Source organism: Myxococcus sp. CA023 (assembly GCF_010998615.1).
Classification (GTDB): domain Bacteria; phylum Myxococcota; class Myxococcia; order Myxococcales; family Myxococcaceae; genus Myxococcus.
Genome location: NZ_JAAEAH010000021.1, coordinates 56,867 through 104,858, shown reverse-complemented (window position 1 = coordinate 104,858; position 47,992 = coordinate 56,867). Strand labels below are relative to the sequence as shown.

At 69.1% G+C, this 47,992-nt stretch carries 39 protein-coding genes and 1 pseudogene (1 of these 40 only partly in view); 10 read left to right on the top strand and 30 right to left on the bottom strand.

Going from position 1 to position 47,992, the window contains the following annotated elements:
• The 8 genes and pseudogenes from F8M74_RS11880 to sppA all read right to left on the bottom strand — a co-directional run.
• Positions 1-416: pseudogene (locus F8M74_RS11880) on the bottom strand (hypothetical protein); the annotation flags it as partial.
• A 4-nt stretch (positions 417-420) separates the two neighbouring features.
• On the bottom strand, positions 421-1,197 hold the full coding sequence (locus F8M74_RS11875) for an enoyl-CoA hydratase-related protein (protein ID WP_141256523.1): 777 nt from the start codon (positions 1,195-1,197) through the stop codon (positions 421-423).
• 39 nt (positions 1,198-1,236) lie between these two features.
• Complete coding sequence (locus tag F8M74_RS11870) at positions 1,237-2,085, bottom strand: 3-hydroxyacyl-CoA dehydrogenase family protein (RefSeq protein ID WP_141256522.1); 849 nt, start codon at positions 2,083-2,085, stop codon at positions 1,237-1,239.
• Positions 2,086-2,161: 76 nt separating this feature from the next.
• A complete protein-coding gene (locus F8M74_RS11865; RefSeq protein ID WP_140791975.1) occupies positions 2,162-2,605 on the bottom strand; it encodes a hypothetical protein in 444 nt (147 codons plus the stop codon).
• A 2-nt stretch (positions 2,606-2,607) separates the two neighbouring features.
• Positions 2,608-3,117, bottom strand: a complete 510-nt coding sequence (locus tag F8M74_RS11860) for a hypothetical protein (RefSeq protein WP_141256521.1) — start codon at positions 3,115-3,117, stop codon at positions 2,608-2,610.
• 16 nt (positions 3,118-3,133) lie between these two features.
• On the bottom strand, positions 3,134-4,219 hold the full coding sequence (apbC, locus tag F8M74_RS11855; RefSeq protein ID WP_141256520.1) for an iron-sulfur cluster carrier protein ApbC: 1,086 nt from the start codon (positions 4,217-4,219) through the stop codon (positions 3,134-3,136).
• Positions 4,220-4,581: 362 nt separating this feature from the next.
• Entirely contained in the window at positions 4,582-5,655 is a 1,074-nt protein-coding gene (locus tag F8M74_RS11850) for a lipid A deacylase LpxR family protein (protein WP_141256519.1), read from the bottom strand.
• A 25-nt stretch (positions 5,656-5,680) separates the two neighbouring features.
• Positions 5,681-7,498 (bottom strand): signal peptide peptidase SppA, encoded by a 1,818-nt coding sequence (gene sppA, locus F8M74_RS11845; RefSeq protein ID WP_141256518.1) that lies wholly within the window; start codon positions 7,496-7,498, stop codon positions 5,681-5,683.
• Between the two features lie 78 nt (positions 7,499-7,576).
• Between sppA and F8M74_RS11840 the strand changes: the two genes are divergently transcribed.
• Positions 7,577-7,900, top strand: coding sequence for a hypothetical protein (locus F8M74_RS11840; protein ID WP_141256525.1), 324 nt, complete (start codon positions 7,577-7,579; stop codon positions 7,898-7,900).
• A gap of 19 nt (positions 7,901-7,919) precedes the next feature.
• Here the strand turns inward: F8M74_RS11840 and rtcA are convergent, their stop codons facing one another.
• The 6 genes from rtcA to F8M74_RS11805 all read right to left on the bottom strand — a co-directional run bounded on the left by rtcA (position 7,920) and on the right by F8M74_RS11805 (position 16,514).
• Positions 7,920-9,002 carry an RNA 3'-terminal phosphate cyclase gene (gene rtcA, locus F8M74_RS11835; protein WP_141256517.1) on the bottom strand — a complete coding sequence of 361 codons (1,083 nt, stop codon included), beginning with the start codon at positions 9,000-9,002 and terminating at the stop codon, positions 7,920-7,922.
• 153 nt (positions 9,003-9,155) lie between these two features.
• Positions 9,156-11,093, bottom strand: a complete 1,938-nt coding sequence (locus F8M74_RS11830) for a CocE/NonD family hydrolase (RefSeq protein WP_141256516.1) — start codon at positions 11,091-11,093, stop codon at positions 9,156-9,158.
• A gap of 70 nt (positions 11,094-11,163) precedes the next feature.
• Positions 11,164-12,597: a sigma-54 dependent transcriptional regulator gene (locus tag F8M74_RS11825; protein ID WP_141256515.1), complete on the bottom strand. Its 1,434-nt coding sequence runs from the start codon at positions 12,595-12,597 to the stop codon at positions 11,164-11,166.
• On the bottom strand, positions 12,587-13,924 hold the full coding sequence (locus tag F8M74_RS11820; RefSeq protein WP_141256514.1) for a PAS domain-containing sensor histidine kinase: 1,338 nt from the start codon (positions 13,922-13,924) through the stop codon (positions 12,587-12,589). The genes F8M74_RS11825 and F8M74_RS11820 overlap by 11 nt, the downstream gene beginning before the upstream one ends.
• Before the next feature lie 570 nt (positions 13,925-14,494).
• A complete protein-coding gene (locus F8M74_RS11810) occupies positions 14,495-15,106 on the bottom strand; it encodes a YdeI family protein (RefSeq protein WP_141256512.1) in 612 nt (203 codons plus the stop codon).
• Positions 15,107-15,152: 46 nt separating this feature from the next.
• Positions 15,153-16,514 carry a hypothetical protein gene (locus F8M74_RS11805; RefSeq protein ID WP_141256511.1) on the bottom strand — a complete coding sequence of 454 codons (1,362 nt, stop codon included), beginning with the start codon at positions 16,512-16,514 and terminating at the stop codon, positions 15,153-15,155.
• Between the two features lie 74 nt (positions 16,515-16,588).
• On the opposite strand from F8M74_RS11805, the gene F8M74_RS11800 reads away from it, so the two are divergent.
• Positions 16,589-17,896, top strand: a complete 1,308-nt coding sequence (locus F8M74_RS11800; protein WP_141256524.1) for an MFS transporter — start codon at positions 16,589-16,591, stop codon at positions 17,894-17,896.
• A 13-nt stretch (positions 17,897-17,909) separates the two neighbouring features.
• Here F8M74_RS11800 and F8M74_RS11795 read toward each other — a convergent pair whose 3' ends face one another.
• Positions 17,910-18,104: a hypothetical protein gene (locus F8M74_RS11795; RefSeq protein ID WP_140796509.1), complete on the bottom strand. Its 195-nt coding sequence runs from the start codon at positions 18,102-18,104 to the stop codon at positions 17,910-17,912.
• Between the two features lie 174 nt (positions 18,105-18,278).
• On the opposite strand from F8M74_RS11795, the gene F8M74_RS11790 reads away from it, so the two are divergent.
• The 3 genes from F8M74_RS11790 to F8M74_RS11780 all read left to right on the top strand — a co-directional run bounded on the left by F8M74_RS11790 (position 18,279) and on the right by F8M74_RS11780 (position 21,114).
• Complete coding sequence (locus F8M74_RS11790) at positions 18,279-19,277, top strand: bile acid:sodium symporter family protein (protein ID WP_141256510.1); 999 nt, start codon at positions 18,279-18,281, stop codon at positions 19,275-19,277.
• Between the two features lie 126 nt (positions 19,278-19,403).
• Positions 19,404-19,958, top strand: coding sequence for a DUF2378 family protein (locus tag F8M74_RS11785; protein WP_216620137.1), 555 nt, complete (start codon positions 19,404-19,406; stop codon positions 19,956-19,958).
• A gap of 79 nt (positions 19,959-20,037) precedes the next feature.
• Positions 20,038-21,114, top strand: a complete 1,077-nt coding sequence (locus F8M74_RS11780) for a hypothetical protein (protein ID WP_171410294.1) — start codon at positions 20,038-20,040, stop codon at positions 21,112-21,114.
• A 30-nt stretch (positions 21,115-21,144) separates the two neighbouring features.
• Here F8M74_RS11780 and F8M74_RS11775 read toward each other — a convergent pair whose 3' ends face one another.
• The 4 genes from F8M74_RS11775 to F8M74_RS11760 form a co-directional block, all read right to left on the bottom strand.
• Positions 21,145-22,188, bottom strand: a complete 1,044-nt coding sequence (locus tag F8M74_RS11775) for an alpha/beta fold hydrolase (protein WP_141256507.1) — start codon at positions 22,186-22,188, stop codon at positions 21,145-21,147.
• Entirely contained in the window at positions 22,185-23,756 is a 1,572-nt protein-coding gene (locus F8M74_RS11770) for a GMC family oxidoreductase N-terminal domain-containing protein (RefSeq protein WP_141256506.1), read from the bottom strand. Before F8M74_RS11770 ends, F8M74_RS11775 begins: the two co-directional genes overlap by 4 nt.
• 12 nt (positions 23,757-23,768) lie before the next feature.
• The gene (locus F8M74_RS11765) at positions 23,769-26,132 is read right to left on the bottom strand and encodes a GMC oxidoreductase (protein ID WP_141256505.1); all 2,364 of its coding nucleotides are present in this window, start codon (positions 26,130-26,132) and stop codon (positions 23,769-23,771) included.
• 151 nt (positions 26,133-26,283) lie between these two features.
• On the bottom strand, positions 26,284-27,759 hold the full coding sequence (locus F8M74_RS11760; RefSeq protein WP_141256504.1) for an ELWxxDGT repeat protein: 1,476 nt from the start codon (positions 27,757-27,759) through the stop codon (positions 26,284-26,286).
• A 313-nt stretch (positions 27,760-28,072) separates the two neighbouring features.
• Here F8M74_RS11760 and gspG point away from each other — a divergent pair, with 313 nt between their 5' ends.
• Positions 28,073-28,525: a type II secretion system major pseudopilin GspG gene (gene gspG, locus F8M74_RS11755; protein WP_141256503.1), complete on the top strand. Its 453-nt coding sequence runs from the start codon at positions 28,073-28,075 to the stop codon at positions 28,523-28,525.
• A gap of 18 nt (positions 28,526-28,543) precedes the next feature.
• On the opposite strand, the gene F8M74_RS11750 is transcribed toward gspG, so the two are convergent.
• The 5 genes from F8M74_RS11750 to tesB form a co-directional block, all read right to left on the bottom strand.
• Positions 28,544-29,245: a glutamine amidotransferase gene (locus F8M74_RS11750; protein ID WP_141256502.1), complete on the bottom strand. Its 702-nt coding sequence runs from the start codon at positions 29,243-29,245 to the stop codon at positions 28,544-28,546.
• Positions 29,246-29,285: 40 nt separating this feature from the next.
• Positions 29,286-29,564, bottom strand: coding sequence for a hypothetical protein (locus tag F8M74_RS11745; protein ID WP_228559753.1), 279 nt, complete (start codon positions 29,562-29,564; stop codon positions 29,286-29,288).
• Positions 29,565-29,649: 85 nt separating this feature from the next.
• A complete protein-coding gene (locus tag F8M74_RS11740; RefSeq protein WP_141256501.1) occupies positions 29,650-31,689 on the bottom strand; it encodes a DUF1592 domain-containing protein in 2,040 nt (679 codons plus the stop codon).
• A 13-nt stretch (positions 31,690-31,702) separates the two neighbouring features.
• Complete coding sequence (locus F8M74_RS11735; protein WP_141256500.1) at positions 31,703-33,007, bottom strand: DUF1552 domain-containing protein; 1,305 nt, start codon at positions 33,005-33,007, stop codon at positions 31,703-31,705.
• A gap of 248 nt (positions 33,008-33,255) precedes the next feature.
• Positions 33,256-34,125 carry an acyl-CoA thioesterase II gene (gene tesB / locus F8M74_RS11730; protein ID WP_141256499.1) on the bottom strand — a complete coding sequence of 290 codons (870 nt, stop codon included), beginning with the start codon at positions 34,123-34,125 and terminating at the stop codon, positions 33,256-33,258.
• Between the two features lie 266 nt (positions 34,126-34,391).
• Between tesB and F8M74_RS11725 the strand changes: the two genes are divergently transcribed.
• Together F8M74_RS11725 and F8M74_RS11720 are read left to right on the top strand one after the other, a co-directional pair.
• Entirely contained in the window at positions 34,392-35,315 is a 924-nt protein-coding gene (locus tag F8M74_RS11725) for a bile acid:sodium symporter family protein (protein ID WP_141256498.1), read from the top strand.
• Complete coding sequence (locus F8M74_RS11720) at positions 35,312-36,289, top strand: hypothetical protein (protein WP_141256497.1); 978 nt, start codon at positions 35,312-35,314, stop codon at positions 36,287-36,289. The genes F8M74_RS11725 and F8M74_RS11720 overlap by 4 nt, the downstream gene beginning before the upstream one ends.
• Positions 36,290-36,371: 82 nt before the next feature.
• On the opposite strand, the gene F8M74_RS11715 is transcribed toward F8M74_RS11720, so the two are convergent.
• The 3 genes from F8M74_RS11715 to F8M74_RS11705 all read right to left on the bottom strand — a co-directional run bounded on the left by F8M74_RS11715 (position 36,372) and on the right by F8M74_RS11705 (position 40,977).
• Positions 36,372-36,854 carry a peptidylprolyl isomerase gene (locus F8M74_RS11715; RefSeq protein WP_163884395.1) on the bottom strand — a complete coding sequence of 161 codons (483 nt, stop codon included), beginning with the start codon at positions 36,852-36,854 and terminating at the stop codon, positions 36,372-36,374.
• A 118-nt stretch (positions 36,855-36,972) separates the two neighbouring features.
• Positions 36,973-38,544 (bottom strand): ribonuclease H-like domain-containing protein, encoded by a 1,572-nt coding sequence (locus F8M74_RS11710; RefSeq protein ID WP_141279607.1) that lies wholly within the window; start codon positions 38,542-38,544, stop codon positions 36,973-36,975.
• Positions 38,545-38,559: 15 nt separating this feature from the next.
• Positions 38,560-40,977 (bottom strand): DEAD/DEAH box helicase, encoded by a 2,418-nt coding sequence (locus tag F8M74_RS11705; RefSeq protein WP_228559751.1) that lies wholly within the window; start codon positions 40,975-40,977, stop codon positions 38,560-38,562.
• 121 nt (positions 40,978-41,098) lie between these two features.
• Here F8M74_RS11705 and F8M74_RS11700 point away from each other — a divergent pair, with 121 nt between their 5' ends.
• Entirely contained in the window at positions 41,099-42,346 is a 1,248-nt protein-coding gene (locus tag F8M74_RS11700; RefSeq protein ID WP_141258176.1) for an SLC13 family permease, read from the top strand.
• Between the two features lie 15 nt (positions 42,347-42,361).
• Here F8M74_RS11700 and F8M74_RS11695 read toward each other — a convergent pair whose 3' ends face one another.
• Positions 42,362-43,198, bottom strand: a complete 837-nt coding sequence (locus F8M74_RS11695) for a hypothetical protein (RefSeq protein ID WP_171410295.1) — start codon at positions 43,196-43,198, stop codon at positions 42,362-42,364.
• A 173-nt stretch (positions 43,199-43,371) separates the two neighbouring features.
• Between F8M74_RS11695 and F8M74_RS11690 the strand changes: the two genes are divergently transcribed.
• Positions 43,372-44,070: a general secretion pathway protein GspE gene (locus F8M74_RS11690; protein ID WP_171410296.1), complete on the top strand. Its 699-nt coding sequence runs from the start codon at positions 43,372-43,374 to the stop codon at positions 44,068-44,070.
• 2 nt (positions 44,071-44,072) lie between these two features.
• Here the strand turns inward: F8M74_RS11690 and F8M74_RS11685 are convergent, their stop codons facing one another.
• On the bottom strand, positions 44,073-46,196 hold the full coding sequence (locus F8M74_RS11685; protein ID WP_141258174.1) for a cyclic nucleotide-binding domain-containing protein: 2,124 nt from the start codon (positions 46,194-46,196) through the stop codon (positions 44,073-44,075).
• A protein-coding gene (locus F8M74_RS11680) for a HEAT repeat domain-containing protein (protein ID WP_141258173.1) crosses the window boundary here: on the bottom strand, positions 46,196-47,992 show its 3' portion. 324 nt of this gene lie beyond the right edge of the window; the window shows 1,797 of its 2,121 coding nt (coding positions 325-2,121); the start codon falls outside the window, past its right edge; it ends in the stop codon at positions 46,196-46,198. Before F8M74_RS11680 ends, F8M74_RS11685 begins: the two co-directional genes overlap by 1 nt.

Genomic DNA, 47,992 nt, shown 5'->3' with positions numbered 1-47,992 from the left:
GATCCGTCCCGCCCCCACAGCCCCGCGCCTTCGGCCAACACTCCGAAGCGCGCTGCGTCAGGAAACGCATACACCCGTGCCCCAGCGAGCATCCGGAAGGCCGTCCGTCCCAGCCGGAGCTGAGGCTCCAGGAAGGGCGACACCACCAGCGTGGGCCCTGGCACGTCCAGCGGCGGCAGAGCCCACGGGTGGATGGGCCAGGACAGCACCCAACCCTCCTGGGCACCCGGCCCCCACTCGTAGCGGACGTCGGGCACGAGCGGCTCCAGGAAGCAGCCCGTGTAGAGGCACAGCGAGCGCTTCCAGGACACCAGCACGGGGGCCCGCCCGTCGTCGTCCTTACCTTCGTCCGAAGCCTGGGCCGGCACGGCGGCCAGGAGACACACCAGCAGTCCCCCGGCCGCGAGCCCCTTCACCGCGCTACTTCCCGGTGAAGGTCGCGGGGCGCTTCTCCAGGAAGGCCTTCATGCCTTCGCGCTGGTCCTCGGAGCCGAACAGGTCGCCGAAGGCCTGGCGCTCGATTTCGTTCGCCGCGCGCAGGTCCTGGTCGGCGCCGGCCTCGATGACCTGCTTGGCCTTGGAGATGGCCAGCGGGCTGTTCTTGAGAATCTTCTCCGCCACGGCGCGGCAGTGCGCGAGCAGGCCGTCCGCGGGGAGGACCTCCAGCACCATGCCAATCTCCTTCGCCTTCGCCGCGTCGATGCGGTCGCCGGTGAAGATGAGCTCCTTGGCGCGGGCGCGGCCCACCACGCGGGTGAGGCGCTGGGTGCCGCCGAAGCCGGGGATGACGCCCAGGCCGACTTCCGGCAGGCCAAGCTTGGCCTTCTCGGAGGCGTAGATGAAGTCACAGGCCAGGGCCAGCTCGGAGCCGCCGCCGAGCGCGAAGCCGTTCACGGCCGCGATGGTCGGAATGGGCAGCGCCTCCAGCGCGGCCATGACCCGGTGCCCCAGGGCGCCGAACTCCTGGGCCTGCGCGTCGGTGAGCGCGGCCATCTCCGCGATGTCCGCGCCCGCGACGAAGGCCTTCTCGCCGCCGCCGGTGACGATGAGGACGCGCACGTCCGCGGGAAGGGACTTCAGCGCGGACTCGAGCTCCTGCAGCGTCTTGGTGTTGAGGGCGTTGAGCGCCTTGGGGCGGTCGATGAAGAGGGTCGCGATGGCGCCCTCCTGCTCCAGCCGGATGTTCTCGTAGGCCATGTTCGAGGCTCCTGGGGTGGAAGTGGGTAACCGAGGGGCTCAGTACTTGTAGAAGCCGCGGCCGTTCTTCTTGCCGTACCAGCCGGCCTCCACGTACTGCCGCAGCAGGGGGCTGGGGCGGTACTTGGGGTCGCCCAGTCCCTTGTGGAGCACCTCGGCGATGTAGAGCACGGTGTCCAGGCCGATGAAGTCCGCCAACTGCAACGGGCCCATGGGCTGGTTGGTGCCCAGCTTCATCGCGGTGTCGATGTCCTCGACGGAGCCCAGGCCCTCCATGACGGCGAAGCAGGCCTCGTTGAGCATGGGGATGAGGATGCGGTTGACGATGAAGCCCGGGTAGTCCTTGGAGACCACCGTCGTCTTGCCCATCTTCTCCGCGAGGGCCCGCGTGGTGGCGTACGTCTCATCGGACGTGGCGGCACCGCGGATGATCTCCACGAGCTGCATCACCGGCACCGGGTTCATGAAGTGCATGCCGATGACGGACTCGGGGCGCTTGGTATACGCGGCGATCCGGGTGATGGGGATGGACGACGTGTTGGTGGCGAGCACGCCGCCCGGGCGCACGATTTCGTCCAGGTCCAGGAAGATGCCGCGCTTGAGGCCCTCGCTCTCCGTCACGGCCTCGACGGCGAAGTCCACGTCCTTGGCGTCGGTGACCTTCGTCACGGTGACGAGGCTGGCCTCGGCGGCCTGCTGCTTGGCGGCGTCGAGCTTGCCCTTCTCCACCAGCTTCTTCAGGCCGGCGCGGATGCGGTCGGCGCCCTTGGCGAGCCCCGCCTCGGAGACGTCCGCCAGCGTGACGCGAAGGCCCGCGACGAGTGCCACCTGCGCGATGCCCGCGCCCATCTGCCCTGCCCCGACGACGACAATGTGTTCCGTTGCCATGGCGTGTACGCACCTCTAGGGTCGGAAAGCGTGAAGTACGGCGTGCGGGCGGCCTTAGCCCACGCCCCCAGGGCGGTCAACGAACTGCGGCGGGCAACTGAAGCTGCCGGACGATGTACTGCTCCTCGCCGACGACGAGCTCCGTCTCCAGGCGCACACGGGCGTCGCTGCCCTCACGTTTCACGAAGAGCGCCGCGTCCCAGGTGCCCTCGGGCAGGTCCACCTTGTACGTGAGTTCAGGTGGTGGTCCCGAGGGGAAGAACCGCTCCTCGCGCTTGAGGAGCTGGCCTTCCGGGTCGGAGATCTGCAGGTCCACGGCGCGCACGGAGGCCCAGCCCGGGCCCGCGAGTTGGAAGGCGACGTCGCGCTCGGGGGTGCCCGTCACCTGCCACAGGTAGAGCCCGAGGGCGACGAGCAGGAGCAGCGGCAGCCGCTTGGCCAGCGCACTCTTCCGTTCGTTCGGGCGCGGAGGCGGCGCGGCACTCGAGGGGGACTCAGCGGGAGGGGGCGTGTCCGCCACCGTTACTCCTTCTTGGTGCGCTTCGCGCTGGGGCGCTTCGCGTTGAGCTCGGAGATGACCACGCTGGGCGTGGCGGACCGGCGGGACTTGGTGGGCTCGGCGGGGGCTTCCGACTCGGAGGGCTTCTCCTCCTTCTCGGGAGGCACCAGGCGGATCTGCGCCTTGATCTCCACCGTCATGCCGGACATGAGCTTGAGGAACTCGTCTCGCAGCTTCTCGGACTGGAGGAAGCGACGGAGCTCTTCGGTGACGGCGCGCGTCACCTCGTCCTTGGTCTTCTCGGCCTGACCGAGGATGAAGCCCAGGGCTTCCTTGGGGAGTTTGAGCTGGCCTGCGAGGTTGCGGATGCCCTCTTCCGTCATGAAGAGGGCACCCAGGCCGGCCACGGCCATGCGGCGAACGAACTCCGGAACGAAGCCCGCGGGCCCGTTGGAGCCACTGGTTCGGTCCTGCCGTTCGTCTTCGTCGAGCAGCGGTTCGGGCGGGAAGTCGTCGTTGCCGGCCGGGGCCATGATGTCTCCTCGATAGTTAGCGGGCCTGCATCACCGGCAGCGGAACGCTCTTGATGCTCTGGGCTGACACGCGCCCTGCGATGTTCCGCGCGACTTCCTGGAAGGCCTTCGCCTCCGGGCTGTCCTTGGCACCCACGACCACCGGAACGCCGGAGTCTCCAGACTCCCGCACCTTCAGGTCCAGCGGGATTTCACCGAGGAATGGAATCCCGAACATCTGCGCGGCCTTGCGGCCACCGCCGTGGTTGAAGATGGCCGTGGTGTGCGAGCAGTTCGGGCAGACGAACTGGCTCATGTTCTCCACGATGCCCAGCACGGGGATGTGGACCTTGTCGAACATCTGCTTGGCGCGAACCACGTCGGCGAGCGCCACGTCCTGCGGCGTGGTGACGAGCACGGCGCCCGCGGCCCGGACGGACTGGGACAGCGTGAGCGCCACGTCACCGGTGCCGGGCGGCAGGTCGAGGACGAGGTAGTCGAGCTCGCCCCAGTTCACGTCCCGGACGAGCTGCATCAGCGCGCCGTGGAGCATGGGGCCGCGCCAGATGAGCGCCTGGTCGGCTTCCACGAGGAAGCCGATGGACATGACCTTGAGGCCGTGGGCCTCAAGCGGGTTGAGCGACTTGCCGTCCGGGCTGACAGGGCGCTTGTCGCCCAGGCCGGTCATCAGGGGGACGGAAGGGCCGTAGAAGTCCGCGTCGAGCAGGCCCACCTTGGCGCCGTGCTGGGCCAGGGCCGTGGCGAGGTTGATGGAGACGGTGGACTTGCCCACTCCGCCCTTCCCTGCGCCGACGAGGATGATGTTCTTCACCTGGGGGAGCAGCGCGCCAGCGGGCATGCCCCCGCCGGCCGGGCGGACCCGGGCGCCCCACTCGATGTCGAAGGACTTGAGGCCGGGGACGGCCTTGAGGGCCGCCTCGGAGTCGGCCTGGATCTTCCCCTTCATCGGGCAGGCAGGCGTGGTGAGCTCGATCTTGAGTTTCGCGGTGTCCCCGCTGACGTGGATGTCCTTCACCATTCCCGCCTTCACGAGATCGATGTGAAGCTCGGGATCCATCACCTTCGACATCGCAGCGAGGATGTCGGCCTGGGTAACGCTCATCTGGACACCTGAAACCTTTTGGAAAACGGGCGGTTGTAAGCCGCCAGCGGGCGCGGAATCTGCCAGCCCAGGGGGGGCTGTCAACGTCGTTTAACGGGGCTGTACGCCCAGCGCACCCTGTAGGTGTCAGGCACGGCTACTGAGTGTCGGCCCGCTGAACGGGCCTATCAGGAGCGCTGGTGCGGGACTCGGGCGGCGGGGCGAGGGCCCGGTGAGTTACTCGATGGCCGCGATGCCGTACGAGCTTTTCCCGATAAAAACATCGATGTCACAATCACCACGCAGCATCGTGAGGATGCGCAACTGATTGTCTATCGGCAACCGATCCGGACTAACTGTGCGAGTCATTGTCCACCCAGACTTCAGTGCAAGTACGACAGCTGAATCTGGGTGAACCGGTGCCCTGACAGGAGCGGGTTGGGCGGGTCGGCCAGCTCCTGGGAACGGAAGACCATGCCCAGGCCGAACTGGAACCCGCCCGTGCGGAAGGCCGCGCCGAACTCGCTGTCCCCGACGATGGGCGCCTTCCGGACGCTGATGCTCGGCCGGAAGAGCGTGCCATCCAGGAACAGGTTCCTCGCGACCACCCTCGCCTGCCCTCGGGCATACAGGTAGGCCTCCCAGGCACGTTCATCTCGAATGGTCATCAGCTCCGAGGATGCCTCTCCCGGCGCCCGCTGCGCCTCCAGTTCCTTGACCACGGACGGCATGATCGGCGCCAGGCCATACGGTCGGGCGAGATAGCCCACACGGACCGTTCCGCCCAGGCTCGCGTTCACGAACACCGTGCCCAGCATCGCCCCGGCGGACCACGTCACGTCCACCACGGGGCTCCAGAGCAGCGGCTGCTCGCGGAGCGCGGAGAAGTGGAACGCGGGCTCGGTGGGCAACTGCTTCTCCCAACCCACCGGAATCCTTGCCACCGTGTGCCCGAAGATGTCGTTCAGCGTCCGGTGCAGCCAGCGCTGCGTCTGCGCCGCCCCGGACGCCGGCCCCGTGACGCCCACCGTGGCCTGGAGCGTCAGTCTCGACGAGTCCGCGGGCGCCCTCCCCGCATAGATGTGCTGGAAGAAGATGCCGCCGTGCAGCCAGCCCCCGTAGGGCCGGTCATTCGGATCCGGGAACACCTCCTGCTCCGGCAGCGGAACGATGCGGCTGGGCGTGTACATGTTCTGCGCCAACGAGCCGCCACAGAGGTACCGGTGCTGCACGCCGTCCGGAAGCCGCAGCGTCCGCGCGATGGAACGGCACCCGTCGTACTCCCCGAAGTGCTCGATGCGGACGCCGTTCGTGTAGAGCCGGTCGCTCTTGGCCAACACGTCATTCTCGAAGTGGAGGCTCGTGACGAACGGCAGCTTCTGCTCCACCTTCGCGGCGGAAGAAGCCTCCGCCTGGGCCAGACAGGATGCGGTCAGCAACGCGAGCGCCTTCAGCATCCATTCAGTCTACCGCTCGCGCCCGTCAGCCCCCGAATGGCCACTGGTCATCAGGAAACACTCTACCCACCACGTCGGCCACCCCGAAGCGCGCGGCATCTTCAAACGCCTCCGTGCCGCCCAGCCCATTCAGGCTCAAGGCCGTGGGGCACAGCGCATACGTCTGCGCATGGGACGCCCCCATCAACAGCCGCAACAGGTTTACCCGCTGCTTGGGCTCGCCATAGGTCATGATTTCGAACCGCTCCGCCGCCGGCACCTTCGCCAGCGACAGCGCGTGGCGACAGGCCTCCTCGAAGCCCGCGACCTGATCCACCAGCCCCACTGCCTTGCCGCGCACGCCCGAGTACACGCGGCCCTCCGCCAACTGGTGGATCTCCTCCTTCGTCCGCCCCCGCCCCTTCGCGACGATGTCGAGGAAGGCCTGGTACATCTCCTCCACCTCGGCCTCCAGCGTGGCCTGCTCCTGAGGCGTGAAGCCACGCGAGAACGAGAGCATGGCCGCGTTCTGCCCCCGGACCAGCACCGTCTTGTGCACCCCAAGCTTCTCCATCAGCCCGGACATGTCGAACTTGCCCGCGAAGACACCAATCGAGCCCACCATGGCGTGCGGCGCAGACCAGATCTCCTTCGCGCCCACCGCCACCATGTACCCCGCACTGGCGCACACCCGGTCCATGTACGCGATGACGGGTTTCTTCCGCGCCACGCGTTGCACTGCCTCCAGCATCTGCTCCGACGCCAGCGGCGTCCCGCCCGGACTGCTGATGTAGACGACCACCGCCTTCGACCGTTTGTCCCGCCCCGCCGCGCGCAGCGCCTTCACCACCGTCTCCGCGGTCGCCATCTTCCCGCTGGCCCCCTTGCCCGGGATGATGATTCCAGACACGGGTACCACCGCGACGCGCGGGTTCCGCCGCAGCCGCTTCCAACGGACCGGCGGGAACGGAATCGTGGAGAGATAGGTCTCCATCGGCTCCAGCTCCGTCTCCTCCTCCCCGTCCCCCGGCTTCGCCAGCCCGAGGTGCGCGGGCAGGTTCGCCTCGCTCACCAGCGCGTCCACCAGCCCCGCGTCCAATGCCCGGCGGGCACTGAAGGGCCCCTGGTCGATCAGCGCCCGGACCTCCTCCGGCGTCTTGCGCCGCCCCCGAGCCACCACGTCCACCAGGTCCGCGTAGCGCTCATCCAGGAACGACTCCACCGTCCGCGTCTGGATGTCCGACACGACGGGCCTGGTGAAGAGCTCCGGCGCCGTCTTGTAATCCCCGCGCCGGATGAATTGCGGCCGGATGCCCACCCGCGACAGGCCCACGCCCAGGGCGGTGGACTCGGCGGAGTAGCCCACCAGCTCCACGCGGCCCATGGGGGGCAGGAGCACCTCGTCCGCCGAGCACAAGAGGGCATACGCCTCGTTGTCCACGTGGACTGCCCAGCCCACCACCCGCTTTCCCTGGGCTCGGAAGGCCATCAACACCGCCACCAGCGCATCCCGCTTCGCCGCGGGCACTGCCAGGTCCTCCACCTCCAGGAGGATGCCCTTCACCCGGCCGTCCTTCGCCAGGAGCTCCAACGATTCGCGGAGGCGCTCCACGGAGGTGACATCCGACGGCTCGGGGCGGCTGCCCCCCAGCTGTAACCGGCGCCGGCGCCGCTCGCGGTACGGCGGATCCCCCGTCAGCCGGAAGCGGACGTAGGCGGGCCGGTGGCTGGCGGCCATCATCCGGAAGGGGGCGCCCAGCAGGGAGACCAGAAGGAGGTACAGGTTGGCGAGGACGATGAAGGGCAGGCGCAGCATGGCGTCCGGAATGGAAATGTGGGTCCCCGGCCCGTAATGGACGCTCACTCAGCGTGCAAGCCCTGTTCAGTCCATCCGTTGGGTCGTGATAGCCTCCCCCGCCATATGCGATACCTCGTTCCCCGGATGTTCCTCGTCCTCGCGCTCAGCTCGGGTGGTGCCGCGCTGGCCCAGCCTCGCAAGCAGGTCCAGGATTTCCAGGCCCCCCGCGAGATGACCGCCGAGGAGCGTGAGGCCGCCAAGCAGCGCGCCATGGGCAACAACCTCAACTCCTACGGCAAGGACGTCCAGCTCAAGCAGAAGCCGATTCCGTGGATGGCCATCGGCCTCGCGGGGCTCGTGTTCGTGGTCGCCGTGCCTTTCGGCATCCGCGCCTACCGGAACACGTCCAAGGACATCGGGGGGCAGAACACCTTCGGCGCCAACCGCGGCGACGACGAAGCCGCCTGAGCCGGTTCCGGCCCGGACTTCAGGCGGGCCGGACCTCCACGGAACCTCCCGCATCCACCGTGACGCGCACGGGAAGGAAGCGCTCCACGACACGGGCGTGGGTGGTGAGGTGGTCGGTGATTCGCGCCGCCGTGAATCGCGTGGTGCCCGGTGTCGCCGGCCCCAGGCGCCCGGCGGCCAGCAGCGCGGCGGGCAGGAGAATCTGATCGGCGAGGTGCTCGTCGAGCGCCCCACCCGTCTCCATGAACCGCGCCAGGGCCTCTCCTCCCTCGCGGCCCACGTCCTCGGCGGGGCGGCCCCGCTCTCCCAGCGCGGTGAAGCCCGCGATGGTGTGCTCGAACTGGGCCAGGACGAAAGTGACAGTCCCCACCGAGCGCGTCACCGCCAGCGGGCGGTTGTCCGCCTCCGCCAGGATGCCGCGCTCACGCAGCGCCCCCACGGCGGCCCTGGATTGACGCTCGGCGATGGTGAACGGCAGCCCGCCGGTGAAGGACGACACGCGGACCTCGCGCAACATGCCTCGCGCGGGCAGCTCCACCAGCCGGGGCGGCTCCTGCGGCGGCCCCACCTCCGCGACAATCTCCCCCGCGCCCTCCGGGTAGAAGCCGGCGTGCACCAGGGACAGCAACACCGGCAGGCCATACGCGTGCGCCACCGGCTGCCAGACGGTGGCCACGTAGTGGAAGCTGGGGCTGTGCGGCAGGTGCGTGCCGCCTCGCAAGGTCAGCCGTCCTCCGCCGGCCAGGGCCAGCGGATAGACGAGGCACTGGAAGAGCAACGGCGTGCTGCCCGCGGTGCCCACCTCCAGCAGGTAGTCGCCGGCGCGCACGGGGGCCGGGGTGAAGGAGAGCTCGGAGGCGCCGACGGTGGCGCCCTCGGAAGAAGCGGCACCGCCACACAGGGCCTCGGCGCCGCGTACGCAGGCCAGGTGCTGGGGACGCAGACCGGGCGGATCACGTCGCTCGCGCAGGCGCGTGATGTGGAACGGGCGGCCGGTGATGAGCGACAGCGACAGCGCGGAGCGGAGAATCTGGCCGCCCCCTTCGCCCTCACTCCCATCCAGCCGCACCAGCCCGGTGTCGGGCCCCTGGGTGCCGGTCATGTCCCTCCCGTTTCAGGTGCCACCGCGTGAATGAAGGCGCAGGGTAACAGGAACGCAAGGCTGGCACCCCCACGAGAACACCCTTCCCTTCGCCGCTGCACAGAAGCAGCCCTGATGGCGGCGAACGGAGGGTTCCGCGTGGGGGCCCTTGCGCTACTCGTCCAACGAGGGCAGCACGCCCACCTGGATGAAGCTGGGGTTCGCCGCGGAGTGGTAGACGCGGTGGAAGGCGCGCGTGAAGTGCTCCTCCTTCGCCTCGAAGATGTTGGGCACGTAGGTCTGCGGGTTGCGGTCGATGAACGGGAACCAGCTCGACTGGACCTGGATCATCACGCGGTGTCCACGCTGGAAGGTGTGGAACACGTCGTTGATGACGAAGCGCACCTTCGTCACCTCGTTGGGCTTGAAGGGCTTGGGCTCGCTGTAGCTGTCGCGGAACCGGCCGCGGAAGGGCTCGCCGCGCACCAGCGTCTGCTGATGGCCCCGGTTCTTCTGCCCCTTCTCTTCATCGCCCTTGCGCCACCCGCGCACCTTGCCCGGGTTGACGTCCACCAGCTTCACCACCCAGTCCGCGTCGGTGCCCGTCGTGGAAACCCACAACTCCGCCTCCAGCGGTCCCGCCAGCGTGAGGTCGCGCTCCAGCGGCTCCGTCTCGAACACCAGCACGTCCGGCCGGCGCGCGGCGAAGCGCTGGTCCTCCGTCATGTAGTCCTTGCTCCAGCCCGTCATCATCTCCTGCGTGTACGGCACGGGTTTGGCTGGGTCGCTCACGTACTCGGCGAAGGACGCGCCCGTCGTCTTCGGCGCCGTGGTGGCCAGGCCACCCTTGGGCTGGAAGTACAGCCGCGTCTCGCGCAGCCCCTTGGGCGGCCACGTGTCGAAGCGGCGCCAGCGGTTGGCGCCCGTCTCGAACACCATGGCCTCCGGCACGTCCGGCTTCGCGCCGCCCTTGAGGTGGTGCTTGAAGAAGTCCAGCGCCAGTGCCTGGTAGGTCTCGCTGGTGGCGAAGCCGAAGTCCGCGTCGCCCAGGGACTCGCCACCGCCGCGCTGCCAGCCGCCGTGCGGCCACGGGCCCATGATGAGGCTGTTGGAGATGCCGGGGTTCTGCTTCTCGATGGCGGCGTAGGTCCGCAGGGGGCCGTAGAGGTCCTCGGTGTCGTACCAGCCGCCCACCGTGAGCACCGCCGCCTTGATGTTCTTCAGGTGCGGGAGCAGGTTCCGCGCCTGCCAGAAGCTGTCGTAGTTGGGGTGCGCGGTGACGTCCTTCCAGAAGGCGACGTCCCCCTTCATGTGCTTCGCGTCCGCGTTGCCCAGGGGGCCCAGGTCCAGGAAGAACTGGTAGCCGTCTGGCGTGCCGTGCTCGAAGCGCTGCCACTCCTCGTTGTCCGTGGGATGGGGCCGGGGCTTTCCGAACGTGGAGAAGAAGTTGAACGCCAGCGCCAGGTTGAAGGCACCGTGGCGGTGCATGTCATCCCAGAACCAGTCGGCGATGGGGGCCTGCGGCGACACCGCCTTGAGCGCCGGGTGCGAATCAATGGCGCCCGCCGACGCGTAGAAGCCGGGGTACGAAATCCCCCACTGGCCCACGCGGCCGTTGTTGTTCGCCACGCGCTTCACCAGCCACTCGATGGTGTCGTACGTGTCGGTGCTCTCGTCGAAGTCCTTGGGCCCGGCCTTCTTCGGCTTGTGGGGGCGGACGTTGACGAACTCGCCTTCGGACATGTTGCGGCCGCGCACGTCCTGGAAGGCGAAGATGAAGCCGTCCTTCTCGAACGCCTCGGTGGGGGCCAGCGCGGGGGGATACCGGTCCACGCCATAGGGCGCGACGCTGTACGGCGTGCGCACCAGGATGATGGGATAGCGCTTCCCCGGTGACGCGTCCGCGGGGACGTAGACGGAGGTGAACAGGCGCGTCCCGTCCCGCATGGGAATGCGGTACTCGAACTTGGTGTACTGCGAGCGGACGCGTTCGGTGCGCTCGGGAGAGATGCTGTAGGGGCGCTTCGGGGCTGGCGGGGTGGACTGCGCCTGCGCCGGGCCTGCCACGGTGGCCAGCAGGACAGCCGCGAGGCATCGGGTCACGGGATGCATGCACGCTCCTGGAACGATGACGCTGGAAGGACGGCCCGCAACACCGCGAGCGGCCCGCTTGTTCCCGGAATCAGCCCCGCTCTTCCCCGCCCTCGTCCAGCCCGTACTTGCGCAGCTTGTCATGCAGGGTGGCCCGGCCAATGCCCAGCCGCCGCGCCGCTTCACTGCGGTTTCCGCCCGCCATGCGCAGCGCGTCCAGGACCAGGCCGCGCTCGTACGCCTCCACGCGCTCCTTGAGCCCCGCGCCGGGCTCCCCGTCCTGCGGCCCTGGACGGACCGGGTCCGATGACGCCCCCGGGAAACCACTATCCGCGCCTGCCGGCTCCGTGGAAGGCAACTGGCCCAGGTCCAGCCGCCCCTCGCTGGACAGCGCGACCAGGCTCTCCAGCGTGTTCTCCAGTTCGCGCACGTTACCCGGCCACGGCAAGGCACGGAGCTGCTCGAAGAAGCCGTCGGGGATTTTCAGCGGGCCGGTGTGGAACCGGTCGATGAAGCGGTCCAGGAACACCCGTGCCAGCACGGGGATGTCCTCGGGGCGCTCGCGCAGCGGCGGCACCCGGAGCTGGACGACGTTGAGCCGGTAGTAGAGGTCCTCGCGGAACGCCCCCTCCAGGGCCAGACGGCGCAAGTCCCTGTGGGTGGCGGCGATGATGCGCACGTCCACCGTCACCGGCCGGTCCTCCCCCACCGGGCGCACCTCGCCCTCCTGAAGCACGCGAAGGAGCCGGGCCTGGAGCGTGGGCGCCAGCTCGCCCACCTCGTCCAGCAGCAGCGTGCCGCCATCCGCCTCACGGAAGAGCCCAGGCCGCGCGCGGTGGGCTCCGGTGAAGGCGCCCCGGGCGTGGCCGAACAGCTCGGCCTCCGCCAGCTCCTCGGTGAGTGCCGCGCAGTTGAAGCGCAGGAAGGGCCGGTTCGCGCGCGGCGAGGCCCGGACGAGCGCGTCCGCCACCCGCTCCTTGCCCGTGCCGCTCTCGCCGGTGATGAGCACCGTCACATCCCGTGAGCCCGCCCGTTGCACGAGTTGCGCGAGCCGGGCCATGGGCTCCGAGACGAACACCAATGAGCGGGATAGGTTCAGCTCACCTGAAAGCCGTGTGTTCTCCTCGCGGAGCCGTACCGACTCCAGCGCGCGGGAGACGACCGCCAGCAGCTCATCCACGTCGAAGGGCTTGCGGAAGTAGTCGTAGGCCCCCGCCTTCATGGCCTCCACCGCGAAGCGCTCGGAGCCATGCGCGGTGATGACGATGACGCGAGGCGACCGAGGGAACGTACTCAGCCGGCGAACCAGCGCCATGCCGTCCATCCGAGGCATGCGCAAGTCGGAGATGACCAGCTCGTAGGGCCGCGCCGACAGCTTCTCCAGCGCGTCCTCGCCATCCACGGATTCATCCACCTCGACGCCGGAGAGGCTCTTGAGCATCTCCCTCAGCGTGAAGCGAACGCCCGCGTCGTCATCCACCACCAGGACGCGCGTGGTGCCGCCCTCCTTTGCCTCATCCCACATTCGCGACTCCGTGCAGTGGCCGCAGGAGCTCCGCTGGCAGCTCTCGAGGAAGCGTCAACGCCGCCTCGCATCCGCCTCCTACCGCATTCGCCAGCGTGACGTCTCCGCCGTGCTGTCTCGCCAGGGCACGCGCCACCGTCAGGCCCAACCCGGAGCCCTTGGCCTTGGTCGTCACGCCCGCGTCGAACACACGGGCCACGAGCTCGGAGGCCAGTCCAGGCCCTGAGTCGCGCACGGAGACGCGGGCCTCGCCCACGGGCAGCGCGCGGACCTCCACGGAGACACGCCCGCCCGCGGGACAGGCCTCGATGGCGTTGTGCAGCAGGTTCATCAACACCTGCTTCACCTTGCGCGAGTCACACACCGCCTCCACGCCCTCCGTGCCCTTGCGCTCCAGCCGCACGCCGTGACCCGCCGCCAGTCCTTCGTGTAGCACCAGGGCTTCGTCGCACAGCGCGCCCAGGTTCACGGGGCTCACCGTCAAAGGCACCAGCGGCCGAGTGAAGTTGAGGAACTCCTCCAGGATGCCCTGCATCCGCACCACCTCGCCCGACAGCACCTGCAGGCGTTCTGCGGGCTGGGCGCGACCTGCTTCGCGCGCCATGAGCTGGGTGAGGCCCTTCACCGTGGCCAGCGGGTTCTTCAGCTCGTGGGCAATCTCTCCGGACATGGCCTCCAGGGCGCCCGCATACGAGCGATGCGTGGCCAGCAGCTCGTCGCGGCTGGCGAGCGCTTCGCTCAGCATGTTGTCGAAGGTCGTCCGGATGGCGCCGCCCGCGGCGCTGCACACGCAGAGCATGATGGCGGTGACGAGGGCGCCCGCGACGAGCAGGACGGGCGACGGCGCGCCGAGGAACCACAGGGGCAACCCCTGAACCAGCCCGGAGATCTGGACGAAGGAGACGACCATCAGCGTGGACAGTTGTGCCATCAGCAGCCGCGAGCGCACCCGAGGCGCCGCCGTGAGGCTCGACAAGAAGCCCAGGGGCAATGCTGCGGGGAGGACGGGGCTGGCGATGCCGCCTGTCCCCACGATGATGCACGTCAGGATGATCTGCCCCATCCACAGGTTGAGGGGCACGCTGCGCGCGTCGACGCCGTCGCGCTGGAAGCGGCGGAACTCCTGGAAGAAGCAGGTGAAGGCACCCACCCCCACCACGCTCATGAACACGCATCGCCAGGGCGCGCCGTCGATGACGGCGACACACACGGCGGACAGCAACAGCAACAGCGACAGGAACAGGCGGACACGAACCAGCCGGCCGAACAGGCGCCCGAAGTGCTTGAGCTGGATGTCCTCGAAGTAGCGCTGGGTCCGCGAGTCCATGGGGCTTCTCCCGCTCACGCCTCCCCGCTCATCGTATGTCAGCCGCGTCCCCCTCGATGACCGTCAACTGGGGCGCCGCCTTTCGTTCCGGGACGCGGGCCCCGGACACGGTCTGCCCTCCCGTCGCCGTGCGTTCGGTGGAGGACATGCGGGGTTGGCTGGCCTGGGACGCAGCGCGGCGCGGCGCAGGCCGCAGTGGCAGGCCGAAGTACAGGTACATGTCGAGCAACATGGATTGACTTCCCCTTGGCGGATGCGTGGACGGTGAAACGCATCCGGCCTGGAGCAATGGTGATGCCACCGGCTGTCCGGCCGTTCACCGGGGCGCGCCACTTCGCGAGGAAGCGGCGAAACGCACCGTGCCATGGGCTCCAGACGTCCTTTCGTGAAAAAGGATGAAGTTGCGTGAGGCAACCGCGGAGGTGACGTGCGCGTGAAACCACCCCGCGGGGTCGGGTCACCGCCGGGGTTCCGGCAGGGTGCCGGGTTTCCGGCAGGTCCGCCGCACGGCCCTCCGGCACACGGGCGGCGCCGGGTATCGGCATGGGACTTGCCGGGGCTGGTCCCCGTTCATGCGTGCAGCGATTCGTGCCGGGCCAGCATCTCGACGAACTGTTCGATTCGCCGAGCCCGCGTCTCCGCCTTCTTCGCGGTGTGGACGCGCCACAGGATGGCGTACCGGTTCGCCGCGTTGAGCGTGGCGAAGAACGCGGCCGCCTTCGCATTCGCGGCCAGGGCGCGGGCCAGGTCCTCGGGCACGGTGGCCTTGCTCTGGGACTCGTAGGCGGCGTCCCAGCGGCCATCCTGCTTGGCGAGCGCCACGGCCTCCAGGCCCGATGGCTTCATCCGGCCCGCGGCGATGAGCGTTTCCACCTTCTCGCAGTTGATCTTGGACCAGACGCTCTTCGCGCCCCGGGGAGTGAACTTCTGGAGCCACGCGGTGTCATCGAAGGCGTTCTTCTGACCGTCAATCCAGCCCCACTCGAGCGCGACATCGACCGCTTCGGCGTAGGTGACGGATTCGATGCCCGAGCCCTTCTTCGCCAACTTCAACCAGAGGCCGCGCGACGAGGCATGGTTCGCTTCGAGCCAGGACGCCCATTCCGCGGGCGACGCGAAGGCAATCGTGGGGAGCTCAGCGGCGGGGGCCTTCTTCGCGGCGGCCTTCTTCGTCGGACTCATGGCGGCGTCAGCGGATAGCACGGGCCGCCAGCGCCCTGCCAACAACCTACGGAGGACTCTCCGCCGCCGTCTTCGTGTCGCCTCCACCGCCCAGCAGCTTCTCCTTCAATGAGCGCAGGCCCTTGCCGCCAGCGGCCCGCACGCCCTCGAAGGAATCCCCCGCCGCGCGGGCGAAGTCGTCCATGGAGCGCTGCGCGAGGCCTTGACGGACCCGGTCCATCCACAGGACGGGCGCCAGGACCTGCCCTGCCCGCTCCGGTCCCAGGAGCGTGACGAGGATCTTCTCCGGGCCCCCTGCTCTCGCCACGAGCGCCTGTCCCAGGATGGCGGCGGCCCGCGCCTGGAGGAAGATGGGCAGCCGTTCGCCGTGCTTGCGCATCGCATCCGCGCTGGCCTGGATGTCACGCCGCTCGGTCTCGCCCAGGTACGGACTCTTCGCCAGGGTGTCGAGGTAGCGCGCGGATTCGTCGTAGCGCTCCCGGCGGAAGTGGATGAAGGCCCAGCCCCACCACGTCAGCTCATTCTCGATGCCAAGCTTCTCCAGGGAGCCCAGGCCCCGCTCGAGGTCGTCCTCCGCCGCACGCTCGCGCTTGAGACCCATGCGGTTCCAGGCCCGCAGGAAGTAGCCCGTGGCGAGCAGCGTCTCGCGAACCTGTGCCGGCGCGGCATCCCGCATCGCTGGAAAGTCGCTGGCGGGCATCGCCTCGGCTTCGGACAGGAACGCATTCAGCTCCTCCTCGGCCGCGTAGTGATAGCCCGCGCCGCAGAAGGCCATCCCCCGGCTGCCGCGAACCGACACGCGCAGCCCTGGCGGCCACGCGGGCTGAGGCGTGGCGCGCGACAGCTCATAGAGCACCAGGTCGGTCGCGGGGACACGGTTGCCCGAGTCCGCCGCATCCAGCACGAACCACAGCGCGGAGAGGAACGCGTGCTCCTGGCCCGCGTCGTAGCCCGGCAGCGGAGGCGGCTGGTCCGGCTGAAAGCGGTTCCACAGGAGGGGGAACTCGTCTTCGTCGCGCTGCTCCAGCGTCTTCTTGGCCTTGTAGAACGCGACGCCCAGGTCCAGGTACGCCTTCGCCACACGGAGCGCTTCTTCCTCGGAGGCAGCCTTCGCCGGCAGCTCCCGCGTGTCCGCCAGCGTCTGCCAGAGCGCGGCGATCTCAGCGGGAGCGTTCGGCTGACCTTCCGCGCGCATCGTCAGCTTGAGCGCCCGGTACGGGACCAGCGAGTAGGCGTCGCGAATGCGCGCTTCGATTTCCTCCCGCTCCAGTGCGGCTCGCTCCGCATCGGACTTGCGGCAGCCGCCCAGGACCGTCAGCAGCATCACGGCGATGACGCGTCCCAGAATGCGTGGAGCCGATCGTGGCGTGGAGACCTGGTTCACCCCGTCCTTCGCGTCCTTGTTCATCGGGAAAGGAAGGTATCACGGCGACCTTGGCGTACCCATGCCCCTGCCCCCTTCGGAGCCGACACAGGCAGATGGTGGCGCGCGACGGGCCCGTGGATTACAGCGCCGCCAGCATGACTCATCTAGCTGCGGCTTCCGGGCTCTCCATCTTCCAACATCGAGACTTCCGCTTCTATCTGCTGGCGCGCCTGTGCGCGGTGCTGGCCGTCCAGATTGAGTCGGTGGCCATTGGCTGGCAGGTCTACGAGCTCACGGGCAGCGCACTCGCGCTCGGATACACGGGGCTGGCGCAGTTCGTGCCGTTCCTGTCGCTGTGTCTGGTGGGCGGCCAGGTGGCGGACCGCGTGGATCGGCGGACCATCCTGGCGGTGTGTCAGACGGTGATGCTGGTCTGCAGCCTGCTGCTGCTCGCCTTCACCTTGGGCCATATCCGCGACGTGCGCTTCGTCTATGGCGTCCTGGTGCTCTTCGGCGCGGCGCGCGCGTTCCATGCCCCGGCGGGCTCCGCGCTCACCCCGCATCTGGTGCCGCCCGAGCAACTGACTCGCGCGGTGGCCATCAACTCCACCACGTGGCAGGTGGCCACCATTGGCGGCCCGGCTGTGGGCGGCATCCTTTATGGCTGGGCCGGCGCCACGGGGGCCTACACGGCCTCCGCGGTGTTGTGCGCCCTCTCCGTCATCTGGATTCTCGTCCTCAAGGTGCGGACCGGGCGCGCGTCCGCCGAGCCGCTCTCCCTGTCGACCCTGGTCGCGGGACTCGGCTTCGTTCGACGGCAGCGCCTGCTGCTGGGCAGCATCACCCTGGACCTGTTCGCCGTGCTCTTCGGTGGCGCGGTGGCGCTCCTGCCCATCTATGCGCGGGACATCCTGCACACGGGGCCATGGGGCCTGGGGCTGCTGCGCTGTGCGCCCGCGTTCGGCGCCGCGGTGGTGGCCGTCTTCCTGGCCATGCGGCCCATGGGCGGCAACACCGGCCGGAAGATGTTCATCGCGGTCGCCATCTTCGGCGCGGCCACGCTCGTCTTCGGGATGAGCCGCTCGTTGCCCCTGTCGCTGGCGGCGCTGGCGATAGCAGGCGCCGCGGACATGATCAGCGTCGTGGTCCGCCACACGCTGGAGTTGATGGCCACCCCGGACGACATGCGCGGCCGCGTGGGCGCGGTGAACATGATGGCCATTGGCGCCTCCAACGAACTGGGCGAGTTCCGCGCGGGCGGGTTCGCCGAGTACATGGGCGCCGTACCCGCGGTGGTCGCGGGAGCGGTGGGCACGCTGGCGGTGGTCGCGCTCTGGGCGTGGGCCTTTCCCGAGCTGCGGCGGGTGGACCGCCTGGAGTCCTTCGCGAGGACGAAGGAGCCTCCAGCGGCGCCCGCGAGTTGATGTCCCGCGATGCTCAAGCCTGCGCGCCGTCGTAGCTGACGCGCAGGCCGCGATGGGTCACGGTGATGAGGGGGCGGCCCAGCCAGCCACAATGGCGGCACACGGCGCTGGGACCGGAGGCGGTGACGCGCACGGGCAGGTCCGCCGCGCAGACGGGGCACCCCTCGGGAAGCGTGTAGTCACGCGAGGTTGCGTTCACTTCGGTCATGTATTTCAGGTAACGCAGCCGCGCGTCGCCGCAAGCCGCCGGCCAGGCGTGCTGGCGTGCAGACTGTCCTGGGCACGTCTGGCGGTCCGCCGGGAGGACCGTGCCGCGGTCACTACCGCGAGGACCGCGATACCCGGTGGAGGTCCGCCGGTGCCCGGAGTAAGGGGGGCAAACATGCCCCTTCGCCTCGTGAAACGACTTGCCCGGGACTGGTTCCTGCTGGGGATGTTCGGCGCCGTCATCCTGGCCGCGCTCTTCCCGGAGTTCGGCGCGTCGGGCGGACCGATGCACGCGGACGTCGTCGCCGACGTGGGCATCTTCGCGGTGTTCCTGCTCCACGGCCTGGGCCTGCCCGCGGCCCAGCTCCGCGCGGGCGTGGTGACGTGGCGCGTCCACGTGGTGGTCCAGGCCTTCACATTCGTTGTGTTTCCACTGCTGTGGTGGCTGGGCGACGTGCTGGTGGGCCGCTGGATGCCAGCGGACCTGTCGCTGGGGCTGCTCTATCTCTGCGCGGTGCCGTCGACCATCTCCTCCTCGGTCGCGATGACGGGCGTCGCCCGAGGCAACGTGCCCGCCGCCATCTTCAACGCCAGCCTGTCCAGCCTGCTGGGCATCGTGTTGACGCCGCTCATCATCGGCCTGTTCGCCAGCGCCACCGGGCACTCCCTCTCCATGGGCCAGGCCATCCTCAAGCTGTCGACCCTCCTGCTGCTCCCCCTGGCACTGGGGCAATTGCTGCGCCCGCTGGTGGGCGGCTGGTTCGCCCGCTACCGGCCTTACACGAATGCCTTCGACCGGGTGGTGATCCTGGTCCTCGTCTATTCGTCGTTCTGTGACTCGATCGCCTCGGGCCTGTTCTCCGACTACGGTGCGGCGGTGCTGGGCGTGGCCTTCGTGGGCGCGGTGCTCATCCTGGCCATCGTGCTGATGCTGACCACGCGGACGGCTCGGGCGCTGGGCTTCTCGAAGGAGGACGAAATCACGGTGGTCTTCTGTGGGTCGAAGAAGACACTGGCCTCAGGTGTGCCCATGGCGCGGCTGCTCTTCGGCGCCAATCCCGCCCTGGGGCTCATCGTCCTGCCGTTGATGTTCTATCACCAGGCCCAGCTCCTCGTGTGCTCGCTCCTGGCGGAACGCTACGCGAAGCGCCCGGCGGGATACCCTGCCGCGTAGGCCTCGGTGCACATCCCCGGCGGACCGGCACTGTGGTAGGTGCGCAGACCACGTATGTCAGAGCCGCACAGAACGTCAGGGGCCTGGCTTGACCCGGCCGGTACAGCCCGGGCTGGAATGCACTCCATGGCCGAACGACTCGTCTTCCCGCCCATCGTGGAAGGGCTCTTCGTCCGGGGACTCTCCGGGCGGGTGACGCCCCTGCTCAAAGAGCAGTTGCGAAGCGAGGGACTGGACCTGGACCGGCCACTCCTCCCTGCCTACTCCCTGGAGTCGTGGATTCGCTGTGTCACGCTGACAGCGAAGGCGCTGCACCCCCACGAGCCCGACGAGGTGGCGTGGCGGATGCTCGGCGAGCGGATGATTGACGGTTACCGCGACACGCTGATGGGCCGCGCCCTGCTCGGGGTGATGAAGCTGCTGGGGCCCTGGCGGATGCTGTCGAAGGCACAGCACGGATTCCGGACGAGCAACAACTACACCGAGGTCCGCATCACGGAGACGGGACCGACGGAGGCCGAGGTCTGGCTCAACGAGCCCGGAATGCTGCGCTACTTCAAGCAGGGCGTCATGCTCGCCATGTCCCGGGCCGCCGGTGGCGTGGCCGCGTCGGTGGATGTCCGCACCTTCGACGAACACTGCGTCACGTACCGCGTCTCCTGGAAGGACTCGGGCCGCTGAGGCGGCTTGCCCTGGGGGGCGCCCCTCTGCGACGGTAGTCCGCGATGGCGCTCTGGCGCCATTGGTGAGGGGGGACGATATGCCGTCGAGCGAGCGCGCCAATCTTCCGCGCTGGAAGGGGCAGCAAGGCTTCTTCGAAATCTGGTTTCTGTGTGTGCTCGACCCTGGGGGCGAGCGCGCCTGGTGGTTCCGCTACACGATTTTCACCCCAGCGCCGGGAGCCCCCGGTGAGCCACGCGCCCTGCTGTGGGCGGCGGCCTTCGACTGCGCCACCGCCACGCCCGCGCTGGGACTGAAGGCCATCCATCCCCTCTCCCGCTTCTCCACCGAGGACTCGGGCCGCTTCGGCATCCGGATTGGTGACGCGGAGCTGGCCCCGGGCCGGTGCCATGGCCGCGTCGCCTCGGGAGGCCATTCCATCGAATGGGATTTGCGCTACACGCCGGAGACCGCGGAGGCGGTGCGACGTGCTCCTCGGGGCGCCGACCTGCTTCCACTTACGACGCACGTGGCCCATGCCCATGACGACATCGCCTTCACCGGCGCCGTCACCGTGGACGGGCACCGGTATGACGTCCAGGGCGCGCCGGGGCTCCAGAAGCACCTGTGGGGACACCGTCGGCTGGAGGAGCTGACGTGGCTCTACGTGCCACGCTTCCAGGAGGACCCAGAGGCCCGCCTGGAGGTGCTGTCCGTGCGCTCCCGCCAGCATCCGCTCAGTCCCCGGCTGTCGCCCATCTACCTGCGCACCGCGCGACGGCAACACCGGTTCCACGAGGCCCCGGACATGCTGTTCACGCGCCTGCAGTCGCCACAGCCGGGTGAGCTGTGCTTCCAGGCCCGCTCGGCCACCGTGGCCGTGAAGGGCCGCGCGTGGTGCGATCCCAAGACACTGGTGGGCTACGTCTACCGGGACCCGACGGGCTGGGACGTCCACGTGGCCCAGAGCGACGTGGCCACCTGTGAGCTGGAGCGCTTCACCCGCCCCCATCCCTTCGCGGCGTGGAGACCGGACGGACGGCTCACGTCCACCGTGGGCGCCCTGGAGTTCCACGCGCCCGAGCCCCTGGAGGGCGTGCGCTACATCGGATGGGATGAGACGTCTGTCTCGGAGGCACCGGGCGAGGCACCGCCCGCCGTGGCCGAAGGCGCGTAGCGGCGCGAGTGCTCAGGGCGCCGTATCCGGTCAGGCCATGGCCTCCAACGCGTCGCGTATCACCGGATACGCATCCTGCGACGCAGTGCTTCCCATGAAGGTGTCCAGGTGGCCGTACCCCGCCAGAACCTTCCGCCGGTAATACGACGCACCGTTCTCTTCGCGCAGCCACTCGTAGGTGAGCTCCGTGGACGCGGGCATGTACGTGCCATTCTGTTCTCCGGACACGAAGGTGATGGGACGCTTCAAGTGCTCCGCGCGCAGGTACGACGGCGGCCGCTCACGGCCATAGCGCCGGAGGTTCTCTTCCCGGCCATGGTCGAAGCCCACCGCGTAGCCCGAGCGGGCCATCTGCGCCAGGTGACGGAACGTCAGCATGTTGCAAGGGCCGAACTGCTCGTCGAGCCGGTCATGCGTCTCCCGATTGATGCGCGCGTGCCGGAAGAGCTGCCCGTACATGAACGTCAGACGACGGCAGACGGTGCTGTCGCATTCATGGCGGAACAGGTCCACGAAGGTGCCGAAGGCCGCCTGGAACAAGGGGCTGCTCGGGTCCTCGTCCGGCGTCAGGTAGTCGCGGGTGATGTCCAGCACATCCGGCAACCGCAGCATCGCCTTGAGCTGCGTCGAAGGCGGGACGATGTGGTGCAGCGCCACCTGCGAGGCGACCACGCTCTGGACGTCCGGCAGCAGCCCCGCCGCCATCGCCATGAAGAACGTCGCCGAGCCCGCGCAGTGCACCACCGCCTGCACGGAGTCCGCGCCGGTGCGCTCGCGGACCCGCCGGACAGCGGCGGGCATGTCGTGGCGGGCGGCGTCATCCAGCGTGAACTGCCGCAGCGGCAGCTCCACGCTGGCGCGCCAGTCCAGAAGCCAGGTGTCGTAGCCGTGGCGCACCAGGTGCTGCACGAAGTTCTCCTGCACCGTGGGCAGCATGAACATGCCGCTCCACACCCCCGCGCCATGGACGAGGAGGACAGGCCCCTTCGCGCCGCCCTGGTAACGCGTGAGCTGCAACGGCACGCCGTCGCCCGCGGGAAAGTCGTGCCTTTCGGCGGAGGGAAGCGTGTTCATGAAGCGCTCCTCGAATGGGATGAGAATCCGTGCACCACGGCCTCGGCGATGCGCTCGGCCACCGCGCTGATGGTCATCACCGGGTGAAAGCCGATGGCTGTCGGGATGACGGAGCCGTCCGCCACGTGCAGCCCGGGATAGTGGAAGACCTCTCCCTCGGTGGACACCACGCCGCGCTCGGGAGCTTCCGCCAGATGTGCACCGCCAAGCGAATGCACCGTGAATGGCCGCTTGAAGAGCTGCCAGGTGACCAGCGGCGCGAAGCTGGCACCGTACTGGGCCGCCAGGTCCCGCATCGCGTCCGTCATCCGCCGCACCAACTCCGCGTTCTCCCCGGCGAAGTCCCACGACACGTCGAGCTGCCCGTCATCAAGGTGCATCCGGCCGTTGGCGTTGTCCTGGCCGATGCCAAACAGGGTGGACGTGCGAGCCGCATCCACGTCGGCACGCATGGGCCGGCTCATCAGCCCCTTCTTGAGCGCCGCGTGAACGGCTGGGCCCAGGCAGGTCCACAGCGGTGCCCCCAGGCCCTGGAGCCGTCCGAGGTTCGGCTGCCCCAGGCCCGCGAGAACTTCCGTGGCGGGTTGGTTGAACGTGGCCGTCACCAGCGTGAAGCGCGGCTGCCGGTCGGTGAAGCGCATCACGGTGGACACGTCGGGGCCCACCCAGGGCTGGATGTCCTCGCGCGCGCCCTGCATCGACGCCAGGAAGTCCCCGTTGCCCGAATAGCCATGGCCCAGCCGCCGGCTCACCCGAGGCAGCGTCCGCGCGACGTCCCGGCTGCGCAGCAATATCTCCACCGTGCCCAGCGTCCCCGCGGCCAGCACCACCCGCGAGCCCTCCACGGTGTGCCGCTCCCCCGACACCAGGTCCTGGCAGTGGACGCGGTACCCCTCCCGCACCGGCTCCACGTGGGAGACGAGCGTACGGGCCAGGACCAGAGCCCCCTGTGCCTCCGCCCGCGCCAGGTACGTCAGGTCCATGGTGTTCTTCGCGCCGTGCTGGCAGCCGAACTCGCACTCGGCGCAGAGCTGGCACACGCGCCGGCCCGGTCCCGGTGGCTCCGAGAAGGCGACGGCCACGGGCGGGTCGAATGTCTCGCGCCCCATGCCCCGGGCCGCACGCTGGAAGAGGTCGCGCTTGCGCAGCGGAATCGAGGGCGGCACCGGATTCAACCGCAGCTCCCGCGCCACCTTGTCGAAGTAAGGCTCCAGCGAGTCCCGGCGGTACGTCCGGGGCCAGCGCGGGTCCTCGAACACCTCGGCGTCCGGCCGCACGTGGACGTTGGCGTAGATGAGCGAGCCGCCGCCGACGCCGCTGGCCGTCACCGTGCCGATGCCGGACAGGAAGCGCACGTCATAGAGGCCCTGCGCCTTGCGCCGCGTGGCATGGCGCCAGAGCACCTCGTCCGTTCGCGTCACGTCCCGGGGAAAGTCACCGGGCCGGTAGCGCTTGCCGCGCTCCAGGACCAGCACGGACTTGCCCGCGTGGGCCAGGCGCAGCGCGCTGATGGAGCCCCCAAAACCGGAGCCCACGACGACCACGTCGTACCGCGATGCCTTCGCCACGATGCGCCTCTCTTATTCAAGCTTGGTTCGCGCGAAGACGTCCCAGAGGTTGCCCATGAACATGCTCCCAAAACGCTTCAGGGCCTGGGCCTTCGCCAGCGGTGACGTCGTTCCCAGCACGGCGAAGGTCGTGAGCTGCTGCAGGAAGTCCGGCATGGCCAGACGGATGATGCCGCTGGCTACCGCGGGTGCATGCCGGTCGCTGCCCCGGCGGATGACGGTGTAGAGCGTGGACGTGTCCGACCACATGTCGAAGCCGTTGTCGTCCCGGACATGCTTGTAGCCATCCAGCAGGTACTGCTGGCCGTCCATGCCGGTGAAGGGCAGCAGGTAGAGCATCCGCCGCTCGTAGTAGCTGTCCGTGTCCACGAAGAGGTTGAAGACTCCGTGCTCCACCTTCGCTCCGCCAGGAGGCGTGAGGCCGTGGACATGGACGGTGCCTTGCGCGATGCCTGAATGGGCCTTCTCCGCGAGGAAGCGGTCCAGGTTGGGCAAGGTGATGGTGAGGATGAACTCGGCCACCCTGCCCTCTGACTTGCCCTCCTCCTCGGCGCCCGCGTAATCCGTGTCCGGCAGGTGGCCGTGATTGATGAAGCCGCGCATCCGCTCGGTGAAGCGCAGCCCCACCACAGGCGTTGGCGACAACACCGTGCCTCCCTCTGGAATCACCACGCTCCGCATCGGGTCCTCTCTTGGCACCACCCGCGTGGGTGCCACACTCGTGCTCATCCGCATCGACGCGCGGAACGGTTCCGGCGCCGCCCGGCCCGAAGCCGCTCCGGCCCGATCAGGGGCGGTCCAGGTGGGGTTCCCCAGCACCTGGCGGATGGCGGCCTCGACGTTGCGCTCCGCCACCGCGGCGATGGTGGATGACGGGTTCACCCCGGTGCTCGCGGGCAGCGCGGCGCCATCCAGCACGTACAGCCCAGGGTGGCCGTGCACCTCACCGTCCGGGGTCAGCACACCGTAGGCCGGCTCCTCCGCCATGGTGCAGCCGCCCAGGTTGTGGACGGACACGGGGATGTGAAGCCGATCCCACAGGGGGTTGAAGACGGCGCGCGCCCCGAGCGCCCGAGCGATGTCCTGGCAGATCTGCTCCTGCGTCCGGTACAGCGGCAGGTTGGAAGGCACGTCCCAGCGCACCTCCATGTCCCGAGTCAAAGGCCGCAGCGCGAGCCGCCCGTTGGAACGGTCCCTTCCCATGGCCAGGAACACGGCCTGGAAGCGCCCGCGCTCCTTGCCCATGACGGTTTCAGGTTTGGATCGCCGGCGCATGGCGCGGACCAGTTGCTTCTGGAGCAGGTCCGCGGGGACACGGAAGTCCCGGCCCATGTCCAGCACCTGAAGCAGCCCCGCCGCCTGCCCGGGGTGCCCGCCCTCCTGGAAGAGGAACCACGTCTTGTCCGCCCCCTGCCCCTGGTCCACCACCAGGCTGGTGGTGATGGTGGGGCCCTCCGATGGGTCCCACACCTCGCGCGTCTCGAAGGCGAAGGCCAGGAAGTCGCCGTTGGCCGAATAGCGGCACCCCAGCCGGTCGCTGATGCGCGGGAGCGTGCCCCACTGGTCACGGCAGCGCAGCAGCAGCTCCGTGGTGTTCACCGTGCCGGCGCACAGGAACACGCGGCGGGCCTCCACGGTGCGCTCGGCGCCGCCCGCGGCATGGTCGGTATAGGTGACGCGATAGCCCGCGGGAGACAGCGGTTCGATTCGCGTGGCCTCCGCCTGGGTGGTCATCTCCGCGCCCTGCTGTTCAGCGACGGCCAGGTAATTGAGGTCCAGCGTGTTCTTCGCGCGGACGTTGCATCCGATGTCGCATTCGCCGCAGTAGTTGCAGCCCTCCTGGGAGACGCCGAACTTGTTGGGCATCGGCTCGCCAGCGGGGGCGAAGCGCACGGCGAGGTCCGGGTAGAAGAACTGCTGCTCGCGGCCCAGCTTGCGCGCGACCTCCCGCATCCGCTTCGCCTTGGTGGGCAGGCCACGCGCGGACGCGGTGATGGGCTGGAGGTCCAGCATGTACGCGACCAGGTCGTAGTACGGATCCAACGCAGCGCGGCTGTAGCCCTCCGGCCAGTCTGTGTCGAAGGTCTCCGCGGGCGGGCGCAGGTGGACGTTGGCGTAGATGAGCGAGCCGCCGCCGTAGCCCGCGGCCTGGACAATGCTCATCCCCGGCAGCAGCTTCACGTCGAAGAGGCCCTGGCTGTACCGCCACAGCCAGCCATTGAGCGGGTTGCTCCAGTCGCGGGGAAAGCTCCCCTTCGGGTAGCGCAGGCCCCGCTCCAGGACGCGCACGGTCAGGCCCGCCTGTGCCAGCCGGCAAGCCGCCACCGCTCCCCCAAAGCCGGTGCCAATGACCAGCGCGTCGTACGTCGGCGCCATGTTCCCCCTCGTCGAGACCTGTCCCCGCGGCAGGTTTCAACTGACACCTTATTAACGCACGAGGGTCTGATCCTTCGACCTCCACCCATCCGGGGAACCCAACCCCTTGGAATCGTTGTTACCAAAAGGGGCTGGGCGTGGGCGCCGAAGCTCAGTAGGCGTTGTGCTGCTTGCACTCCCCCTTCGGACGGAACGGCAAGGCCCACAGCTCGCGTCCAGTCTTTCCGTCATCCGCCGAGAAGAACACGTCCCAGCCCGAGCGCACGAAGTCGCGCGGCGACGAGGATGCGCTCCCGTGCGCCAGACCTCGCAGCGCCTTCGTGCCCGAACGGGTGCCATCGCTCACCCAGGGTTCGTGTCCATGCACCCCATCGCTCGCGGAGAAGAACAGCGTGCCTTCAATGGAGGCCAGCGCTTCGGGATCCGATGAGCTACCACCGGGCGCCAGATCCTTGAAGAGCCTGGTCCCCGAACCGGTGCCGTTGCTCACCCAGAGTTCACGTCCCTCTCCGGAGCCATCATTCGCGGCGAAGAAGACTCGCGACTTCAGAACCGCCAGAGAGCTCGGTGAGGAGCTCATGGGCCCTGGCCAGATGTCCTTCACCAGCTTCGTGCTTGAGGTCGAGCCGTTGCTGCTCCAGAGCTCCTCACCCTCTGGCTCACCTGCCCCGGCGCTGAAGACGACACGCGAGCCCAGTGCGACCAGGTCGTGCGGATACTCTCCGTAGAAGTACCGCAACTGTTGCGTGTTCGAGGCGGCTCCATCCGTCTTCCACAGGCTGGCTTCGCCCTCGTCGTTATCCACGAGGAAATAGAGGCGCGACTTCACAGCCAGCAAGTCGAAGATGACGTTATCTCCTACCCGACTGAGGACGGGAATGGCACCTGGCACTCCGGTGCTACGCCAGAGATGAGTCTCATCGCGCCAGGGGCTCCGCTTGGACGCGACGAAGTAGAAGGCCTCGTTACCCACGCGAACGAAGCTATCCGGGTAGGAGCTGGCGGGTCCGGGCTCGATGTCCTCGACGAGGTACGTCCCCGCGTCCGTTCCATCACTGCGCCACAGCTCGTATCCGTGCACGCCGTCGTTCGCGCCGAAGTACAGGACACCACCGAACTCAACCAGCACGGGCGCGTTCAGCCAGTGGAAGGGGTCGGGACGGCGAATCCCATCCTCCGGCCCCGGGTAGATGTCCTTCACCAGGTACGTTCCGGCCGACGTCCCGTCGGTCACCCACAACTCGTAGCCGTGGACGCCGTCATCCGCGGCGAAGAACACCCGGTTCCCCACCCGAGTGAGATTCGAAATCTCCGACCCCGCCAGCCCTGGGTAGATGTCCTTCACCAGCGACGTGCCGCTTCCTTCCGTTCCGCTGCTTCGCCACAACTCGCGTCCATGCACCCCGTCGTCCGCCGTGAAGAAGAGGACTCGGTCGCCGTGGATCAGATCGGCCGGATTGGACCCCACGGGGCCAGGGTGGATGTCCGCCAATCGAACGGCCTCCTTCCCGCACAACTCCCACTTCTGACTCAGGGCGGACTCCTGACTCGTGAAGTCGGCATCATCGACTTCGGTGCCACAACCTGCGGCGCCCAGGAGAATGAGCAGTGGAAGATGGGGCTTCATGACGGCCTCCGTTGAGGGCGCGGTCCATCCGCGCCGAATCCGGAGGGTGAGAGTCATGCGTACCCGCATCCACCTGCGCAGGGGTGGCACTCAGCAGGTGGAAAGCGACAGTCGCGCACGCGGCGCGGGCGGAGACAGCGGCGCTCCAGCCAGGCACGGCGACTGCACTGGCGAACGTCCGCGCATGGCGCCGAAGCCCTGCTCCAGGCGCACGCAACCCGCGGCATGTGCAACGCCCTTGCACCGGCAGACATGACGACACGTCGGGCACGCACGCGCCGGACACAACGTCACACGAGGTCACAACTCAAAGATGAATCCAACCCAGCAGAAGCTGAACGCTCGGCGTCGTCACGCTCGCGGATTTACGCTGATTGAAATCATGGTCGTCATCACCATCCTCGGACTCATCGCCGCGGCGGTGGGCGTCTCCGTGATGTCGAACCTGGAGGAGGCCAAGCAGAAGACCGCCGCCCTGGACATCAAGACATTGGAGACGGGGCTCAAGCTCCACTACATGAAGACCGGCAGCTTCCCGGAGACCCAGGCCGGCCTGGAAGAACTCCTCCAGGCGCGCTCGCTGGAGCGACTGCCCAAGGACCCGTGGAACCGCGACTACGTGTACATGAATGAGGGCGGCAGCCCTGTCATCCTGTCGTACGGCGCGGACGGTGTCCCAGGGGGAGAAGGCAGCGACGCGGACATCTCCTCCAAGATGGAGTCGCCATCCGCGAGCGCGGCCCGCCGCCCCAAGGGGCTCCGTTAGTCCGAGCCCTCGAGCACGTCAGCGGCCCGCCGCCACGCGCGCGAAGTGGTGTGCGAGGCGGTGCAGCACCTCCGTGTTGTCGGCCTCGGCCGCCTTCAGCTTGGGCAGCTGCGCCTTCAGTTCCTGGAGGTTCTTCCCGCGCTGTTGGAGGCTGTCCGCCTCAAGGTCAATCCATCGCCCCATCTCGCTGGCGGTCAGCTCCAGGTGGAACTGGAAGCCGTAGGACGCGCCCAGCCGGAAGGCCTGCTGGGTGTACCGGTCCGTTGACGCCAGCAACGTGGCGTCCGGGACGGGCGCATAGGAATCACCGTGCCAGTGCGCCACCACCGTGCGCAGACGGGCCCCGGACAGCACGGGGTCCTTCTGCGCCTCCGGCGTCCATCGCACCGGGCCCACGCCCACCTCGAAGCCATTCTTCCCGGGGAACACGTCCGCGCCCGCCGCCGCCGCGAGCATCTGGGCGCCCAGGCAGAAGCCCAGGCATGGGCGCTCGTAGGCGAGCCGCTCCATGAGGATGCCCAGCTCCTGCCGCAGGAAGGGATGCTGCTCGGATTCGTAGACGGCCATGCGGCCGCCCATGACGACCAGCAGCTCCGCGTCCACGTCCTCCCGGCGCACGGCGCGGAAGCGGTTCACCAGCGTGAAGCCCGCCGCCTGCAACACCGGCCCCAGCAAGCCGGGCCCTTCGTGCTCCTCGTGCTGGAACACCACCGCGCGCATCGACGTCACCTCCAAAGCCGCGGGCGCCCTGCCCGCCGGCTCAATCGTATTCGCAGGACGTGCAGATGTTGAGGCAGGTCCCCACCTGCTCTCTGTACTCCTTCACACACTCCTGGTTGGAGGCGCAGTTCACGTCGCTGGTACAGCCCGGCTCGCAATAGCTGAGCGTGGCGTCCGCGCAGTACTGCCCCGGCTGGCAGGGGTCATCGCCCATGAAATCCCCGCACTCGGTGTACCCGGGCTGAAGGGGCGCCATGACACAGGCGCTGCTTCCCAGCGCGAGCAGGGCAATGACGGCGGGCCAGAGACGGGTACGCATCGAAATACCTTTCGGGAGCAAGCGGAGGATGCCCGCTTGCTCTCGACGGCCGTCCGAGCGCCGTATTCACGGCCCGTGCGTCGTTCTACTCCGCGGCCGGCACCGGGCAGCGGTTGCGGAAGCTGTCGCTGAGGGCCACGGCCACCAGCAGTTCGGGGAGCCGGTGTCCACCCGCCGAGAAGCGCGTGTCCACGTAGCGCACGGTGGCCTCGTCCTCGTCCGTCAGCGCGCGGCCCAAGCCATAGGCCAGCGCCTGCCGCGTCATGCACGTCGCGAAGGCGGGGTCGCCCTTGAGGATGGTCGCCAGCTCACGCGGTCCCTGGAACGACACGCCCTTGAAGGTGCCCGTGGCATCCACCGGCGAGCCGTTGTCCGTCTCCCGCCAGGCCCCAGCCGCGTCGTAGTTCTCCAGGCCGAAACCGATGGGGTCCAGCGTGTCGTGGCAGCCCGCGCAGGCGGGGTTGGCGCGATGCAGCTCGGTGATCTGCCGCAGCGTGGAGCCCGGCGGCACCTGCGTGGGCAACGCCTCCACGCCGGGAGGCGGCGGAGGGGGCTCCTGGCACAGCAGCTTGCCCAGCACCCACTTGCCGCGAAGCACCGGCGACGTGCGCGTGGCCAGCGACGCCTGCGCCAGCACACCCGCCTGGCCCAGCACACCGCCGCGCCGTCCGTCGCCCGTGCTCACGCGCGTGACGGAGACGGAGCCCGGGCGAGGCAGGCCGTAGTAGTCCGCGAGCCGGTCGTTGACGTAGGTGAAGTCCGCGTCCAGCAGCTCCAGCGCGCTGCGGTCCTCGTTGAGGAAGGCGCGGAAGAAGCTCTCCCCTTCCTCGCGCATGGCGCGCTTGAGCTCGGAATCCATGCCGGGGAACCGCGTCGGGTCCGCGGTGATGCCGTCCACCTTCCGCAGGCCCAGCCACTGGCCGGCGAAGTTCTGCACCAGCGCCTCGGACCGCGGGTCCTTCAGCATCCGGCGCACCTGCGCCTCCAGCACCTCCGGGTCGGCCAACCGGCCCGCGTCCGCCAGTGACGTCAGCTCCGCGTCGGGCTGGCTGCTCCAGAGGAAGTACGACAGGCGCGATGCCAGCTCGCGAGCGGACAGCTCACTCTTGCCCGTCCCAGGCGCCTGCGTCTCCACGACCTGGAAGAGGAAGTGCGGCGACAGCAGCACCGAACGGAGCGCGAACTTCGCCGCCAGTTCGAAGCCGTCCCCCGACTCCCGCACGAGCGTGTAGACGCTCATCAACTCCGCGACCTCGTCCGGCTTCGCGGGACGCCGCCAGGCGCGGTTCGCCAGCGACTCCACCATCTGCCGGGCACAGGCTTCTTCCCCGGTGGTGGTCGGTTCGCACACGCGCAGGTGGCGCTGGGTGGCCACCGACGTGGGCGCGGGCGAGCGGACCTCCATCCAATCCAGCAGGAGGTTGCGGTCCGTGGACGTGGCCGGGTCGTAGGTGTCGTTGGTGAATCGCACGGTGAAGCGCTTCTGTCCCGGCGAGTCCACCCGCACCGGCTGCGTGTACACCGTGGGCGTGGTGGCCGGCACGTCGAGCGACGCCACCACGACGCCATCCAGCAGCCACTGCATCCGCACGGGGTCCGGCGGCGCCTGAGTGCCCCACGCGCGCACGGAGAGCTGGTACTCGCCGGCCTGCGCGAAGGTGAAGGTGGCGGAGAGGTCGCCGTTGGACCACAGGTTCCACACGGTGCCGTTCTGCTCGCTGGCACCGGTGGTGGCGCTGGCGGACTCGGCCTCGATGCGAACGGTGCCACCTCCGGTGCTGGCGGCGCCGTCCCGGGCCCAGGCCTGGTCGATGAGGCGGCCTGCGGTGGCCTCATAGGCCTCCACCAGCGCGGGGGACACGCCCAGCAGGCTGGCCTCGTTGTCGAAGCCGTGGCCCGTGGGGTCCGCCGGGAAGGTCGTCGCGGGCCGGCCCGTCTCGCCGAGCAAGTCCCGCACGGTGTTGTCGTACTCCGCGCGGTTCAGCCGGCGCAGCGAATGTGCGCCATCCGAGCAGTTCTGCGCGGCGACGACGGGCTTGGGCTCCTGGGTGCGCGCGACGGGCAATTCGTCCGAGCACGCGGTGAGCAGCAGCGGGATGCCGAAGAGCAGTGAGCGGGTCTTCATGTGCGGTCTCCCCTCACGCCAGCCCGGCCAGCGGTCCCTGTGCCAGCGGTCCGAAGGTGCCTCGTGGAATCTCGAAGGCCTGGAGGATGGAGAGCAGCACGTCTCCACACCGCTTGCCTTGTGCCCGCATGTGCCGGCCCGGCCGGATGGCACCGCCCGCGCGCCCCGCGAGCAGCACCGGCATGTCGTAGTGGTTGTGCCAGTCGCTGTGCGAGATGTCGCTCGAGTAGAACACCGCCACGTTGTCGAGCAGCGTGCCCTCCCCCTCCGGCACCGCCTTCAGCCGTTGCACCAGGTGCGCGAAGCGGGCCACCTGCCACCGGTCGATCTCCACCTTGGCCGCCAGCTTCACCGGATCGTTGCCGTGGTGGGAGGCATCGCCGTGGTGGGAGAAGGCCCGGCCGTTGACGGTGAACATCATCGGGCTGACGCACATGCCGAGCATCAGCGTGGCGACGCGGGTGGCGTCGCACTCGAAGGACTTCACGATGAGGTCGCACATCAGGTTGGCGTAGGCCGTGCCATCCATGGGGATGCCCACGGGCCGGGCGCCCGTGGTGCACGCGACGGGCGGAGCACCCTGCTCGGCCTTCTGGATGGCGACTTCGATTTCGCGGATGCCCGTGAGGTACTCGTCCAGCCGGAGCTTGTCCGCCTGGCCCAGCTTCGTCTGTAGCGCCTTCGCCTGGCCCGTCATCCGGTCAAGCACGCTGCGCCGGTACATCCAGAGACGCCGCTCCGCGTCCGTGGGTCCTTCGGCTTGAAGCGAACCGAAGAGCCGGTCGAAGATGACGCGTGGGTTGTAGACGTTGGGCAGCCGCTGGCCGCGGGAGAACGTCGCCATGCAGTGGTCCTCACCGCTGCAATGGTCCTGCGTGTCGTCATAGGACGACGTCTTCGGGTCGATGAAGCCATCCCCGTTCGCGTCGCGGTAGCCGGGGTTGTAGTAGCCGTTGTTCTCCACGCTCAGCGTGAGCGCCGGCACGCGCACCTGGGCCGACGTGGCGCGCGCAATCACCTGATCGATGGAGTCCGTGCTGCCCGCGACGATGCGCTCGGACGCGGTGAGCATCATCCAGAAGCCGCCTTCGTGCGTGCGCTCGTAGTAGTCCCACGCACCCAGCCGCATGCCGCTCAGCACCAGGACGTCATCCTTCACCGGGGCCAGCGGGGACAGCGTGGGCGTCAGCGCGTAGTTCGCGCCTTCGGTCGTCGGAAACCATTGGTTCGGGACGACGCCCGCGGAGTGGAACATGCCCACGAAGCGCAGCGGCGGCTTCGCACCGGACGCTTGCGCGCGTGCCGTTGAGGGAGCCATGGCCTCCAGCCAGGGCAATGCAAGCGCCGCTCCCGCGGCACCCCGCAGCAGGCTGCGTCGCGACAGCTCCCAGGTTCTCGATTTCGGCACGGGGGGTCCTTGTTGTCTGAGCCGCCGCATTACTCAGCAACGAGGGTGCCACCCCTGAAAGCACCAGGAATTCCGGAGAGTTGCAGCCCTCGTGGATTCCCGAGGGCGCGGCGGGGGGCTCGACCCCACACGCCGGTGTGGGGTGTCGTCCCCGTTTCTCAGGCCGTGGGCTTGCGGATGCGCAGCAGCCCTTCCTGGGCCACCGAGGCCACCAGCCGGCCGTCACGCGTGTAGACGCTGCCGCGCGACAGGCCGCGCGCGTTGCCCGCCCAAGGGCTGTCCATGGAGTACAGCAGCCAGTCGCTCACCTTCAGGTCTCCGTGGAACCACAGGGCATGGTCCAGGCTGGCGCCCAGGATGCGGGGCTGGAAGAAGCTGGCCGCGTGGGGCAGGAGCGCGGTGCTGATGAGGTTGAAGTCGGACGCGTAGGCCAGCACGTACCGGTGCACCTGCGGATCCTCCGGCAGGTCGCCGTTGGCGCGGAACCACACGTGCTTGATGGGCGCCGTCGCCTCCGGGTTGAACGGATCCTCCGGCGCCACGGGCCGGATCTCAATCGGCTTCTCCCCCAGGAACTTCTCCCGCAGGGCTTCCGGGATGCGGGCGGACACGCGGCCCAGCAGCTCCTGCTCCGAGGCCAGTGCCTCCGGGCCCGGCACCTCTGGCATGGGCGCCTGGTGGGCAAAGCCCTCTTCGTCCCCGTGGAAGGAGGCCATCATTGTCAGGAGGGGCTCGCCCTTCTGCACGGCCACGACGCGGCGCGTGGTGATGCTGCCGCCGTCCCGCACCCGGTCCACCGTGTAGACGACTGGAAGCGTCGCGTCGCCCGGGCGCAGGAAGTAGCCGTGCAGGGAGTGGACATGGCGGCCGGCGGGCACCGTCTGGCTGCCCGCGGACAGCGCCTGCCCCAGCACCTGGCCGCCGAAGAGCTGGCGGAACCCCAGGTCTTGACTCCGGCCACGAAACAGATTTTCCTCGATTTTCTCCAGTTTAAGGAGCGACAACAGCTCATCCAGGACTCGGCTCATGGCCCCTGTCGTAATCGACCCGGGCACCGGTGTCTCGGGAAGTGGCGCCCTGTCCATGGTCCCTTGCCGGGTCCCGCCCGACCGCGAAGCCGTATCGGTTCACAGTGAGAATAGACGGCTCATGCGCAGCGCCGCAGTGCATCAATGACATACGGCGTCATGGGTTGCCTCCACTTTTAGCAACCTTTGAGAGCGGAGACGCTTGAAGCGCCCCGCCCTCTTGCGCGACGCTAATGCTCAACACTGGACACTCCATCGGGGGGCGAATGCAGTCGAATGTATTCACGGCGGTACTCATGCCGCTGGCGCTGGCCGTCATCATGCTCGGGCTTGGCCTGACGCTGACGCTGGCGGACTTCAAGCGGGTCATTGTCTATCCGCGCGCCATCCTGGTGGGCCTCGGCTGCCAGATGTTGGTGTTGCCGGTGGCGTGCCTGCTCATCGCCCACGCCTTCAGTCTGCCGCCGGAGTTGGCGGTGGGACTGATGCTGCTGGCAGCGTCCCCTGGCGGCGCGACGGCGAACCTCTTCAGCCACCTGGCCCGCGGTGACGTGGCGCTCAACATCACGCTGACGGCGGTGAACAGCGCGCTGTCGCTCGTCACGTTGCCGCTCATCATCAACCTGTCGCTCGCGCACTTCATGGACGAGGGCCGCGCGGTCCCCATGCAGTTCGCGAAGATCGTGCAGGTGGTGCTCATCGTGCTGGGGCCGGTGAGCCTGGGCATGTTCATCCGCTCGCGCAGCGCGGCCGTGGCGCAGCGCATGGACAAGCCCATTCGCATCCTGTCCACCCTCTTCCTCGTCGCGGTGATTGGCGCGTCCGTGTACACGGAGCGCGCGAATGCGCTCAGCTTCTTCCGCCAGGTGGGCCCGGCGGCGCTGGCCTTCAACCTGGTGAGCCTCGCGGTGGGCTACTTCGTGCCCATCCTGCTGCGCCTGCCCCGGCGGCAAGCGGTTGCCATTGGAATGGAGATTGGCATTCACAACGGAATGCTTGCGATTGCCATCGCGCTCAGCCCGACGCTGCTGGCGAACTCGACCATGGCCATTCCCCCGGCCATCTACAGCCTCATCATGTACTTCACCGCGGCGGCCTTCGGCTTCTATGTCAGCCGGCGCTACGCGGATGAGCAGGACCCCGCTGTACACCGCACCCCCACGTCACTCCCCGAGAAGGTGTCTCGATGACGCTGCGTCGACCGCTGTCCGTGCTTTCCCTGTCACTTTGCCTGGGATTCTCCGCACCAGCCGCCGCCGAAGAGCCCGAAGCCGCTGCCCTGCCGTCGACTCCGCAGACAGCCCCCACGCCCACGGACGCACCCACGGCCACCACGCTCCCGCCGCTGGGGCCCGACACCCGTCTGTATTTCGCCAACATCAACTTCCTGCGTTGGAACCCGCTGGGCATGGAGACCCAGAACCGGCTCGTCCTCCAGAAGCGGATGTTCGACGGCGAGTCCATGTTGACGCGCGACAACTTCGTCAACGGCGCGTTCGCCATCAAGGCCAACCCGGCCTCGGTGAAGATTGGCCCCGTCTTCGAGATTCAGCCGCTGGCCATCTTCAACCTGCGGGCGACCTATGAGTACGTCCGGTACTTCGGCACCTTCGGGTTCCTCCAGTCGTACAACAACCCGATGCTGGACTTCTCCGACGACGCGCGCGACCTGACGGAGAACGACGCGTACAGCACCTCCGGTCACCACTACATGGTGGAGCCCACGCTCCAGGCGCGCTTCGGCTCGTTCGTGGTGCGGAGCAAGGCGTCCATCGAGTACTGGAACGTGGCGCTGCGCGAGGGCAACGGTGCGTCCTTCTACGACGCGCTGCTGGACACGCTCATCCCCGGCCGGGGATGGGTGTTCACCAATGACACCGACCTGATGATGCTGACGACGCCGCAGCTCACGCTGGGGGCCCGCTTCAGCGGTGTGTGGCCGCGCTACCAGGATGGCTCGGGTGGAGCGCAGAACGTGGACAACAGCCACACGCGCATCGGCCCCATGATGGCGTACGCCCTGAACACGCGCGAGGGCTCGTCGTTCAACCGGCCGACGATCCTGCTGAACTTCGCGTGGTACCTGAACCACCCGAACCGAGGCGGCGCCCTGCCCTACATGATGGGCGCCTTCGCCTTCACGTCCGACTTCCTGGGCGGCTAGGCGGAGGACTTCCGCCGGGCGTCCTGTCTTGGGGACGCCCGGCGTTGAAGCAAGGATGGGCCCGCGAAGGTGCCCGTCCGAATCAGTGCTCGTCGTGGGGCCCGTGGGCGTGGCCGTGCTCCAGCTCCTCGGCCGTCGCGGCGCGGACGTCCCGCACAGTGACCTCGAAGTGCAGCGTCTTGCCGGCCAGGGGGTGGTTGAAGTCCACCAGCACGGAGTCGGCCTTCACTTCCTTGATGAAGAAGTCCACCTCGTCCCCGTCCGGGTCGGTGGCGCTGAGCACGCCGCCTGCCACCAGCTCCAGGCCCTCCGGGAACTCCGTCTTCGGGACTTCCTCGATGCCTTCCGGGTCGTAGTCGCCGTAGCCCTCGTCGGGCCCCACCGTCACCTGGAGGGTGTCACCACGCGCCTTGCCCTCGAGCGCCTTCTCCAGGCCCGGGACGATTTCCTCGTGCCCCTGCAGATAGACGAGCGGCTCCCCCGGCTCGCTCTCGTCCACGGCCTTGCCGTCGCCGAGGTGGAGGCGGAAATCGATGGAGACGACGCTGTCCTTGGTAATTTTCATGGGGCCCTCATAGCGCACGGCCGTGGCGAGTGCCTCAATCATGTGCCTGTCTGACAATGGGGCGAGCGTCCCTCTCGGATCGACTGTCCGATTCCAGTGGTGCGGAAGCCCAGAATCGTCAGGTTCCCGAGCGAGGGCTCCCCATTCCCAGGTCCAGCGAGGCCGCCCGGGTGCTCCGGGCCAGGCGCGTTTCCAGGCGAAGGATTCGGCGGTGGTGGTCCACAGGCAGCTCCGCCGCCGAGGCCAGCTTCGCGTGGTGCAGCGCCCGCGCGAGGTCCTTGAGGCCATGCTCGTACAGCTTGGTGAGCTGGAGGTGCAGCGTCGCGGCCTGGAAGCCCTGGGCGGTCTTCAGTGCCTGGTGCAGGTGCGCCGCCGCGGCCGAGGCGTCACCCGCCTTGCGTGACAGCCGGGAGGCCAGGGCCAGGGCTTCGATGCCCACGGCGCCGGTGTCCCCCGCCGCCGCGGCCCGGGCGAAGGCCTGGGCGCGCTCGTAGTCGCGGGCCCGGAGCGCCACGCCCGCGAAGCCGAGCAGGTCGCGAGGGTCCGCGTCCCGGGGCACGGAGGCGCCTGGGTCCCCTGCTCGGAAGCGGCGGACCAGTTCACCGAGCAGGGCCGCCAGGAGGAGGAGGTCGTTGACGTTGTGCTCCAGCACGGGCGTCAGCGCCGAGCCGTCTCCGCCGCGCAGGTAGCGGAAGTACAGGTCGGGAATCAGCGAGCCATCCACGTCGTCGACGCGCCGGAAGCCGAGGACCTGGTCTTCCAGGTGGACCAGTCGCGTGCCGGCGCCCCGGTGCTTGAAGACGCGGCGGGCGCAGTGGAGCAGGTCCAGGTGGGGCAGCTCCACGGGTGCGGGGACGCGGTTGAGGACGAAGCGCGTCCGCAGGAGCGGCCAGTCGAAGCTCTTGCCGTTGAAGGTGACGAGGCAGGAGGACGCGGCCATGCGCTCGGCGAGCGAGCGCAACATGGGGGCCTCTTCTCCCAGGCGCCGCAGGAAGAGCTGGTGCACCTTGAGCGAGCGGCCCTCGAACCACGCCAGCCCCACGAGGAATGGCACGGTGCCCGTTCCTCCCGCGAGCCCGGTGGTCTCCGTGTCCAGGAAGAGCATCCGCTGGAAGTCCACGCCCGCCAGGTCCGCGTGCAGCGCGAGGCTGGCGACCAGGGGGCCTTCCACGTCCAGGGCCGCGGCGAGAGGCGCGGAGCCGTGGTGGTGTTCCGGGGAGAGGATGCGCTCGGAGATGTGGACCGTGCCGTGGGCCGTGGCACGGGACTCCACGGGCAGTGGGCCAGGGGGTGCTGGCGGTGGCGTGCCTCGGCGCGCGGCGGCCAGGCCCTGACGCTCCGACCAGTCCGACAGCATCCGACGCAGGCTGTCGATGCGGGGATCTCGGGGGGCGGGTGGAGGCGAGGCTGTGACTGGGGGTGCTGCCGGGGCCTCCCCCGTGCCCTCCGCGCGCGCGACCTGTGATTCCGCGCCGGCGGGCGTGGACGGCGCCTCCATGCGCCGGACTTGAACCAGCTTCGCCAACTGCGCGGCGAGCGCGTCGGGCACGCCTGCTTCGGCCCCAGGCGCGGGCGTGGAATCAGCGCGCGCGGCGGGCTCGGCCTGTGGCTCCGCCACGGGGGGCTTCGGGGGTGCCTTGCCCCCGGGGCCCACGCTCGTCAGGCGCGCCAGCTTGCGCTTGAGGTCCACGGCCGCGCCTCCCGGTTACTGCATTCCCGCGATGCCCAGCGCCGATAGCACTTCGAGCGCCAGTCGCTTGCGCGGATGCGGGTCCACGGGCGCCTGTCCCGGCATCGCACCCGCCGCAGGGCCGATACACGCCGGACAGCCATCCTCGCACGTGCACGCCTCCAACAGTCGGCGCGCACGGCTCAGCAGCTCGTCTCGCTGGTCGTACAGCCGCGCCGCCAGCCCCACGCCGCCGGGCACGTTGTCGTACAAGAACAGCGTCGGGTCGAAGCCCACGCCACCATCCTTGCGTGGCGGTCCCTCCGCGTCATCCCGGCTCCCCAGTGTCTTGCCGATATCCCGAGGGTCGATCATCAACCCCACGCACGCCACCGTGCGGAGCGCCGTGGTCAGGCCGCGAAGCGCATCGATGACCGCCGGTCGCGGCGCCCACATGGCGCGCACCACCGTCTCCGGCACCGTCAGCCAGAGCGCCGTGGTGTGCATCTGCATCTCCGGCAGCGCCACGTCGCCGTAACCAACGTTCTCATGCGTGTGGTACTTGATCTTCTTGTACCCGACGACCTTCTCGATGACGCTCACCTCCCCCATGCCCGCCTGAAGGTCCGGGCCCATGGGCGCGGCCTGGTCCTCCTGGATGACGTGCACGCGCACGTAGGTCATCGCGTCGGTGAAGTAGTCCGGCGCCACCTTCCGCACGAAGGCCTTGTGGTTCTCGTAGTCGAAGCGCTCGACCTGATACTGCTCGGCCTCGTGTTGGTAGATGGCCTGTTCGTGCAGCATCGTGTGCGCCGAACGGAAGTCCATCTCCGCCAGCGTCCGGTCCGTCCCCTTCTCGATGATGACCACGTTGTCCCAGCCCACGCTGCGCAGTGACACGTGGTTGGCCGGATACGCATCCGTGGACCAGTGGAACACGCGACGGCCCGCCTCGCCCACGGTGGGGTGCACCACCTCGTGCTGCGCGAGGAACCCGAGCGCCTCCGTGGTGGACTCCGGCGGCACGTCTCCGAAGGGCTCTCCCTCCTCGAACGGCAATTCGAAGGACGCGCACTTGAGGTGCTGGACCAGAATCTCCACGTTGTCCGGGTCGATGCGCGCGTGCTCCACCGGCGAGCCCACGAGGAAGCGCGGGTCGCCGGCGAGGTACTGGTCCAGCGGCGCGCTCGATGTCACCAGCAGCGCCAGGCTCCCCTCACCGCGCCGCCCTGCCCGGCCGAATCGCTGCATCAGCGCCGCCACCGAGCCCGGGTAGCCCGCGCACACCACCGCGTCCAGCGAGCCGATGTCGATGCCCAGCTCCAGCGCGTTGGTGGCCACCACGCAGCGTACTTCCCCCGCACGCAGCGCCGCCTCCGTGGCGCGCCGCGTGCCCGGCAGATACCCACCGCGGTAGCCCTGGATGAGGGACGGGTCCAACTTCTCCTCGATGAAGCGGTCGCGGAGGTACTTGAGCATCACCTCGATGTTGTTGCGCGACTGTCCGAAGAGCAGCGTCGACACGCCCGCGCGCACCAGGTCGGCCGTCAGCCGCACCGCCGTCTTGAGATAGCTGGCCCGGATGCCCAGCTCCGCGTTCACCACGGGCGGGTTGAACACCATGACGCGGCGCTCGCCGGAAGGCGCCCCGCTCTCCGACACCAGCGTCACGTCCCGCCCGAGCATCCGCCGAGCGTGGGCCTCCGGATTGCCAATGGTGGCCGACGCCGCGACGAACACCGGGTCCGCGCCGTGGAAGCGCGCCACGCGCTGGAGCCTGCGCAGCACGTTGGCCAGGTGGGAGCCGAAGACGCCCCGGTACGTGTGCAGCTCGTCGATGACGACGTAGCGCAGATTGGAGAACAGGCGCGCCCAGCTCGCGTGATGCGGGAGGATGCCCGTGTGCAGCATGTCCGGGTTGGTGAGCAGCACGCCGCTGCGCTCCCGCGCGGCCCGGCGCGCATCCGCCGGCGTGTCACCATCGAAGGTGATGGCGCCGTGGGACAGGCCCGCCTCGCGCATCAGCGCGCGCAGGGACTCTTCCTGATCTCTGGACAGGGCCTTGGTGGGAAACAGGTACAGCGCCCGCGCCTGGGGCTCCCGCGCGAAGCGGTCCAGCAGCGGCAGGTTGTAACAAAGGCTCTTGCCGGAGGCGGTGGGCGTGGCGATGACCAGGCTCTGGCCCGCCCGAGCCAGCCGGTACGCCTCCGCCTGGTGCGAGAAGAGCTGCTGGATGCCCCGCTTCTCGAGCGCGTCGCGCACCTGGGGCGCCACCTCTTCCGGAATGGGCGCGAAGACGCCAGCCCGCGCGGGGGTGGCCTCATCCAGGACGAAGCAGGAGCGGAGCTGCCGGTCCGACCGCCACCCATCCAACACGGAGTCCAACCCGCGAGGCGCGTTCCACGGCGTGCGACGGGCCCCTCCGAAAGCGCCCGGTTCCTTCTCTGGCTTCATGGGCCGGGCACTGTACAGACGTATACCGAGGCAAACAACGCGGGAGCGCACCTCATTGGTTTGAGCTCCAGCCAATACGCGCAGAGGCGGACGTCCGGGCACTCCACTAGTGTGCCGCGCCGTGGCCCTCGCCATCTTCCTGTTCACCTACGTCTTCATCGCCGGTGCGCGCCTTCCGTACCTGAAGCTGGACCGCCCCGGTGGCGCGCTGCTGGGCGCCGTGCTGATGGTCGTCTTCGGCGTCGTCACGCCCGCCGAGGTCTACAACCACAGCGCCGACGCGAACCGTCACGCCATCGACGCGGACACCATCGTCCTCCTGCTGGGGATGATGCTGCTGGCAGCGTACATGTCCCAGGCGTCCTTCTTCCGCACCGCGGGCGCGTGGGCCGTGCGCAGGGCGCACACGCCCCGGCGGTTGCTGCTCGCCGTGACGTTCATTTCGGCCGCGCTGTCCGCGTTCCTGGTGAATGACACCGTGTGCTTGATGCTCACGCCCCTGGTGCTGGCCACCGTGGAGGACGCGCGCCTGCCGCCGGCTCCGTACCTGCTCGCGGTGTGCATGGGCAGCAACAGCGGCTCGGTGGCGACCTTCACCGGCAACCCGCAGAACATGCTCATCCAGGGAGCCTCCGGGCTGTCCTACGCCAGCTTCGCGGCGTACATGGCCCTGCCTGCCCTGCTCTCCACGGCGGTGGTCGCCGCCGGACTCCTGTACCTGTTCCGGCATGACCTGCCCGTGAAGCAATTCGAGCCCCACCCTCCGCCTCCGCCAGTGGACCGGGGCATGATGGTGCTCACCTTGACGGTGCTGTCCGGGGTTGTCGTGGCCTTCTTCGCCGGGCTGCCCATGAGCTGGAGCGCCCTGGCCGGCGCGGCCCTGGTGATGGCACTGGCCCGCCGCGAGCCACGCGAGGCGCTGGAGCGCGTGGACTGGGTGCTGCTGCTCTTCTTCGCCAGCCTGTTCGTGGTCGTCTATGGCGTGAACAAGCACGGCTACGCGGAGGACATCCGCGTCCTGTTCGAGCCCCTCATGGCGGGCCCGCCCCTGCGGGAGACGCTGGGCTTCGCGGGGCTGACGCTGGTGGCGTCCAACCTGTTCAGCAACGTGCCCTTCGTCATGCTGGCGCGGACGTGGGTGCCCACGCTGCACGACGTGGAGCTGGGCTGGCACGTGCTCGCGCTCGGCTCCACGCTGGCGGGCAACCTCACGCTGGTGGGGAGCGTGGCCAACCTCATCGTGTTCGAGGCCGCGCGCGGGAAGGTCAACATGAGCTTCCTCCGCTTCCTCCGCGTGGGCCTCCCGGTGACGCTCGTCAGCTTCGCCGTGGGGCTGACCGTGCTCCTGGTGGAGCACGCGCTGTTCTGACGCAGGCCGTGTGACTCAGGGGTCGGGGTCCGGCAGCTCGCCGGGCGCCAGCTCGTCTTCCGGAGGCTTCGTCGCCTCGGGTGCCGGAGCCGGGGCGCCCGCCTTGCCGGGAACCACGTCCGAAGCCGCCGCGGAAGCCCGGGGCGGCGGCGCGCCGCCGCGGTCGGTGGGCGTCAGGTCCTTCACGAACATCTGCGCCAGCTCGTCCAGCATGGACGTCATCGCCGCGCGGAAGAGTGACGGATCCTTGCCCACCTTGAACGGGTCCAGGTGCTCCTTGCCCTCGGCCACCTGGTCCATGGCGAACGTGCGGCGCCACACCTCCGTGCGCCCGTCCAGGGTGAACATGCGGCCATAGCCTCGCAGGTACGCGCCCGCGCGGCCGTCATCGCTGCGCATGCCGTAGTCCTGGATGACGAACTCGACGATGGTGTCCGCGCCCAGCGACGCCACCAGGTCGTAGTCCGGCGCGTTGGCCGGCACCTCCTCCACCAGGAAGCTCTCCAGCACCGAGGCCACCCGCGCGGGGTCCACCACGTGCGTCCACGGGAACTCACGCGGCAGTTGCGACAACGTGGTGACCCGGAGGCGCTCGGAGATCTCGAAGCGCGTGACGGCCTGAAGCAGCTTCACTGTCAGCCGCCGGTCCGCCTCCACCGGCTCCAGCTTCTTGAGCTTGTTCCGGTACGCCGAGTCCTCGCGGAACACGTGGCTCTTGGGGCCGGCCCCGTCCTCGATGCGGGAGATGAAGGCCGGACGCCGGACGCGGTCCAGGTCCGCGCCAGCCAGGCGCTGCGACGCACAGCCCGAAGCCAGCAGCAGTGCGAGAAACGGCAGTATCCGTCGCGTCATGTAGGGACTGTTCTACCCCATTCCCGGCCCTCACGCTCCTCCCCGGCCTCCTGGGTGTTGGCTGGTCTGCGGTCGTGCCTGACTGGCTGCTATGCTTCACAGTCGTGAAACAGCCGCCTGTCACACCCTCTGTCTCGCTCCCTGGCCGCAAGCGCCGGCTTGGGGAGATTCTCATGGACGCCGGGCTCCTCTCGGAAACCCAGCTCCGCTCCGCCCTCGCGGAACAACGCAAATGGGGCGGCAAGCTGGGCCTCACCCTGGTGCAGATGGGGTACGTGGACGAAAGCTCCATGGTCCACGCCCTGTCGCGGCAGCTCGCCATTCCCACGGTGGATCTGGAGCAGCACACTGCGTCCGCGGCGGCGCTGCAGGCGCTCCGGGCGGACATCGCCGAGCGCTACACCGTCTTTCCCATCGCCGCGGATCCGGCCACGAAGACACTCACCGTCGCCACCGCCGACCCCACCAACGTGGAGGCGTTCCAGGAGCTGGCCTTCCACTGTGGCCAGCGCCTCCAGGTGGTCGTCTCGAGCGCCTCGTCCATCGAGCGCGCCATCCGCCGCCACTACCACGGGGAGGTCACCTCCACGACGGCGACCCCGCTGTCCTTCGGCATGGACGAGCCCACCTTCGAGCTGGCGCCCCCGGCCGAAAGCGCTCCCGTGTCGATGGCCGTGCGCGCGGCCTCGGCGGCCCTGACGCAGCCCGGCCGTGAGACGGAGCTCACCCAGCGCGTGGAGGAGCTGACGCAGCAGGTGGCGGGGCTGGAGCGGATGGTCGCCCAGCAGGCCCGCTCGCTGCGGGCCATGCTGGAGCTTCTGGAGACGCGCGGCCTGGTGACGCGAGACGACTACCTCGCCAAGGTGCGCTGACGTCAGACGAGGATGAGGTCTTCCTCGGCGCCGGCTTCGGTCAGCACGCGCTGCGTGCGCCGGAGCCGTTCGTCGCTCATGTCGGAGATCAGGGCCAGGATCTGCGGGTGGCTGGAGATGAGCGCGTCGAAGTCGGCGCGCGGCAACCGCAGCAGCGTGGTGTGCCGGGTGGCGGTGACGGTCGCGGTGGCAGGCGTCTTCTGGAGCAGGGAAATCTCTCCGAACACGTCCCCTTCCCGGAGCTGCGTCAGCAGGTGGCCGTCCTTGCGCACCTCCACCTCGCCGGACAGGACCACGTAGAGGCCGTCCGTCGGGTCGCCGTCACGGATGATGACGGCGTCACGCTCCACGTCCCGGGAGCGGAAGCGCTCCACGAGCGCGCGCCGGTCCTTCCGTCCGAAGAGGCGGAACAGCTCCGACGTGTTCATCACGTTCGTCAGCATTCGCTGCCGGCAGAACTTCTTCAGGGCCTGGGCCACCTGCGGGTGGCTTCCCGAGAGCTCGGCGAGCACGCTGGCGGAGATCTCCAGGAGCTGCGTGTCGTCGGACGCGGACTCCACCGAGGCCGTGCGCGCCGCGCCGGACAGCAGGGCCATCTCTCCGAAGAAGGTGCCTCCTTCGAGCGTCGCGATGTCCTGGCGCTGGCCCTCCTCCGTCCGGAAGACGCGCACCGCGCCCTCGCAGATGACGTAGAAAGCATCGCCGTGGCTGCCCTGGTCGATGATTCGCTCGCCCGGGCCGAAGCGGCGCAGCGGGCAGCGCTCGAACAGCTCGATGAAGGCGTCGCGAGGCAGGTCCGAGAAGAGCGGAATCGATGGCAGCGCGTCCAGGGAACCCGCTTCGGGAGGGACCTCCTCCGTCAGGCTGTAGATCTCTTCCTCGAGGCCGTCGCTGATGGACGCGGCCCCCAGGCCTTGTCGATCCAAGCCCGCCTGCGCGGCCAGCTCCACCGCGTGCAACAGGGAGTCGGCTTCCAGCTCCAACTCAGTGAAGGAGGATAGACTCGTCGCCGTCCGGAAGGAGGCGCTCAGCGCGGGTGACAGGTCGTGGCCCGGGAGCGCGGTGGCGCCCGCGGGGGCCGGTGGGTCGGCACGGCGCGACCGCAGCCCAGGGGGCGCGGAGGAGGCCGCGGCTTCAGAAGCGGCGGGCGCTGCCTGCGTGGTGATGGGCGACGACAGGGCTTGCCAGCGGCCGCTGTTCGAGACGGACCGTGGCGGTGCGGACGGCGCGGGTTCGGGCGCGCGAGCAGCGCCCACGGCGGGCAGGCGCTGCGACGCGCGCGGTGCCAGTCCTGGTGGCAACGCGCTCGTCGCCGGACGCGCGCCTCCAGGTTGAACAGCGGGAATCCGGGTCGCGAGCGGCGGTGCTTCTGGCTCACGGATAGCCATCGCGGGAGGGATTGAGGCCGCCACGCTCGTGGATGCCTGGACAGACGTGGCCAATTCGGACGTCATCGAATCGGTTCCGCACGCGTCGTCCACCAGCGTCCCTGCAACGACGGGCTCCATGTCCAGCGTCAACTCCACGCCAGCGGTCCCCTCTTCCGACGCCAGTCCTACCTCGACCGAGTGGACGACTTCTTCGGTGCCACCCGTGGACGCATCGGTGGACAACACCAGCTCTGGAGGCAGCTCCGCGGACAGGTCCACCGCGGGACCGTCGGCCGCCAACCCCTCCCTCAAATCAATGGCGGCGACGGCCGCGCGCACTGCCTCGGGCAGGCGCGACGTCCCAGCAGGCGCGGAGGACGTCTTCACCGCCACGGACGACGCGCTGCTCATCGGGCCCCGGGCACGTGCGCCCATGAGCGTTCCCCGGCGCGCGTACAGGTCCGCGAGCATCTGCTGCACGCCACGGTGCGCGGGGTCCAGTTCGAGGATGAGCTTGCTCGCGGCGATGGCGCGCGGAAGGAACCCCTCGCGCGCGAAGCCTTCCGCAGCGGATTGATAGGCCGAGATGGCTCGGTCCCGCTGCCCCGCCTTCACCCAGGCATCCCCGGAGCGCAGGCGTGACTGATGGTCCTTGGGCTCGGCCCGGCAGTAGTCCTCGTAGAGCTCCGCCGCCTTGGAAAAGCGTCCCTTGGTGAAAGCCTCGGACGCCTTGTCCTTGAGCTTGCGCAACTCCATCAGCGGGCGCCCTCCGACGCGGTGCTCTCGGACGCCGGTGCGGCGCCCGCGGCCTCACGCACCGTCCGGAAGTAGTCCGCCTTGAGGGCATCCAACTGGTCCGCATGCGCGGCGCTGCCCAGCTTCCGGAGCGACGAAGCCGCCGCGGCGCGAATCTCGGGCAGGTCGTGGAACAGGTCCTTGGCCACCGCGTCCGCCGCCTGCGCGTCGCCAATGCTCCCCAGCGCCAGCAGCACGTCGCGGCGGGCCACGCTGTTGGGCTCGTCCAGCGCCTTCACCAGCGTGGGCACGGCGTCCTTCGCCTGAATCCGTCCCAGCAGGGCCGCCGCGAGCGCCGCTTCCGGTCCACCTTCGCGCACCACGGCCTGGAGCTGCGCGGAAGCGGAGCCCGGCACAGCGCCGGCGCGCGTGAGCGCATCCAACACCAGCAGCTTCTCGCTCCCCATCTTCGGCAGCACCTCGATGAGCGCGGCCTGCCCTGCCTCGCCGGCCTCCGCCAGCGCCTGGGCCAGGGCCTTCTGCAGGTCGCGGTCCGGCTCGACGAGCCCGGCCTTGGCCACGTTGACGCCCTCGGGGCCCAGCCGCGCCAGTCCCACCAGGGCCGCCACGCGCAGCGCGGCGCTGGAATCCTGGGTGTAGCCGGTGAGCAGTTCCAGGGCCCCGGGCGCCTTCAGCGCCCCCAACGCTCGCAGCAGCGTCGCCAGCGGCACCAGCCGCTCCGGTGCCACGTCGTCGTACAGCTCGGTGGGCACGCGGTGCCGCACCACGTCCCGTCCGGACTCACGCACCCGGGCGGCATTGAGCTCCTTCACGCGTCCCAGCAGGTCCGCGTGCCGCGACGGCCGGTCATCCTTCATGCCAGGCGTCGACGGGGTGGGCGGCATGGTCGAAGGGTCGAACCCCACGCCGAACTTCTCCGGGAGCGCTTGGGTCACCCAGTCGGCGCGCAGCGCTTCCAGTCCCTTGACCTCCTGCTCGTAGAGCTTCTGCAACGCGGGCACCACGGAGGCATCCCCCACCTCCGCCACGGCCTCCACCGCGAGCAGGCGCAGCGTGGCGTCCGGATGGCTCAGCCACGGTACCACCTTGCCGAGCAGCGGCAGCGCCGCGGGTCCCAGCCCCTCGACGGCCTGGAGGCCACTGGCGGCCGTGGCCGGACGTGCCAGCCGCTCGCCAATGGTGTCCACCGGACAGCCGCCGCGTGTGCGCATGCTCCGGCCCGCGACGAGCGCCTCCGCCGGTGCGCCCTCCATGACGATGGCGCACAGCGAAGCATCCGTCTGCGGCGTCCGAGAGAAGGACACGATGGCGTCGATGGCCAGCGGGCTGACGGCGCTCTTCTCCACCGCCACCAACTGGAGGCGCTGCGTGGCCACCGGATCCCGGAGCTTCGTCAGCGCGTGGATGGCGGACTCGCGCAGCTCGGGGAAGTTCTCCTCCAGCAGCAACGCGATGGGGGCCACTGCGCGCTTGTCGCCGGCGTCACCCAGCCCGCGCACGGCGGCGGCGGCGAGGATGACCTGGCTGTCGCGAACCATGGGCAGCAGCCGGTTGACGGCGTCGGGTCGACCGCTCTTGCCCAGCTCCTCGGCGGCGCCCACGCGCTCGGGCAGCGCGCCTTCGGTCAACGCGAGCTGGTTGCGGTCCCACTGCGAGCGGGCCTCGGCGGCGACCACCTCCGCCATGGCACCCGGAACGTTGGCGTTCTTCAGGGCCTGGACGATGACCTGACGCGTGGCCCGGCCCCGCCGTCCGTACTGGAGCGTGAGGTACGCCTTGGCCTTTTCGTTGTTCAC

Excerpts from the sequence above, each read along its gene's own strand:
- gspG (WP_141256503.1), top strand. The coding sequence starts at position 28,073 with ATGAATCCAACCCAGCAGAAGCTGAACGCTCGGCGTCGTCACGCTCGC.
- F8M74_RS11745 (WP_228559753.1), bottom strand. The coding sequence starts at position 29,564 with ATGCGTACCCGTCTCTGGCCCGCCGTCATTGCCCTGCTCGCGCTGGGA.
- rtcA (WP_141256517.1), bottom strand. The coding sequence starts at position 9,002 with ATGACCGGCACCCAGGGGCCCGACACCGGGCTGGTGCGGCTGGATGGG.
- tesB (WP_141256499.1), bottom strand. The coding sequence starts at position 34,125 with ATGAGCCGAGTCCTGGATGAGCTGTTGTCGCTCCTTAAACTGGAGAAA.
- F8M74_RS11810 (WP_141256512.1), bottom strand. The coding sequence starts at position 15,106 with ATGAGTCCGACGAAGAAGGCCGCCGCGAAGAAGGCCCCCGCCGCTGAG.
- F8M74_RS11795 (WP_140796509.1), bottom strand. The coding sequence starts at position 18,104 with ATGACCGAAGTGAACGCAACCTCGCGTGACTACACGCTTCCCGAGGGG.
- F8M74_RS11780 (WP_171410294.1), top strand. The coding sequence starts at position 20,038 with ATGCCGTCGAGCGAGCGCGCCAATCTTCCGCGCTGGAAGGGGCAGCAA.
- F8M74_RS11790 (WP_141256510.1), top strand. The coding sequence starts at position 18,279 with ATGCCCCTTCGCCTCGTGAAACGACTTGCCCGGGACTGGTTCCTGCTG.
- F8M74_RS11695 (WP_171410295.1), bottom strand. The coding sequence starts at position 43,198 with ATGACGCGACGGATACTGCCGTTTCTCGCACTGCTGCTGGCTTCGGGC.
- apbC (WP_141256520.1), bottom strand. The coding sequence starts at position 4,219 with ATGAGCGTTACCCAGGCCGACATCCTCGCTGCGATGTCGAAGGTGATG.
- F8M74_RS11805 (WP_141256511.1), bottom strand. The coding sequence starts at position 16,514 with ATGAACAAGGACGCGAAGGACGGGGTGAACCAGGTCTCCACGCCACGA.
- F8M74_RS11760 (WP_141256504.1), bottom strand. The coding sequence starts at position 27,759 with ATGAAGCCCCATCTTCCACTGCTCATTCTCCTGGGCGCCGCAGGTTGT.
- F8M74_RS11840 (WP_141256525.1), top strand. The coding sequence starts at position 7,577 with ATGTTCCTCGTCCTCGCGCTCAGCTCGGGTGGTGCCGCGCTGGCCCAG.
- F8M74_RS11750 (WP_141256502.1), bottom strand. The coding sequence starts at position 29,245 with ATGCGCGCGGTGGTGTTCCAGCACGAGGAGCACGAAGGGCCCGGCTTG.
- F8M74_RS11740 (WP_141256501.1), bottom strand. The coding sequence starts at position 31,689 with ATGAAGACCCGCTCACTGCTCTTCGGCATCCCGCTGCTGCTCACCGCG.
- F8M74_RS11690 (WP_171410296.1), top strand. The coding sequence starts at position 43,372 with ATGGACGCCGGGCTCCTCTCGGAAACCCAGCTCCGCTCCGCCCTCGCG.
- F8M74_RS11705 (WP_228559751.1), bottom strand. The coding sequence starts at position 40,977 with ATGAAGCCAGAGAAGGAACCGGGCGCTTTCGGAGGGGCCCGTCGCACG.
- F8M74_RS11860 (WP_141256521.1), bottom strand. The coding sequence starts at position 3,117 with ATGGCCCCGGCCGGCAACGACGACTTCCCGCCCGAACCGCTGCTCGAC.
- F8M74_RS11725 (WP_141256498.1), top strand. The coding sequence starts at position 34,392 with ATGCAGTCGAATGTATTCACGGCGGTACTCATGCCGCTGGCGCTGGCC.
- F8M74_RS11785 (WP_216620137.1), top strand. The coding sequence starts at position 19,404 with ATGGCCGAACGACTCGTCTTCCCGCCCATCGTGGAAGGGCTCTTCGTC.
- F8M74_RS11715 (WP_163884395.1), bottom strand. The coding sequence starts at position 36,854 with ATGAAAATTACCAAGGACAGCGTCGTCTCCATCGATTTCCGCCTCCAC.
- F8M74_RS11685 (WP_141258174.1), bottom strand. The coding sequence starts at position 46,196 with ATGGAGTTGCGCAAGCTCAAGGACAAGGCGTCCGAGGCTTTCACCAAG.
- F8M74_RS11870 (WP_141256522.1), bottom strand. The coding sequence starts at position 2,085 with ATGGCAACGGAACACATTGTCGTCGTCGGGGCAGGGCAGATGGGCGCG.
- F8M74_RS11765 (WP_141256505.1), bottom strand. The coding sequence starts at position 26,132 with ATGGCGCCGACGTACGACGCGCTGGTCATTGGCACCGGCTTTGGGGGA.
- F8M74_RS11825 (WP_141256515.1), bottom strand. The coding sequence starts at position 12,597 with ATGTGGGATGAGGCAAAGGAGGGCGGCACCACGCGCGTCCTGGTGGTG.
- F8M74_RS11720 (WP_141256497.1), top strand. The coding sequence starts at position 35,312 with ATGACGCTGCGTCGACCGCTGTCCGTGCTTTCCCTGTCACTTTGCCTG.
- F8M74_RS11875 (WP_141256523.1), bottom strand. The coding sequence starts at position 1,197 with ATGGCCTACGAGAACATCCGGCTGGAGCAGGAGGGCGCCATCGCGACC.
- F8M74_RS11850 (WP_141256519.1), bottom strand. The coding sequence starts at position 5,655 with ATGCTGAAGGCGCTCGCGTTGCTGACCGCATCCTGTCTGGCCCAGGCG.
- F8M74_RS11830 (WP_141256516.1), bottom strand. The coding sequence starts at position 11,093 with ATGCATCCCGTGACCCGATGCCTCGCGGCTGTCCTGCTGGCCACCGTG.
- F8M74_RS11775 (WP_141256507.1), bottom strand. The coding sequence starts at position 22,188 with ATGAACACGCTTCCCTCCGCCGAAAGGCACGACTTTCCCGCGGGCGAC.
- F8M74_RS11820 (WP_141256514.1), bottom strand. The coding sequence starts at position 13,924 with ATGGACTCGCGGACCCAGCGCTACTTCGAGGACATCCAGCTCAAGCAC.
- F8M74_RS11735 (WP_141256500.1), bottom strand. The coding sequence starts at position 33,007 with ATGGCTCCCTCAACGGCACGCGCGCAAGCGTCCGGTGCGAAGCCGCCG.